Source organism: Streptomyces sp. CLV115 (genome assembly GCF_038448545.1).
Lineage (GTDB): Bacteria > Actinomycetota > Actinomycetes > Streptomycetales > Streptomycetaceae > Streptomyces > Streptomyces sanglieri.
On sequence record NZ_JBCEWQ010000006.1, the window covers coordinates 1 to 56720 of the forward strand.

General features: G+C 71.6%; 52 protein-coding genes and 2 pseudogenes. 25 read left to right on the plus strand and 29 right to left on the minus strand.

All coding sequences use genetic code 11. The annotated features are described in order from the left end of the window. Positions 1-276 (minus strand): annotated as a pseudogene (locus AADR41_RS03510) (hypothetical protein); the annotation flags it as partial. A gap of 91 nt (positions 277-367) precedes the next feature. Further along, a complete protein-coding gene (locus AADR41_RS03515) occupies positions 368-973 on the minus strand; it encodes a TetR/AcrR family transcriptional regulator (RefSeq protein WP_342279880.1) in 606 nt (201 codons plus the stop codon). 137 nt (positions 974-1110) lie between these two features. Here AADR41_RS03515 and AADR41_RS03520 point away from each other — a divergent pair, with 137 nt between their 5' ends. Continuing rightward, positions 1111-2331: an FAD-dependent monooxygenase gene (locus tag AADR41_RS03520; protein WP_342279881.1), complete on the plus strand. Its 1221-nt coding sequence runs from the start codon at positions 1111-1113 to the stop codon at positions 2329-2331. Positions 2332-2344: 13 nt separating this feature from the next. Further along, positions 2345-3244: a Gfo/Idh/MocA family protein gene (locus tag AADR41_RS03525; protein ID WP_342279882.1), complete on the plus strand. Its 900-nt coding sequence runs from the start codon at positions 2345-2347 to the stop codon at positions 3242-3244. A gap of 513 nt (positions 3245-3757) precedes the next feature. On the opposite strand, the gene AADR41_RS03530 is transcribed toward AADR41_RS03525, so the two are convergent. The 4 genes from AADR41_RS03530 to AADR41_RS03545 all read right to left on the minus strand — a co-directional run bounded on the left by AADR41_RS03530 (position 3758) and on the right by AADR41_RS03545 (position 7631). Beyond that, positions 3758-4114 (minus strand): hypothetical protein, encoded by a 357-nt coding sequence (locus AADR41_RS03530; RefSeq protein ID WP_342279883.1) that lies wholly within the window; start codon positions 4112-4114, stop codon positions 3758-3760. Positions 4115-4529: 415 nt separating this feature from the next. Beyond that, positions 4530-6068: an apolipoprotein N-acyltransferase gene (gene lnt, locus AADR41_RS03535; protein ID WP_342279985.1), complete on the minus strand. Its 1539-nt coding sequence runs from the start codon at positions 6066-6068 to the stop codon at positions 4530-4532. A 139-nt stretch (positions 6069-6207) separates the two neighbouring features. Beyond that, on the minus strand, positions 6208-6702 hold the full coding sequence (locus AADR41_RS03540) for a nuclear transport factor 2 family protein (RefSeq protein ID WP_342279884.1): 495 nt from the start codon (positions 6700-6702) through the stop codon (positions 6208-6210). A 68-nt stretch (positions 6703-6770) separates the two neighbouring features. Next, complete coding sequence (locus tag AADR41_RS03545) at positions 6771-7631, minus strand: universal stress protein (protein WP_342279885.1); 861 nt, start codon at positions 7629-7631, stop codon at positions 6771-6773. Positions 7632-7856: 225 nt separating this feature from the next. Between AADR41_RS03545 and AADR41_RS03550 the strand changes: the two genes are divergently transcribed. From AADR41_RS03550 to AADR41_RS03565, 4 genes are all read left to right on the plus strand, one after another. Continuing rightward, positions 7857-8474: an HAD family hydrolase gene (locus tag AADR41_RS03550; protein ID WP_342279886.1), complete on the plus strand. Its 618-nt coding sequence runs from the start codon at positions 7857-7859 to the stop codon at positions 8472-8474. A gap of 74 nt (positions 8475-8548) precedes the next feature. Next, positions 8549-8818, plus strand: coding sequence for a hypothetical protein (locus tag AADR41_RS03555; RefSeq protein WP_342279887.1), 270 nt, complete (start codon positions 8549-8551; stop codon positions 8816-8818). A 127-nt stretch (positions 8819-8945) separates the two neighbouring features. Next, a complete protein-coding gene (locus AADR41_RS03560; protein WP_317863571.1) occupies positions 8946-9200 on the plus strand; it encodes a LapA family protein in 255 nt (84 codons plus the stop codon). A gap of 582 nt (positions 9201-9782) precedes the next feature. After that, positions 9783-10376, plus strand: a complete 594-nt coding sequence (locus tag AADR41_RS03565) for a fasciclin domain-containing protein (RefSeq protein WP_342279888.1) — start codon at positions 9783-9785, stop codon at positions 10374-10376. Between the two features lie 66 nt (positions 10377-10442). On the opposite strand, the gene AADR41_RS03570 is transcribed toward AADR41_RS03565, so the two are convergent. The 3 genes from AADR41_RS03570 to AADR41_RS03580 form a co-directional block, all read right to left on the minus strand. After that, positions 10443-11306 carry a hypothetical protein gene (locus AADR41_RS03570; RefSeq protein ID WP_342279889.1) on the minus strand — a complete coding sequence of 288 codons (864 nt, stop codon included), beginning with the start codon at positions 11304-11306 and terminating at the stop codon, positions 10443-10445. A gap of 349 nt (positions 11307-11655) precedes the next feature. Continuing rightward, positions 11656-12528 (minus strand): undecaprenyl-diphosphate phosphatase, encoded by an 873-nt coding sequence (locus AADR41_RS03575; protein WP_342279890.1) that lies wholly within the window; start codon positions 12526-12528, stop codon positions 11656-11658. A gap of 211 nt (positions 12529-12739) precedes the next feature. Continuing rightward, positions 12740-13453, minus strand: coding sequence for a TVP38/TMEM64 family protein (locus AADR41_RS03580; protein ID WP_342279891.1), 714 nt, complete (start codon positions 13451-13453; stop codon positions 12740-12742). A 412-nt stretch (positions 13454-13865) separates the two neighbouring features. On the opposite strand from AADR41_RS03580, the gene tuf reads away from it, so the two are divergent. From tuf to AADR41_RS03595, 3 genes are all read left to right on the plus strand, one after another. Further along, the gene (tuf, locus tag AADR41_RS03585; protein ID WP_342279892.1) at positions 13866-15041 is read left to right on the plus strand and encodes an elongation factor Tu; all 1176 of its coding nucleotides are present in this window, start codon (positions 13866-13868) and stop codon (positions 15039-15041) included. A 74-nt stretch (positions 15042-15115) separates the two neighbouring features. Then, positions 15116-15961, plus strand: a complete 846-nt coding sequence (locus AADR41_RS03590; RefSeq protein ID WP_342279893.1) for a patatin-like phospholipase family protein — start codon at positions 15116-15118, stop codon at positions 15959-15961. Positions 15962-15983: 22 nt separating this feature from the next. Beyond that, a complete protein-coding gene (locus AADR41_RS03595; protein WP_342279894.1) occupies positions 15984-16829 on the plus strand; it encodes a spermidine synthase in 846 nt (281 codons plus the stop codon). On the opposite strand, the gene AADR41_RS03600 is transcribed toward AADR41_RS03595, so the two are convergent. Both AADR41_RS03600 and AADR41_RS03605 read right to left on the minus strand, forming a co-directional pair. Continuing rightward, entirely contained in the window at positions 16791-18089 is a 1299-nt protein-coding gene (locus AADR41_RS03600; protein WP_342279895.1) for an MFS transporter, read from the minus strand. The two genes, AADR41_RS03595 and AADR41_RS03600, sit on opposite strands and share 39 nt — an antisense overlap. 62 nt (positions 18090-18151) lie before the next feature. Then, a complete protein-coding gene (locus AADR41_RS03605; RefSeq protein ID WP_342279896.1) occupies positions 18152-19219 on the minus strand; it encodes a hypothetical protein in 1068 nt (355 codons plus the stop codon). Positions 19220-19357: 138 nt separating this feature from the next. On the opposite strand from AADR41_RS03605, the gene AADR41_RS03610 reads away from it, so the two are divergent. After that, positions 19358-19810, plus strand: coding sequence for a DUF4442 domain-containing protein (locus AADR41_RS03610; protein ID WP_342279897.1), 453 nt, complete (start codon positions 19358-19360; stop codon positions 19808-19810). Between the two features lie 158 nt (positions 19811-19968). Next, a complete protein-coding gene (locus AADR41_RS03615; protein ID WP_342279898.1) occupies positions 19969-20622 on the plus strand; it encodes a DedA family protein in 654 nt (217 codons plus the stop codon). Between the two features lie 60 nt (positions 20623-20682). Here AADR41_RS03615 and AADR41_RS03620 read toward each other — a convergent pair whose 3' ends face one another. After that, entirely contained in the window at positions 20683-21213 is a 531-nt protein-coding gene (locus AADR41_RS03620; RefSeq protein ID WP_342279899.1) for a gamma carbonic anhydrase family protein, read from the minus strand. Positions 21214-21395: 182 nt separating this feature from the next. Between AADR41_RS03620 and AADR41_RS03625 the strand changes: the two genes are divergently transcribed. Beyond that, positions 21396-22151 carry an acyltransferase gene (locus AADR41_RS03625; RefSeq protein ID WP_342279900.1) on the plus strand — a complete coding sequence of 252 codons (756 nt, stop codon included), beginning with the start codon at positions 21396-21398 and terminating at the stop codon, positions 22149-22151. A 6-nt stretch (positions 22152-22157) separates the two neighbouring features. On the opposite strand, the gene AADR41_RS03630 is transcribed toward AADR41_RS03625, so the two are convergent. Further along, complete coding sequence (locus tag AADR41_RS03630) at positions 22158-23024, minus strand: DMT family transporter (protein WP_342279901.1); 867 nt, start codon at positions 23022-23024, stop codon at positions 22158-22160. A gap of 94 nt (positions 23025-23118) precedes the next feature. Here AADR41_RS03630 and AADR41_RS03635 point away from each other — a divergent pair, with 94 nt between their 5' ends. Further along, positions 23119-23691, plus strand: coding sequence for a helix-turn-helix domain-containing protein (locus AADR41_RS03635; RefSeq protein ID WP_342279902.1), 573 nt, complete (start codon positions 23119-23121; stop codon positions 23689-23691). 44 nt (positions 23692-23735) lie between these two features. Next, positions 23736-24296, plus strand: coding sequence for a YbaK/EbsC family protein (locus tag AADR41_RS03640; RefSeq protein WP_342279903.1), 561 nt, complete (start codon positions 23736-23738; stop codon positions 24294-24296). Positions 24297-24317: 21 nt separating this feature from the next. On the opposite strand, the gene AADR41_RS03645 is transcribed toward AADR41_RS03640, so the two are convergent. After that, entirely contained in the window at positions 24318-25166 is an 849-nt protein-coding gene (locus tag AADR41_RS03645) for an aminoglycoside N(3)-acetyltransferase (RefSeq protein WP_342279904.1), read from the minus strand. A 72-nt stretch (positions 25167-25238) separates the two neighbouring features. Further along, a complete protein-coding gene (locus tag AADR41_RS03650) occupies positions 25239-25649 on the minus strand; it encodes a CoA-binding protein (RefSeq protein ID WP_342279905.1) in 411 nt (136 codons plus the stop codon). A gap of 58 nt (positions 25650-25707) precedes the next feature. Here AADR41_RS03650 and AADR41_RS03655 point away from each other — a divergent pair, with 58 nt between their 5' ends. The 3 genes from AADR41_RS03655 (at position 25708) to AADR41_RS03665 (ending at position 30882) form a co-directional block, all read left to right on the plus strand. Further along, positions 25708-26334 carry a YigZ family protein gene (locus AADR41_RS03655; RefSeq protein WP_342279906.1) on the plus strand — a complete coding sequence of 209 codons (627 nt, stop codon included), beginning with the start codon at positions 25708-25710 and terminating at the stop codon, positions 26332-26334. 229 nt (positions 26335-26563) lie between these two features. Beyond that, positions 26564-27730, plus strand: a complete 1167-nt coding sequence (locus AADR41_RS03660; RefSeq protein ID WP_342279907.1) for an exonuclease SbcCD subunit D — start codon at positions 26564-26566, stop codon at positions 27728-27730. Beyond that, the gene (locus tag AADR41_RS03665) at positions 27727-30882 is read left to right on the plus strand and encodes an SMC family ATPase (protein WP_342279908.1); all 3156 of its coding nucleotides are present in this window, start codon (positions 27727-27729) and stop codon (positions 30880-30882) included. The genes AADR41_RS03660 and AADR41_RS03665 overlap by 4 nt, the downstream gene beginning before the upstream one ends. Here the strand turns inward: AADR41_RS03665 and AADR41_RS03670 are convergent. After that, complete coding sequence (locus AADR41_RS03670) at positions 30872-31318, minus strand: Lrp/AsnC family transcriptional regulator (RefSeq protein ID WP_342279909.1); 447 nt, start codon at positions 31316-31318, stop codon at positions 30872-30874. The genes AADR41_RS03665 and AADR41_RS03670 overlap by 11 nt on opposite strands. Positions 31319-31412: 94 nt before the next feature. On the opposite strand from AADR41_RS03670, the gene AADR41_RS03675 reads away from it, so the two are divergent. Further along, complete coding sequence (locus AADR41_RS03675; RefSeq protein WP_342279910.1) at positions 31413-31901, plus strand: rhodanese-like domain-containing protein; 489 nt, start codon at positions 31413-31415, stop codon at positions 31899-31901. An 81-nt stretch (positions 31902-31982) separates the two neighbouring features. Here AADR41_RS03675 and AADR41_RS03680 read toward each other — a convergent pair whose 3' ends face one another. After that, on the minus strand, positions 31983-33668 hold the full coding sequence (locus AADR41_RS03680) for a DUF885 domain-containing protein (protein ID WP_342279911.1): 1686 nt from the start codon (positions 33666-33668) through the stop codon (positions 31983-31985). Between the two features lie 48 nt (positions 33669-33716). Beyond that, complete coding sequence (locus tag AADR41_RS03685; RefSeq protein WP_342279912.1) at positions 33717-34214, minus strand: Lrp/AsnC family transcriptional regulator; 498 nt, start codon at positions 34212-34214, stop codon at positions 33717-33719. 59 nt (positions 34215-34273) lie between these two features. Between AADR41_RS03685 and AADR41_RS03690 the strand changes: the two genes are divergently transcribed. Then, entirely contained in the window at positions 34274-35569 is a 1296-nt protein-coding gene (locus AADR41_RS03690) for a trans-sulfuration enzyme family protein (RefSeq protein ID WP_342279913.1), read from the plus strand. On the opposite strand, the gene AADR41_RS03695 is transcribed toward AADR41_RS03690, so the two are convergent. The 5 genes from AADR41_RS03695 to pdxR form a co-directional block, all read right to left on the minus strand. Beyond that, positions 35537-36967 carry a GNAT family N-acetyltransferase gene (locus AADR41_RS03695; RefSeq protein WP_342279986.1) on the minus strand — a complete coding sequence of 477 codons (1431 nt, stop codon included), beginning with the start codon at positions 36965-36967 and terminating at the stop codon, positions 35537-35539. The genes AADR41_RS03690 and AADR41_RS03695 overlap by 33 nt on opposite strands. Before the next feature lie 153 nt (positions 36968-37120). Then, positions 37121-39766, minus strand: coding sequence for a DUF7825 domain-containing protein (locus tag AADR41_RS03700; protein WP_342279914.1), 2646 nt, complete (start codon positions 39764-39766; stop codon positions 37121-37123). Beyond that, entirely contained in the window at positions 39763-41136 is a 1374-nt protein-coding gene (locus AADR41_RS03705; protein ID WP_342279915.1) for an SWIM zinc finger family protein, read from the minus strand. The genes AADR41_RS03700 and AADR41_RS03705 overlap by 4 nt, the downstream gene beginning before the upstream one ends. A gap of 73 nt (positions 41137-41209) precedes the next feature. Beyond that, positions 41210-42790, minus strand: coding sequence for an alkaline phosphatase D family protein (locus AADR41_RS03710; protein WP_342279916.1), 1581 nt, complete (start codon positions 42788-42790; stop codon positions 41210-41212). A 93-nt stretch (positions 42791-42883) separates the two neighbouring features. After that, positions 42884-44374, minus strand: coding sequence for a MocR-like pyridoxine biosynthesis transcription factor PdxR (gene pdxR, locus AADR41_RS03715; RefSeq protein ID WP_342279917.1), 1491 nt, complete (start codon positions 44372-44374; stop codon positions 42884-42886). A 47-nt stretch (positions 44375-44421) separates the two neighbouring features. Between pdxR and AADR41_RS03720 the strand changes: the two are divergent. Then, a pseudogene (locus AADR41_RS03720) lies at positions 44422-45270 on the plus strand (DMT family transporter); the annotation flags it as partial. 75 nt (positions 45271-45345) lie between these two features. Here AADR41_RS03720 and AADR41_RS03725 read toward each other — a convergent pair. Then, positions 45346-46176, minus strand: coding sequence for an alpha/beta fold hydrolase (locus AADR41_RS03725; protein WP_342279918.1), 831 nt, complete (start codon positions 46174-46176; stop codon positions 45346-45348). 154 nt (positions 46177-46330) lie between these two features. Between AADR41_RS03725 and sigJ the strand changes: the two genes are divergently transcribed. Together sigJ and AADR41_RS03735 are read left to right on the plus strand one after the other, a co-directional pair. Further along, entirely contained in the window at positions 46331-47245 is a 915-nt protein-coding gene (gene sigJ, locus AADR41_RS03730) for an RNA polymerase sigma factor SigJ (RefSeq protein ID WP_342279919.1), read from the plus strand. 249 nt (positions 47246-47494) lie between these two features. Continuing rightward, on the plus strand, positions 47495-48262 hold the full coding sequence (locus AADR41_RS03735; protein ID WP_342279920.1) for a GntR family transcriptional regulator: 768 nt from the start codon (positions 47495-47497) through the stop codon (positions 48260-48262). A gap of 102 nt (positions 48263-48364) precedes the next feature. Here the strand turns inward: AADR41_RS03735 and AADR41_RS03740 are convergent, their stop codons facing one another. The 3 genes from AADR41_RS03740 to AADR41_RS03750 all read right to left on the minus strand — a co-directional run bounded on the left by AADR41_RS03740 (position 48365) and on the right by AADR41_RS03750 (position 51611). Beyond that, the gene (locus tag AADR41_RS03740) at positions 48365-49522 is read right to left on the minus strand and encodes an ROK family transcriptional regulator (protein ID WP_342279921.1); all 1158 of its coding nucleotides are present in this window, start codon (positions 49520-49522) and stop codon (positions 48365-48367) included. 99 nt (positions 49523-49621) lie between these two features. Then, the gene (locus tag AADR41_RS03745; RefSeq protein WP_124719109.1) at positions 49622-50272 is read right to left on the minus strand and encodes a response regulator; all 651 of its coding nucleotides are present in this window, start codon (positions 50270-50272) and stop codon (positions 49622-49624) included. Between the two features lie 157 nt (positions 50273-50429). After that, positions 50430-51611, minus strand: a complete 1182-nt coding sequence (locus tag AADR41_RS03750) for a sensor histidine kinase (protein WP_342279922.1) — start codon at positions 51609-51611, stop codon at positions 50430-50432. A gap of 108 nt (positions 51612-51719) precedes the next feature. On the opposite strand from AADR41_RS03750, the gene AADR41_RS03755 reads away from it, so the two are divergent. The 3 genes from AADR41_RS03755 (at position 51720) to AADR41_RS03765 (ending at position 53957) form a co-directional block, all read left to right on the plus strand. Next, positions 51720-52658, plus strand: a complete 939-nt coding sequence (locus AADR41_RS03755) for an ABC transporter ATP-binding protein (protein WP_342279923.1) — start codon at positions 51720-51722, stop codon at positions 52656-52658. A gap of 2 nt (positions 52659-52660) precedes the next feature. Beyond that, positions 52661-53398 carry an ABC transporter permease gene (locus tag AADR41_RS03760; RefSeq protein WP_342279924.1) on the plus strand — a complete coding sequence of 246 codons (738 nt, stop codon included), beginning with the start codon at positions 52661-52663 and terminating at the stop codon, positions 53396-53398. 121 nt (positions 53399-53519) lie between these two features. Beyond that, the gene (locus tag AADR41_RS03765; RefSeq protein WP_342279925.1) at positions 53520-53957 is read left to right on the plus strand and encodes a hypothetical protein; all 438 of its coding nucleotides are present in this window, start codon (positions 53520-53522) and stop codon (positions 53955-53957) included. A 185-nt stretch (positions 53958-54142) separates the two neighbouring features. On the opposite strand, the gene mug is transcribed toward AADR41_RS03765, so the two are convergent. After that, positions 54143-54742, minus strand: coding sequence for a G/U mismatch-specific DNA glycosylase (gene mug / locus AADR41_RS03770; protein ID WP_342279926.1), 600 nt, complete (start codon positions 54740-54742; stop codon positions 54143-54145). A gap of 19 nt (positions 54743-54761) precedes the next feature. Beyond that, positions 54762-56204: an adenylosuccinate lyase gene (purB, locus tag AADR41_RS03775; RefSeq protein ID WP_342279927.1), complete on the minus strand. Its 1443-nt coding sequence runs from the start codon at positions 56202-56204 to the stop codon at positions 54762-54764. Positions 56205-56720 lie beyond the last annotated feature (516 nt).

The following is a 56720-nucleotide window of genomic DNA, read 5'->3' on the forward strand; positions in this document are numbered from 1 at the left end:
CGGGCGGGGCGCGCGGGGCGCGGTACGCCGGGTGTCCGGCGGTGCGGCGTGGGCGCGGCGGGACGCGGACGCGGAGGTGGACGGCGTGGGGGACGGTACGACCCCCAGGGAGTCGTGGACCGGAGGCAGCACGATCTGCGGCGTCAGGTCCTGGGTGGGCCCACTGGCCCGGGGCCGGGGCGGAACATCGGATTGCGGCTGTACGGACACACACCCCGACAGCGCCGTGACGGCGACGCCCATCAGGAGGTTCACGGTGATTCTGGTTCGTTGCACCTGATCAACTCTGCTGTGCGGAGACCGCCCGGGGGAGCCGGGAGGGCGGGATTGGCCCGCACGAGTGACACCGGCCGCCGGGCGCGGGCGGTCAGTGGAGGGCCCATCGCGGGCCCAGCATCCCGGAGAGCAGTTCGGCGAAGCCGGTGCGCAGCTCCTCCTCGCTCGGTACGGAGCGGCTGAACGACCCCGCGGCGCACGAGAACATCAGCCCCTCGCACCAGGCCACCAGGGACAGCGTGTGCCGTTCGGGCTCGGCCGATCCGGCGGCCGTCATCAGCGCCATCAGCGGTTCTCGGAACTGCCGTCCCGTCGTGTCGAAGAACTCCCGAAGCTCCGGGCGGCGGGTGGCCTCCAGGGCCAACTCATATCGGCAGACGAGCAGTTCGGGGTGGCGGGTGAGATAGCGGTGCAGCGCCGACGCGAGACCGGCGACCAGCCCCTGCGGTCCGGTGGCCGGAGCGAGGAGTCCGGCGGGGGCGAGGACCCGCGCCTCGCGTTCCGCGAGCCGTCGCACCGCCGCCTCCAGCAGGGCCTGCCGGGTCCGTGCGCAGTTGGAGGTCGAGCCCTGGGGGAGCCCGGCGCGCTCGTCCACCGCGCGGTGGGTCAGCCCGCGCATCCCGCGTTCGGCGAGAAGGGCGAGGGCGGCATCGGCGATGAGATCGGCCCGGGAAGTGCCGGTTGCGCGTGTGGCCATGGGGCCAACCTACCTTCGTAACTACAGCCGTAGTACGGTGAACCTGTCACTACGGGTGTAGTTCCGGTGCTCCGGGTCCGCAGCTCCGGCCTGCCGGGGCTGCGGAGCGCCGGGGCCGGAGGATTGCTGGAGGAGTCATGGACAAGCCCCACGCCGTCGTCGTCGGCAGTGGAATCGGGGGCCTCACCGCGGCGGTGGCCCTGCACGGCTGCGGCTGGCGGGTCACGGTCCTGGAGCGCGCGGCCTCCCTGGAGCCCGTGGGGGCCGGCATCTCCCTCGCCCCCAACTCCCAGCGCGCCCTGGACGTCGTGGGCCTGGGCGACGAGATCAGGGCCCTCGCCGCCTGGCAGGGCGAGGGCGGCATGCGCACCCCGGGCGGCCGCTGGCTCTCCCGTACGGACAGCACCGCCGCGACCGAGCGGTTCGGCGGCTCGATCGTCCTGCTGCACCGGGCCACCCTCGTCGGCCTCCTCCTGGCCCGGCTGCCCGACGGCACCGTCCGCACCAGTACCGCGGCGCAGCTGCTGGACCCCGGAACGGCAGCCGGTGCGCCCGCCGTCATCGGCACGGCGGCCGGGAACATCGAGGCCGACCTCGTCGTCGGGGCCGACGGCATCCACTCGGCCGTGCGACGCGCGCTCTTCCCCGACCACCCCGGACCCGCGTACGCCGGATTCACCACCTGGCGCATCGTCGTCCCCGCGTCCGGGCGGACCTTCGCCCCGCACGAGACCTGGGGGCGCGGCGCCCTCTGGGGCACCCAGCCGCTCAAGGACGGCCGGATCTACGCCTACGGGGCCGCCGTCGCCCCGGCCCGGGCCCACGCCGCCGACGACGAGAAGGCGGAGCTGATGCGCCGGTTCGGCAGCTGGCACGACCCGATCCCGGCGATCATCGCCGCCGCCGGTCCCGGCCAGGTGCTCCGCAACGACGTCCACCACCTGATCGATCCGCTGCCGTCCTTCCACCGGGGCCGCACCGTTCTCGTCGGCGACTCCGCGCACGCGATGGCGCCGAGCCTCGGTCAGGGCGGCAACCAGGCCATCGAGGACGCGATCGTGCTCGCCCACCGCCTGACGCCGGGCGGCGACCTCGGAGCCGGGGCGGCGGCGTACACCGCCGACCGGTTGCCGCGCACCTCGGCCGTCGTCCGCAAGTCCGCCCGGACCGCGCGTCTGATGCGGCTGACTAGCGCTCCGGCCGTCGCGACGCGTGACGCCCTGCTCTCCACCCTCTCGCGCTTCGGCCCCAGCCTCGTCCTGCGCACCTTCGACGGGATAGCCGACTGGCGTCCGCCGCAGCACACGTATGCTGCCCCTCGCGAGGCGGACACCGAGCCGGTGGACGCCGAACAGTGAGAGGGAGACCCCTGTGAAGGTCGGCTGCATCGGGCTCGGCGACATCGCGCAGAAGGCTTATCTGCCGGTTCTGACCACCCTGCCCGGGGTCGAACTGCATCTGCAGACCCGTACGCCCGCCACCCTGGCCGCGGTCGCCGAGGCCCACCGCATCCCGGCCGGGCAGCGCCACACCGACCTCGGATCACTGATCGCCCAAGGGCTGGACGCCGCGTTCGTCCACGCCCCGACGGACGTGCACCAGGAGATCGTGGCCCGGCTGCTGGAGGCCGGTGTCGCCACCTACGTCGACAAGCCGCTGGCCTATGAACTCGCCGATTCCCGGCGGCTGGTGAGCCTTGCCGAGGAGCGCGGAACGAGTCTCGCCGTCGGCTTCAACCGCAGGGTCGCGCCCGGCTACGCGCAGTGCGCCGAGCACCCTCGCGAGCTGATCCTCATGCAGAAGAACCGGGTGGGCATGCCGGAGGACCCGCGCACCATGGTGCTCGACGACTTCATCCATGTCGTCGACACCCTCCGCTTCCTGGTGCCGGGCCCGGTCGAACACACCGCCGTGCAGGCCAGGATCCGCGAGGGCCTGATGCACCATGTCGTGCTGCAGCTGTCCGGTGACGGATTCACCGCCATCGGCACGATGAACCGGCTCAGCGGCTCGACGGAGGAGCGGCTGGAGGTCTCCGGCCAGGACACCAAGCGCGAGGTCGTCAACCTCGCCGAGGTGATCGACCACAAGGGGCAGCCGAGCGTGCGGCGGCGCGGCGACTGGGTGCCGGTGGCCCGCCAGCGCGGCATCGAGCAGAGCGTGCTGTCGTTCCTGGACGCGGTCCGTGCCGGAAAGGTGCTGAGCGCCGAGGACGCCCTGCGCACACACGAATTGTGCGAACGCGTTCTGCTCGACCTGGACTGCGCCTGAGGGCGGTCCGCCCGATTCTCGGAGTATTCGTTCGGCGGCGTAGCACTCGGCAGCTCTCGTGACGGGCTGACCAGCCGGAGACGAATGGAATCCGGGCATGGTCGTCGCTGGAATACCTGATTGCTCAGGAAGTGATGCGGATCGCAGAGGGGGAAGGTGCGGAGCCGGTGGGCAGCCGATTTCTGACAGGTGCGGGCCCGAGAGGACTTTCCGGGGTGATCGTTGATTCGGTCGGCTGTGGTCGAAATTCGTGACGTCGTTCCGGCGGTGAATTCTGCTTGATTCGAAAATTCGGAAGGTGTTCGGGGATGGAAATTATATTCCTGCCCGTCCCGGGATGTTTTCGAATGGGCGGACCGGTGCTCCTCGTGTGTCGGTGATCCGGGGGCGGCGGAGAAGGTGGGACACGCCTGCCTCCTCCGCCGCGGCGGAACCTCCGAGGTGGAACCCCGTGGTCGGGATGGCGCACAGCTCGCTGCGGATCAGCGGTGCCGGGCGGACTCGTGCCGTCTGCTAGTTGATGTCGCCGCGGAATACCCAGCGTCCGGCGATACCCGTTTCGTCAACTTTGCACAGGCTGATGCAGACGAAGATCACGCTGTCGTTGACGCAGTAGAACTTGCTGGTCACCTTGTTCCCGAAGTAGACGGTGTCCACCTGGGGGGCGGTCTTGGCGGGCTTGGTCCGGACCGCAGTTCCCGGTTTTTTCTTCACGGTGTATGTCTTGCCCTCGGGGGCGCACCGAATCGTCCCCTGGATATGAATTTGCCCGTCCTCCGGGGCCGGGGAGGCCTGGGCGGGTGCACCGATTCCCCAGGCGATCAGAGTGGCCCCAATTGCTGCCGCCATGGTGCGTGCTTTCAGGCTCATTGGCTCCCTATTCCCTGTTCGTGTGTGCTCTGTTCGCGAATCAACCGTGCTGCGGAAATGAGTGATCGGTCCTTGATTGCTCGCGAATTCGTCAAGGTCTTCTCGTTTTGCGTTGCGATCGTACCTTGAGGAGGGTGGTTTCGTTCGGTTATTTTTTGCACTCAAGTGGAATTCGGGATTCAGTGAAGGGATTGCGCCATGGCTGCTTTGGGTCGTGGTTGGCAGGGCTGTTGATGATCGTCGTGATTGCTGACTTTGCGGTGACGGGCGGATTCTGATGGCCCGGGGTTTCCGCTGCGGAGGCAGGCCGTCGGCCCGGCCGCGGACGGAGGCTGCCGATCCGCCGGGCAGCCCGCTTCGTGGCAGCGCGACGTTCAACCGGTCGGCGGCCGAAGCCTCACCCGCCCGAGTCCCACTACCCCTCCCGGACCGGCTCGCCCCCGTTGCGCCTCCGGAACGCACGGACTCCCGCAAGGGCGCAGTACAGGGCCGTCACAGCCGCCGCCACCCACAACGGCCAGTCGCCCAGCCGCACATAGAGCGTGCTGCCCGACGCCAGCGGTACGTCGAACACGGCGGCCCCGCTCTCGTCCGTGCCGAGCGGATCACCGACCCGCGCACCCTGCGGTCCGTACACCGTGCTGACGCCGGTGAGCGTGGCATGCACCACCGGGCGGCCGTTCTCGGCGGCCCGCAGCGCCCCGAGCGAGGCATGCTGCGCGGGCGCCCAGCCGTGCTGGAACGAGGAGGTCGACGACTGGGCGATCAGCACCTGGGCGCCGTCCCGGGTGAGCCGACGGCTCATGTCGGGGAACGCGGACTCGAAGCAGATCAGCGGACCGACGCGCAGTCCGTTCCCGCCGTCGGCCCCGGGCAGCGACATCGTCACCTGCCGGGTGCCCCGCAACCGGTCCTCACCGGCCGCCCGGCCCATGGAGACGACCCAGCCGAGCACCGAACGGGCCGGGACGTACTCGCCGAACGGCACCAGCCGCATCTTGTCGTAGCGGTCCCCGGTCAGTCCGTCCGGACCCACCAGCACCGCAGACTTGAAGATCCCCGTCCGGCCCGATCCGTCGGTCTGCCGGGCATCCACATTGACCAGCACATCCGCGCCCACCCGGCGTGAGAGCGCGGCGATCCGGGCGGTGACGTCCCGGCGCGCGGCGAGATCCACCCCCACACTGCTCTCGCCCCACACCACCAGATCGAGATCGCGCCCGGCCAGCGAGCCGGTCAGCCGCTCACTGGCGGCGAGCCGGCGCTCGGCGCCGTCCTTCCCGGTGAACACGCCCGGCTGTACGACGGCGATCCTTGCCACTCCCGATTCCTCGGGCTGCGGCGCCCACTTCGCCATCGCTCCCACGGCCAGACCGCACACCGCGAGTCCCACCGCGGCCACCGCACGGGCGGCCAAGGACACGAACAGCAGGGCGACAGCGGTGTTCACCGCCACCACCACGAGGCTCACCAACCACACCCCGCCCACGGATGCCACCCGTAGGGCGGGGGCCACCTGCCACTGGCTCGCACCGAGCAGCCCCCAGGGACCGCCGAGCGCCTCCCAGGAACGGGCCAGTTCGATCAACAGCCAGCCGCAGGGCACCACGACGACCGCGCAGACGACGCCCGCGGCGGACACCGGCCCGCCCAGCATCCGGAAGACCAGCAGCCCCCACGGAGCCCACAACAGACCGAGCAGGGCTGCCAGGACCAGGATGAAGACATGGAGGCTCGGCATCAGCCAGTGGTGCACCGCGAGCATGTAGCCGGTGCCGCCGAGCCAGCCGTACAGCGCCGCCCGGCGACCCGCCCCGGCGGACCTGAGCAGGAGCATCCAGGGAACCAGACCGACCCAGGCGAGCCACCACAGGGCAGGGGCGGGAAAAGCGAGCGCGGGCAGCGCGCCCGCGAGCAGTGCCAGGGAGCCGTACCACCGGCCGGACCGCGGCATCCGCGACCACCGTCCGCCACGACCGGCCGGAATCCGCATGCCGCGCCTCCTCGTCCCGCCTGATGAGCAGTCTGCTCCCTTGCCGCCCGCTCCGCAGTTCCTGCCCGGCGCGGGAGAGCGGAACCACCGGTGGCCCGGCTCAGCCCGCCGGAGAGGGGCCTGCCGGGCCGCGCCACTTCTCGTGGACGGTCACGTTACGGATCCGCCAGCCGCCGTCCGTGCGCGACAGCGAGAACGCGTACCGCCCGCCGGACACGAAGTTCGGCGCGGTCGCCGATGCCTCCGGCCCGCTCGCACCGTCCGCCGTCTCCAGCCGCATCGGGTTCAGGTAGTCGGCCCACACCTCGGCGAGGTCGCCCGGGTAGCCGCCGAGGTCCTGGAACTCGATCCTGCGGTTGACGACCAGATGCTGGCGTACGGGGAAGAGCCGCATGGTCCGCGCCAACCACTCGGCGACCTCGTGCACCGGCCCCTCGACACCACCGGCACCGCGGTAGTCGGCACGGCCGTCCGTCGTGAACAGGGCCCGGTAGTCCGCCCATGCACCGTCGTCCACCGCCACCGCGTAGCCGGTGATCACTGCGTCGATGGCCAGCCGGTCCATCACGGTCGCGAGGTCCACGCGCTGTGTCATCGGGTCAGTGTCCGCCCGCCGGCGTGCGAGGCCAAGAGGCGTGCACGCACGGTCGGGCGGCGCGGCGGTCAGCAGGGCACCACGGCAACCGGGCCGAGCGCGTGGGTGAGCGTGGTCTGCCCGACGGGGGAGAGCCCAAGCCCGAGGGACTCGCCGCCCCGGCGTCGCCCGATCACGGTCAGCGCCGCGGTCGCCGAGGCCGTGACCAGGGTGCGCGAGGCGGAGCCGCCCACCGGCTCCCTGACGACCTCGACCTGCGGGTACTTCTCCCGCCAGCCGGCGGTGAGTTCCGCGAGGGTGCGTTCGGCAGCGTCCGCCACCGCGTCCCGGTCGAAGACGGGGCCGCCGGAGAGCATCGAGGAGAACATCGTCCAGCCGTGCACGATCCGCAGCCGCGCACCGGGCCGGGAGGCTGCGGTCTCGAAGGCGAACTCCAGAACCCCTTCGCTGCTCTCGTCGGCGGCCACCCCCGCGACGATGTCGGACGGTGTTTCCTCCTGCGCCGCGTCCTCGTCCGACGGTCCGCCGTGGACCACGACCACGGGGCACGCGGCCATCGACGCGACGGCCAGGCTGTTGGAGCCGAGCAGCAGGGACCGGAAGCCGCCCAGACCGCGTGAACCGACCACCACCAGCGAGGCGTTCCGGCTGAGCGAAGTGAGTGCAGCCGCAGGGAAGTCCAGCGGTGTCAGCGTCGACGGGTGCAGCTGCGGAACGAGTTCGGTGACCCGTCGCACGGACCGGTCGAGCAGTTCCTGCGCCTCGCGCCGCAGCGTCTCCTGCTCGACGCGCCGGTCGGGCGTGCGGGTGTGCACGATCGTCAGCCCGAGCCCTCGCCGTACGGCTTCGTGAGCGGCCCAGTCGAGTGCCTCGCGGCTGTGCGAGGAGCCGTCGACCGCGGCGATCACGGGACGGTCGGTGCTGGTCATGGTTGCCTCCAGGTTCCGGCGGTGGATGTCCCAGGCTGGTACGCGCGAACAGCGAACGGCAGGGACTTTCGACCCTATCTGCCCGGAAGATCCAGGACGCACCGCCACCCGAGTCGGGTCGCGACGGGTACCCCGGGCCTTGACCTTCCCCTCGGGGCAGATCTCAGCATGGGGCCGGGCTCGACGAGGCGGGCCCGATGCGGAGAAGCGGAGAAGGGGGACGGGATGGAAACGTGTTGCGTCATCTTCGACATCGGCGGGGTGCTGGAGACGACTCCGGCAACGGGGTGGGACGACGAGTGGGAGCGGCGGCTCGGTCTGCCGCCGGGGTCCGTGCACCGACGGCTGGGAGACGTCTGGGAGGCCGGGAGCCTCGGAAGGATGACCGAGGCCGAGGTCCGGGCGCGGGTCGGGGCGGTTCTCGGGCTGGACCCGCAACGGACAGAGGCTTTCATGGCCGATCTGTGGGACGAGTACCTGGGCAGCCCCAACGAGGACCTGATCGCCTACGTACGCGGCCTGCGGACCCGTTGCCGGCTCGGCATCCTGAGCAACAGCTTCGTCGGCGCCCGGGAGCGCGAACAGGAGCGGTACGGCTTCGGTGATCTGGTGGAGGACGTGCGGGACATCGTGTACTCGCACGAGACCGGCATCGCAAAGCCCGCCCCGGAGGCCTTCGCGGTGGCGTGCGAGCGGCTGCGGGTGCGGCCCGCGGACTGCCTCTTCGTCGACGACGCGGAGGCCAACGTCCTCGCCGCGGAGACGGCCGGCATGCGCGGGCTCCTGTTCGCCGGCAACACGGCGACGGTCGCGGCCGTCGAGGAGCACCTGGCGCGCCGATGACGGGCATGGGGGCGTGAGGTCGGGCGGGGTTTCCGGCCCGGCCCATTGTCAGTGCCGGGTGCGATCCTGCCCCCATGGACGAGCTGATGCGGCAGCGGCGCGTGTACGGCGCCGACCATGACGATCCGGACCCCGGGCCCCGGCCGGGACACGTCTACCGGGAGCTGGTGGGCGGCCCGCTCGACGGCCTGCTGTTCGACGTGACGGGCTGGACGGACCGGGCGCTGCGCGAGGGCGCGGCGCTGAACACCGAGATAGGGCGATTCGGCCCGGGCGGCAGAGCGGAGTACGGGCCGCGCGAGGGCGATCCCGACCGCTGGGACTGGCGGGGCGACACGCTCTGACCCGTCGGGCGGTCCGTACCCCGGGGTGTCCGGGGTGCGGCCGGGCATCGTCGGCCATTCCCCGCCCGTACGCACGACGACCGCGGCCCGGCAGGACTATTCGGCTGAACCGCTCGATACTGGACGCATGGCACAGAAGACGTCCGGGCAGCAGGCCCCGTCGACCCTGACCGTCAAGGGCCGGAACGTGCGCATCCGCACCATCGGGATCGTGGTGCTGACGGGGCTTGCGATCTGGTTCATCGCCGTGAACACCGGCTCGGTCGCCATCCGGCTGTGGGTCCCCATCGTCACCCTGCCGCTCTGGGCGGTGCTGGCCGTGACCCTGGTCGCCGGGGTGATCCTCGGCGGATACCTCGCCCGACGCCGAGCCAGGCGCTGATCCACCGGGGGCCGTCCGGTCCACCGGGGACCACGGGGCCGCTCGGCCGGCCGACTCTCCCGCGTGCGGGCTCAGCACGCCGACGGCCACCGGCACGAACAGCAGTAGGCGGTATATGACGGACGGGATGACGCCCCTCCGCGCCCCGACGTCGCCACGAAGCCCTGTCGCCGTGCCCGCAGCGAATCCATGACGACGCGTTCCATTGTCGGTGTGATGTTGCTGCATGAACCTTGTGACTCCGCGTTCGCGGTCGTCGCGGGCGAGGCCGGCGATCTCACCCTTGCTGGTGACCGCCCGGCCACCTGCCGAGGAAGGCTGGTTCGACTGCCAGGGCGCTCGTCCCTCCTGGGTGCGCCTGTTCGTCTGCCCGTGCCCGCGATGAGCCGTGGGAGCGGCGCAACCCACCGATTGTCCTCCAGGTGCGCTTCCCGCTGCGTGATGTCTAGGCTTGACCTGGTGACCCACGAGGCATGCCGGAGCGGTGTGGACGACACCCCGGCCAGGCCACACTCCTCGCCCGGCAAGGGTTGCCGTCGACACCTCTCCACGGATCTTCACCTAGAGGGAAGAGGGACCGGTATGAGGTCACATCGCACCCGCACGAGCGCTGCGGCGATCACCGCCGTGGTAGCCCTTCCGCTCTCGCTCGGCGCGTTCGCCCCGCAGGCGTTCGCCAGTGGCGCGGCGTCCAGCACACCGAGCCCCTTCGGGCCGGGATGCTCCCAGCTGCCGCACAGCGGCAAGGGCAGCGCCGCCGACATGTCCAAGGAGCACGTGGCCACAGCAGCGGCCAACAACCCGAAACTGACCAAGCTGGCACTCGCGTTGAAGGACGCCGGGCTTACGACCAAGCTCAATGACGCGAAGCACATCACGGTCTTCGCCCCCACGAACGCGGCCTTCGACAAGGTTTCCAAGATGCAGCTTGCCGGCCTGCTCAAGGACAAGGGGCAGCTGAAGAAGGTCCTGACCTACCACGTCGTGGACAAGACCATCACTCCGGAAGACCTTCCCAACGGCAGCTTCAAGACGCTGGAGGGCTCCACGCTCAAGACCTCCGGATCGGGCACGACGTTCAAGGTCAACGACACTGCCAAGATTGTCTGTGGAGACATCAAGGTGGCCAACGCCAGGGTCTACCTCGTCGACACGGTCCTCATGCCCCCGTCCTAGAACTCCCAACAGGACGGCCTCTGGTGGTTGCCGGCTCCGGCGGCGCCCGAAGCCGGCTGCCGCCCGCTAGTTCTTCTGCAGCGCGCGGGTGGCACCCGCGATGACGGCGGTCGTCAGCACCCAGCCGAAGGCGATCAGCAGGTAGGCCAGCGACTGGAGGCTGCCGTTCGACCAGTACCAGGCCGTGCGCTGTCCCAGACCGCCGATGGGGATCAAGAGGTCGATTGTGTAGGCGAGGGGCTGGAACGGGGCGCCTTCACCTTCTTTGACCGGGATGGGCGACTGGGTACGGAAGGCCAGGTCGCCCAGGAGGGTCAACGCGAGAAGCCAGATGCCTGCCAGCCAGGGGCGGTAGCCGTAGCCGACGGTCACGTCGAGCATGTGGCCCCACATCTGCGCCGCCGGGTGCAGTGTGCGACGGCGGTGGCGCTGTTTGGCCAGGAGTACTCGGCGGGCATCGTCGTCGTGGTCGGCGGTCCGGTACCAACTCGCCAGTTGCTCATACGGTTGTGGGCTGTATCCGGCGCCGCGCCGTATCCAGCCCACGCGGTATGCCACGGACTGCAGATGCCCCCTCACCTCCCTCCGGTCGCCCGCCTCGACCGGCTTGACGGAGCCGTACACGAAGCCGTCCAACTCCACCGCCTCCGGCCAGCTGTACTCGTTGTCGCGGAGGTGGGACACCTGTGCGCCCCGCAGATCCACCGTGCCGGACGGTGGTTGGGCGCAGGTGATGTCGAAGTCGGCCACCTGCATCAGGGGGCCGGCCAGGGCCGTGCCGTCACCGCCGGGTGCTGCGTTCAGGACGGCTCCTGCGAAGGTCAGGCTGTCCGAGACCCGAGCGCCTCGCAGTCTCACCGTTCCGTCCGAGGTGAAGCCCTCGGAGAAGTTGAGCGTCGACGCCGCGACGTTGTCCAGTGCCAGTGCCACTCCGCGCGGACCTGGGCGTCCTAGCGGTACAGGGCACTCCAAAGTGGCCCGCATGCCGGGACGTCCACCGGCCCGGGCCCGGTGCGCTTGGGGCCGTTCCGCTCGGTGACGGCACCGCTCGGGGTGGTCACGTCGACCCGGGCCCGCAGAGCGCCCGGAGGGCCCGCGCGGATTCGGCTGTGCGGGCCCTCCCTGCTGCTCCCCGACTCTGCGACAGTGCACGGCTGTGCTGCCTGCTTCGCCGTCTCCTGCGCGGGAGACGAGTGGGAGACGAGTGGGAGACGATCACGACGCGCGAACGCACCTGGATGCTGGAAAGCGCTGGATCAGAACAGAAGTGGAGAGTGGATCACCCGGCGGACTCGCCTGCGTGCGGGCTCAGGACTCCCGCGCCGACCAGGGCGAAGAGCAGAATGCCCAGAATGATCCGGTAGATCACGAACGGCATGAAGCTCTTGGTGGTAATAAAGCGCATGAACCAGGCGATGACCGCGTACCCCACGCCGAACGCGATGACGGTCGCGAAGATGGTCGGCCCCCACGACACGTGCCCCTCGCCCGCGTCCTTCAGTTCGAAGACGCCCGAGGCGAGGACCGCCGGGATCGCGAGCAGGAAGGAGTACCGGGCCGCGGCCTCACGGGTGTAGCCCATGAGCAGACCGCCGCTGATGGTCGCTCCGGAGCGGGAGACGCCCGGGATCAGCGCCATCGCCTGGCAGAAGCCGAAGATCAGGCCGTCCTTCACCCCGAGTTCCTTGAGCGTCTTGCGTTCCTTGCCGGCCCGGTGCCTCCCGCCCGCGTCGTCGCGGGCGGCGAGACGGTCGGCGATGCCGAGGACGATGCCCATCACGATCAGCGTGGTGGCGATCAGCCGCAGATCACGGAACGGGCCCTCGATCTGGTCCTTGAGCGTCACTCCGAGCACACCGATGGGGATGGAGCCCACGATGACCAGCCAGCCCATCTGGGCGTCGTGGTCGCTGCGCATCGACCGGTCGGTCAGCGAACGGAACCAGGCCGAGACGATCCGGACGATGTCCTTGCGGAAGTAGATGAGGACTGCCGCCTCCGTGCCGATCTGGGTGATGGCGGTGAACGCCGCACCCGGATCGTGCCAGCCGGCGAAAGCTGCGGTGAGCCGCAGATGCGCGCTGGAGGAGATCGGCAGGAACTCGGTCAGTCCCTGAACGAGGCCCAGGACGAACGATTCGAACCAGCTCATGGGGCTTTGGCCATCCCGGAGGTGATCGTGCATCGGCCGAGGGCGGTGAGGGCCGTCGGCAGTGTGCGCATTGCGGTCAAATGAGGACAGGGCCGTGATGGGCCCGGAGGTCTTCGGTCGGTCGCGGGCAGGGTATCGCCCTCAGATGAACAGCGTTACGCGTACCCCGGGGCCCGCCCCCGCCTCCGGGCCGGTCGCCGGGCGCACCGGTTCACTCGGCGGCCAGCCGGTGGCGCTTGCGCCAGGCGACGACCGCCGCGCCGATCCCCGTCAGCACGATGAAGCCCATCGCGGCCAGGAAGGCGGGCGACGTCGGCGACGTGGCCTCGCTGCCCGCGACGACATACGCGGCGGTGTTCGGGATCGAGCCGAGCCCGGTGGCGACCAGGAACGGCGGGTACCCCATGCGGGACACCGCCGCGCAGTAGTTGGCCGCCGCGAACGGCACTCCCGGGAACAGCCGCAGCGCCAGCATCGAGCGGAACCCGTGTCTGCTCAACTGGCCGTCCGCCGCCTTGAGCCAGCGTCCGCGCAGCAGCGTACGGAGCGCGTCCTGCCCCAGCACCCTGCCCAGCCCGAACGAGATGCCCGCGCCGAGCACCGTGCCCGCCAGCGCGGCCGCCAGCCCCGCCTGCGTACCGAAGAGCGCACCGGCGGCGAGATTGAGCAGCGGGCGTGGAACGAAGGCCACGGTGCACACGCCGTACGCGACACCGAAGAGGAGCACCGCCACGGCGCCACCGCTGAGCCGGGCGGGCCAGCCGCCGGCGAGCAGCCGTTGGGGTTCCAGGAGGAGCATCGTCGCCGCGGCGCCCAGCAGTACGGCCACGAGGAGCGAGAACCGGGACCAGGGCGAGAGCAGGGCCCTTGTGCAGCGCACGGCGAGGCCGGTGGCGGGCCGGGCTGCGGGGACGGGGTCGAGCATGCCGGGAGAGTAACCGACACCGGTGTGTGATCGCCGTAACGCAGGTGGCGGGCGCCGTCCCGCCGGCCCCGCGCGCCCCACCGGCACCGATGCCCGGTGCGGGCCGAACTCCCGTGCAGGGCCCGCGATGCGCGCCGGAAAACCATTCGACGCGGCCGGGCCCCTCGGACATGATCGGACCCATGTTCCGGTACGCCTTCCCCGCAGCGCCGTCCGCAGTCGCGGACGCGCCGAAGGCTGCCGTGAACCCCGTCATCGCGGCGGTTGTCGCAGCAGCGCCCACCGCTGCCGCAGCGTTCATCGGCGGCGCCCGAAGCTGACCCTCCCCCGACAGTCCGGCGGACCCCGCAAGGGGAGGGTCGGCCGGGCCCCGGGGTCTTCTCTCCCAGCTTCGAACACCAAGGAATGAACCATGCCCAAGACGGCATACGTGCGCACCAAGCCCCACCTCAACATCGGCACCATGGGCCACGTCGACCACGGCAAGACCACTCTGACCGCCGCCATCACCAAGGTCCTCAGTGACCGGGGGACCGGCACGTTCGTCCCGTTCGACCGGATCGACCGGGCGCCGGAGGAGACGCAGCGCGGCATCACCATCAACATCGCGCACGTCGAGTACGAGACCGACACCCGCCACTACGCCCACGTCGACATGCCCGGGCACGCCGACTACATCAAGAACATGGTCACCGGTGCCGCCCAGCTCGACGGGGCGATCCTGGTCGTCTCCGCGCTCGACGGGATCATGCCGCAGACCGCCGAGCACGTGCTGCTCGCCCGCCAGGTCGGTGTCGATCACATCGTTGTCGCCCTCAACAAGGCGGACGCCGGCGACCCCGAGCTGACCGACCTGGTCGAGCTGGAGGTCCGCGAGCTGCTCTCCGCGCACGGCTACGGCGGAGACGCCGTTCCCGTAGTGAGGGTGTCGGGCCTGAAGGCCCTGGAGGGCGACCCGCGCTGGACCGCGGCCGTCGAGGCGCTGCTCGACGCCGTCGACACCTACGTGCCGATGCCGGTCCGGTACACCGACGCGCCGTTCCTGCTGTCGGTGGAGAACGTCCTGACCATCACCGGACGGGGCACCGTCGTCACCGGAGCCGTCGAGCGCGGCACCGTGCGGACCGGCGACCGGGTGTCGGTGCTCGGGCCGGACCAGGACATCGAGACGGTCGTCACCGGCCTGGAGACCTTCGGGAAGCCGATGGAGTTCGCGGAGGCCGGCGACAACGTGGCCCTGCTGCTCCGGGGGGTGGAGCGCGACCGGGTCCGCCGCGGCCATGTGGTGGCGGCGCCGGGCAGTGTGACGCCCAGCCGCCGCTTCACCGCGCAGGTGTACGTCCTGTCGGCGCGGGAGGGCGGCCGTACCACCCCGGTCACCACCGGGTACCGGCCGCAGTTCTACATCCGCACCGCGGACGTCGTCGGTGATGTCGACCTCGGTGCGGTGGCGGTGGCGCGCCCCGGCGACACGGTCGATCTGACCGTCGAGCTGGGACGTGACGTCCCGCTGGAGACCGGACTCGGCTTCGCGATCCGCGAGGGCGGGCGCACGGTCGGCGCCGGTACCGTCACCGGCGTCCTCTGAACGGCGACGCGCCAAGGGCCCGCCTCCCGCACCCCGGGGGAGGCGGGCCCGGCCCCGTACGTGAGACTGACGGGATGACAGAAACAGCACTGGTACTGGGTTCCGGCGGCATCACCGGCAGCGCCTGGGAAACCGGGATCCTGCACGGGCTCGCGAAGGCGGGCGTGGACCTCGGTGGGGCGGATCTGATCATCGGCAGTTCGGCGGGAGCGGTGGTCGGCGCACAGCTGGCCTCCGGACTGCTCGGCCTGCCCGAACTCTACGAACGCGAGCTCGCCGACCCGCAGGACATGACGGGCGGCAGGCTCGGCCCGGCCGTGCTGCTGCGGTACGCGGCGGCCGTGCTGTCCGCACGGACCCCCGAGGCCTACGGCCGGAAGCTGGGCCGGATCGCGCAGAACGCCCGGCCCGCCGTGACCGAGGAGCAACGGCGCGCGGCGATCGCGAGCCGGCTCCTGTCGCCCGAGTGGCCAAAGCGCCCGCTGCTCGTCACCGCCGTCGACGCCACGACCGGTGAACTCCGCGCGTTCGACAGGGACAGTGGAGTGTCCCTGGCCGATGCCGTCACCGCGAGCTGCGCCGTCCCCGGCGTATGGCCCGTCGCCCGCGTCGAGGGGCGGACCTGGATCGACGGCGGGGTGCACTCCACGGCCAACGCCCAGCTCGCCGCCGGATACGGCCGCGTCGTCGTCATCGCGCCCTCGGCCGGCGGCAACAGGGCCATCGCCGCACCGCAGGCGCAGGCGGCCGCACTCGCCGCGAACGGTGCCCGGGTCGAGGTCATCACCCCGGACGCGGCCGCGAAGAAGGCCTTCGGCCGCAACCCCCTCGACCCGAGCTGCCGCGCGGCGGCGGCCCGCGCCGGACTCGCTCAGTCGGCGGCACACACCGAAGCCGTCGCCGCGGTCCTGAGCGGCTGATCCCACACCCCACAATGGGGGAGTGAACGACTCGATACCCGTCATCCGGGACGTGGACCAGGGCACCGCCAGACTCCTTCCCGACGTGGACCGGGCGCGGGCCTGGCTGCTCACGGTCGACGGCGCGCCCCAGTCCTACGTCGACCTCGACGCGCCGGACCACATCGAGTTCGAGTACGCGCGACGGCTCGCCCATGTCGTCGACTGCGCGGCGGCCCCCGGCACACCGCTGGACGTACTGCACCTCGGCGGCGGTGCCCTCACCCTGCCCCGCTACACCGCCGCGACCCGGCCCGGCTCCCGCCAGGACGTCGCCGAGGCCGATCTCGGGCTCCTCGAACTGGTCGCCGAACAGCTGCCGGTCCCCGCCGGCAGCGGCATCACCGTGCACGGCACCGACGCCCGGGGGCTGCTGGAACGGACCGCGCCCGGCTCCCTCGACATCCTGATCGCGGACGTCTTCGGCGGCTCGCGGGTGCCCGCCCACCTCACCTCCGTCGAGTACGCAAGGGCTGCCCGGCGTTCGATGCGGGACCACGGGATCTATGCGGCGAACCTCGCGGACGGTGCGCCCTTCGGCTTCATCCGCTCCCAACTGGCCACCTTCGCGGCCGTTTTCGAGGAACTCGCGCTGATTGCCGAACCCGCGGTGCTGCGCGGCCGGCGCTTCGGCAACCTCGTTCTGGTCGCCTCCCCGAGCCCCATCGACACCGCTGCGCTCACCCGTCGCTGCGCCGCCGACGCCTTTCCCGCCCGGGTCGAGCACGGTGCCGCGCTGGACCGGCTGGCCGGTGGCGCCGAGCCGGTCGGCGACGGTGAGGCGGTCGCCTCACCCGAGCCGCCCGACGGAGCCTTCGGCATCGGCTGAGACGGGCCCCCGGTCCTTCCCCGTCGCGACCCCGGCGGTCTCGGGGGCCCGGGTCAGCCGGCGCACCTCCGGCACGAACAGCACGGCCCCGGTGACCAGCACGATCAGCGCCGCGCAGCCCCACAGCGCCTCGCTCCGCCCGACCAGCGACTCCACCGGACCGGCGAGCGCGGTGGCCACCGGCATCATCGCCACCGAGCCGAACCAGTCGTACGCCGAGACGCGCGAGAGCTTCTCCTCCGGGATCTCCTGGTGCATGGCCGTCATCCACGAGACCCCGAACACCTCGATGGCGACGCCGCTGACGAACATCACCACGCAGAGCCCGCCCACCGGCAACGGCACCGCGAGGCCCGCCGGGGGCAGCGCCAGCGGGAAGACACAGAACGTGCCGGCCAGCAGCAGCCGCCGGGGCTTCCACCGGGTCATCAGCAGCGCCCCTCCCAGGGTGCCGGCCCCGAACGCGGCGAGCGCGAAGCCCCAGGGGCGGGCGCCACCGAGCTCGTCCCGGGCGACCAGCGGACCGTAGACCGACTCGGCGGCGCCCACCGCGGCGACCACCACCGAGAACTGCGCCACGATGCTCCACAGCCAGGGGCGGCCGATGAACTCCTGCCAGCCGTCCCGCATGTCGGCGAGCAGACCGCCGCCCGGCTCGCGCGGGGGAATGTGACCGACGTCCAGGAACCCGCGCAGCCCGCCCGCCACCGCGAACGCCGCGGCGTCCACGGCCAGCACCCAGCCCGGGTCCATCGCCGCGATCATGGCGCCGCCGAGCGCCGCGCCACCGATCGTCGCGCCCTGCACGGCCATCCGGAACAGCGCGAAGGCACGGCTCGCCTGCTCACGGCTGACGCTGGACATCAGCATGCCCTCGGCCGCCGGGTTGAAGAACGCCTGCCCGGTGCCGCACAACGCGGTGAGCAGCATCATCTGCCACAGCTGCGGATCACCGGCCAGGACCAGCCAGGCGAACGCGGCCTGCGAGAGGCAGTTGAGGGTGTTGGCCGCGACCATCACCCGGTGGCGCGGCAGCCGGTCCGCGATCGCCCCGCCGATCAGCAGGAACAGCACCAGGGGCGCCGTCCTGGCGGCGGCCACCAGACCGACGTCACCGCCGTCACCGCCCGCGTTCAGAACGGCGAACGCCGCCGCGATCAGCGCGCCATGGGTACCCAGGCCGGTGATGATCGCGGCGGCGGTCAGCAGACGGTAGTTGCGGCCGGGGTGTGGCGGGCGGGCTGCGGCGGCGGTGGTCACCAGGGGACTATCGCCGCCGCACCCCCGCCGTGCCAACTGCTTTCCCGGGGGAGGGAACGGGGTCAGGGAGCGGGGGTGACGTCCACCAGACGCACGGTGCTCAGGATCTTCTCGATCGTCGTGTCGGGGAGTTCGTCCTTGACGGAGTCGGCTCCGTACAGGACCCAGGACGCGAACTCACCCTTCTTGTTCTTGAAGGTGAAGGCGATGGCCTTGCCGTCGCTGTCGCACTTCTCCTTCTTCGTGACGTTCGGAGCGGTGGCGGTGACGACCTGGCCGGTGAGCCCCGACTTGGTGGTGTACTGCTTGGCCTCGGTGAACTTGATGGTGCTCTGCGGCATGTGCTGCGCGTAGGCGGCCCACACCCAGGTGCCGGCCTCGCTGTGCGCGTTCTTGGCTGCGTCGGTGGCACCCTGGGCGCCCCTGGTACCGGCGCTCGCGAGGCTCATGTCCTCCTTGACGCCGTCCTTGTCGGGGTCGTCCACGCACCACTTCTTCTGGAAGAACGCCGGTGCTGAGAAGAGGATGAGGGGCGAGCCGTCGCCCTTCTTCTCGTCCTCGAAGTACGAGCCCGTGCCGGGCCTCCCGACCTCCCAGTCCCCGGGCACGTCGAACTGCGTGCCCCACTTGGGGTTGGTGACGACCTTCCATCCGGGGACGAGGGGCTTGGGGTCCCCGTCGTCGCCGCGCGGGTTCGCCTCGGCGGAGGAAGCGGATCCGGACGGCTTGACGGGCGCCGACGACTGCTTGCCGTCGGCGACGTCCTTGTCCTTGTCGTCCTTGTTCATCACGACGACACCGGTCACCACGGCGGCCACGACCACGGCGGTGGCCGCGACGATGGCGATGGCGGTGGTCTTCTTCTTGTTGTTGTCGCCGGGCTGCGGAGCGCCGGGCGGGCCGGGCACCGCGTACTGCGGCACCGTCGCCTGCTGGTACACGTTCGGCTGCGCGTAGCCGGGCTGCTGGCCCTGCTGCGGGTACCCCGGCTGCTGTCCGGGCTGGCCCTGCTGCTGATATCCCGGCTGCTGATAGGGATTCGGCTGCTGGTACCCCGGCTGCTGATACGGGTTCTGATTCTGGTCCTGCGGGTTTTGCTCGCCCCCGGGCGGCTGCTGTCCTGGCCACATGGCGAGTAACGATAGAGGGGTGGTGGCCGGTCTGCTACGCCCGCCCCCGTGTGCGGACGGTGAAGGAAGCGATCGCAGCGGTCCGCCAAGGGGTTCCGGGGATGGCCAAAGAGTTCTACTCATGAGTAACATCTGGCCATGAGCGCTGAACAGACGACCGTGGGCGAGATGCTCGTCGCGACGGTCCCGATGGCCCGGACCCTCAACCTCCAGTTCCTGGAGACGACCGCCGAGCGTGCGGTGGTCCGCCTCCCGGACCAGGCCGACTACCACAACCACATCGGCGGACCGCACGCCGGAGCGATGTTCACGCTGGCGGAATCGGCGAGCGGAGCGATCGTCATCGCCGCCTTCGGCGACCAGATGTCGCGGGCCGTGCCGCTCGCGGTGAAGGCGGAGATCGGCTACAAGAAGCTGGCCAAGGGCGACGTCACCGCGACGGCGACGCTGGGCCGCCCGGTGGCCGAGGTCGTCGCCGAACTCGACGAGGGCAAGCGGCCGGAGTTCCCCGTGGCCATCGAGATCCGGCGCGCCGACGGCGCCGTGACCGGCGAGATGACCGTCGTCTGGACGCTGCGGCCCAACGCCTGAGTCCGGCCGGTCCCGAGAAGAGCCGCCATCCGCCCAAGAAGTGGGCGTGTGGCGGCTTTTCGAGCTGTTCGGGCCGTCGGCGGGACAGGTAGGCTTCCCGCCGTGCGCCGAGGAGTTGCCCGGCGGGCAACAGGCATCAGCTACGGGAGGAACCGGCGTTGCACATCCAGGAATGGCTGGAGACCATCCCCGCCGTCAGCGTCTACGCCCTGGTGGCCGGGGTCATCGGGCTGGAGAGCCTCGGTATTCCGCTGCCCGGCGAGATCGTTCTGATCAGCGCGGCGCTCCTGTCCGCCGGACACGACGGAATCAACCCGTGGTTCGTCGGCGCCTGCGCCTCGGCCGGCGCGATCATCGGTGACTCGATCGGATACGCCATCGGCCGCAAGGGCGGACGGCCCCTGCTGGCCCGGCTGGGCGGGAAGTTCCCCAAGCACTTCGGCGAGAGCCAGATCGCCATGGCGGAGCGGTCGTTCGAGAAGTGGGGCATGTGGGCGGTGTTCTTCGGCCGCTTCGTGGCACTGCTGAGGATCTTCGCGGGCCCGCTGGCGGGCGTACTGCACATGCCGTACTGGAAGTTCCTGATCGCCAATGTGCTCGGCGGCATCGTCTGGGCGGGCGGCACCACGGCCGTCATCTACTCGGTGGGAGTCGTCGCCGAGGCCTGGCTCAAGCGGTTCTCGTACCTCGGCCTCGTGGCCGCGGTGCTGATCGGCGTCGCCTCGATGCTGATCGTGAAGAACCGGGCGAAGAAGGCGGCGGCGTCCGCCGCCCCGGCGCCCGAGTCGGCGGCGGTCGTGGCCACCGACTGACCTCAACGGGTCGGCACGGGCCGGGCGGTGCGACCCCGCACCGCCCGGCCCGTCGCGTTCTCAGCCCTCGTGGGCCTGCCGGTGCGCCTTGGCCAGCTCCACATAGCCGACCGCGTTGAACCTGATGCCTTCGAGCTCCTCCTCGGTCAGCTGCCGCCGGACCTTGGCGGGGACCCCTGCGACCAGCGAACCCGGCGGCACCCGCATTCCCTGCGGGACCAGCGCCTGCGCCGCGATCAGCGAACCGGCCCCGATGTGCGCGCCGTTGAGGACGGTGGCCCCCATGCCGACCAGCACGTCGTCCTCGACGGTGCAGCCGTGGAGCACGGCGTTGTGCCCGACCGAGACGCGCTCGCCGACCGTGACGGTGAACCCGGGGTCGACGTGCACGCTGCAGTTGTCCTGGATGTTGCTGTCGGCACCGATGACGATCGGGCCGCAGTCGGCGCGCAGTACGGCGTGGTACCAGACGCTGGAGCCCGCGGCCATCGTGATATCACCGATGACGACCGAGGTCGGTGCCGTGAAGGCATCCACGTCGATGTCCGGCTCCTTGCCGCCCATTCCCGTGATCAACGCCTGCTCTGCCATCGCCTGTTCCTCCGTGCTCAGGGGTGGTGCGGCCGTGGTCGTCCGGTCCCGGCGACCCGGCCGCGGCTGTTCCGCCGCGCCACAGGAACGGTAGGCGACGGCCGCCGGACCGGGACCGAGTGGGGTGAACATCACAGGTCGCCCCGGTGATCGGCCCGGGCGCCGCCGACTACCGTGTGCGAGTGCCCAAGAACAGGAACGCGTTCTCTTCTCTCGCCGCCTGGCGGCGACGCGCCCTGTCCGGGGCCGTCCACCGCGGCTGGCGCTGGGTGCAGGAGGCGGGCGCCGTCACCGCGGACCGCCCCGGCACGCTGCGCTTCGGCCGGATCGGCGAGGGCACCCGGCTGGCCTTTCCGCAGGGCACGGTCTTCGGGGAGCGGTGGATCGAGCTCGGCTCGCACTGCGTGATCGGTGAACAGGTCACGCTGACGGCCGGACTCATGCCCGACCTGGACCTCGGCCCCGATCCGATCCTGACCCTGGGCGACGGGGTGGTGCTCGGCCGCGGCAGCCATGTGGTCGCCGACACCACGGTGACCATAGGCTCGGACACGTACTGCGGTCCGTACGTCTACGTCACGTCGACCAACCACAGCTACGACGATCCGCACGAGCCGGTCGGCCGGCAGTGGCCCCGCATGGAACCGGTCGCCATCGGGCCGGGCTGCTGGATCGGCACCGGGGCGGTGATCCTCCCGGGGGCCACGCTCGGCCGCAACGTGGTGGTCGCCGCAGGGGCGGTGGTGCGGGGCGAGGTGCCCGACCACGCGGTGGTGGCCGGCGCCCCCGCCCGTGTCGTACGCAGCTGGGACCCCGAGAAGGGCTGGCAGCCGCCGCTGCGCACCCCTGCGCCGGTGCCGATCCCGACGGGCGTCACGCCCGAGCAGTTGCTGGCCCTGTCGGAACCGGGCGAGACCTCGGGCCCGTCAGACGGCTGACGGGCCTCATCCGGTCGCGAGCAGCACCGTGCCCACCAGGGCGAGACCGGCCCCGGCGGCCTGCACCCCGAGCAGCCGCTCCTTCAGTACGCCGCGCGCCGCCAGGGCGGTGATCACCGGATAGAGCGAGGCGAGCACGGCGGCCACCGTGACCGGCCCGTGCTGTGCCGCGACCGAGTACGTGCCGTTGGCCGCGACGTCCGCGAGTCCCACGAGCGCCAGGGCGGGCAGTGCGGCGAGCACCGTGGCCGCCCCGCGCTCCTCGGGCAGCGCCCGTGCTCCGCGGCGCACCGATGCGTACAGGGCCGCACCGCCGACCGCGACATTGGTGAGGCGCTGGACGAAGAGCGCCAGGAACAGCCCGGTCACCGTCGTGGACGCCTCGGAGATCAGCGCCATCACCGACCCGAAGCCGAGCGCGGCCGCCAGGGTCAGCAGTACCGCCCGGCGCTGCACCGGCGCCCCGCGCAGCTGCGGACCGCCCGCCAGTACGACGCCCACCACGGCGATGCCGACCCCCGCCAACTGCGGCAGCCCCGGGCGCTCCCCGGCCAGGAGTCCGACGCCCACCGGCACGACGACCCCCAGCGATCCGAGCGGGGAGACGACCCCCATCGGGCCGAGCGCCAGCGCCTGGTAGAAGCTCAGCATCGCGACCGGCCCGACGGCACCCGCCGCGACCGCGAACCACAGCTGCGGTCCCGCCTCGCTCCAGCCGCCGGTCGCGACCACGACGACACCCAGCACCACGGCCGCGACGGCCTGTGAGACGACGACCACGGTGAGGGCGGGGACGCGCCGGGTGAGCAGCCCGCCGCCGAAGTCGGCCAGCCCCCAGAGCAGGCTCGTGGCCAGCGCGAACAGTGCTGTCATTGCAGGCCCTCGCAGTACAGTGTGATGAACGGTGGAGTGCACCACACCGTAGTGCAGTTTCTTCGACCCTGTCAGTCAAAATATTGGACGGAATGTGTCCGAACTCGATCAGCTCACTCAGTCGCTCGCGCGCAATCTCAAGCGCTTGAGGGGGGAACGCGGCTTCACCCTGGACGCTCTCGCCGCCCGTGCCGGAGTCAGCCGCGGCATGATCATCCAGATCGAACAGGCCCGCACCAACCCGAGTGTCGGCACCACGGTCAAGCTCGCCGACGCACTGGGGGTCAGCATCGCCACCCTGCTCGACCACGAGCAGGGCTCGCCGGTCCGGCTGGTACCCGAGAGCCGGGCGGTACGCATGTGGTCCACCGACACGGGCAGCTCCGCCACCCTGCTCCTCGGCACGGACGCCCGGGGACTGCTCGAACTCTGGTCCTGGCGCCTGATGCCCGGTGACGGCAGGGCCTCCGATCCGCACCCCGAGGGCGCCATCGAACTGCTCCACGTCACCACGGGCGAACTCACCCTGGTCGTCGACGGCGCCCCGTACGCCGTACCGGCCGGTGGCTCGGCCTCGTTCGAGGCGCACCACCCGCACGCCTACCGCAACGACGGCCCCGATCCGGTCGAGGTGACCATGGCGGTCTCCATCCCGCCCGTACGGTGAGACGAGCGGCCGAACGCCCCGGGACCGCTGTTAGCGTGAGGCACATGCGCGCTCCCATCGGCTCCTTCGAGAACGCCGCTCCGGCGGCCGACCGCTCCGACCTGCTCACCGCCCCCGTCGCCGCGGCCGTGACCGAGGGCTGGGGCGGCTTCCCCGCCGAGCAGATCATTCACGTCGACACGGACCCGGCCATCGCCGACACGGCGGTCTTCGTCGAGCACCACGGCGCGGACCTGCTCGACCGGTCGGCCAATTGCGTCGTGGTGGCGGGCAAGCGTGGCGGCGACGTGACCCTCGCGGCCTGCCTCGTCCTGTCCAACTCCCGCGTCGATGTGAACGGCGCGGTCCGCAAACGACTCGGCGCCCGCAAGGCGTCCTTCGCCCCGATGGACACGGCGGTCGGCGAGACCGGCATGGAGTACGGCGGCATCACCCCCATCGGCCTGCCCGCCTCGTGGCCGCTGCTGATCGACCCGGCCGTCGCCGACGAGGAGTGGGTGCTGATCGGCAGCGGCAGCCGCCGCGGCAAGCTCATCGTCCCGGGCAAGGCACTGGCGGCGCTGCCGGGCGCGACGGTCGTCGAGGGACTCGGCATCAGGAACTGAGCCCCCGCGGGGGCCCGGGACTCAGCCGGGTGAGTGGCAGAGGCCCCGGGCCGGTGCGCCGGCCCGGTGGGCCGTCAGCCAGCCGGACGCGAAGTCGACGGCGTCGCCGATACGGAAGAGCCGGCTCGTCGACGATCCCACCCGGCCCGTACGGACCGTCGCTCCCGTCCCCGGCCGGGCGAAGTCCGCGCCCAGGGCGGCGAAGTCGCTGTCGTCCAGCGCGACGTCCTCGTACTCCCACCACCGGCGGCGGCCCCCGGCCGTCACCACGCAGCGGTAGCTCCGGCGCGGCGGGGCGGGAACCCGGTACTCGCCGAGGTGGAACGCGGTGCAGGTGTCGAAACCGGTGCCCAGCATGAGTACCTGGGCCCGCAGGTCGTAGAGCCGGGCCAGCGGCGATTCCTCGCCGAGATGGCAGTCGGGACGGTGACCGGCCATCAGCTTCCGGGCCAGCGGACCGAGCGCGGCGAAGGACGTCTGCGGGTGCCCGCTGCGCACCGCCCCCTCGGAGAGCCGCACGGCCTCCGCGAGACGGCCCATCGACGGCGCTGCCGAAGTCGCCGGGTCGAAGGGCGGCATGCCCGCCCGCACGGCTTCCCGGGCCCGGTCGCCGAGCCCGCGCACCCGGTTCAGGTACTGCGGGGAGGTGTCGGAGTTCTCCGGCGTGAACGCGGGGACGACGAGTGTGCCGTGCCCGAGGGCGTCGCGCAGGGCACCGGCCATCGCACGGATGCCGCCGCTCACCGGACCCACCGCGCTCATCGACGCGTGCACCAGCAGGACGCCGTCGCGCTCCACACCCAGCTCGGTGAGCTGCCCGGCCAGCCGGCTGCGGTGGTGAACGTCGCTCGGTGCGGTGGTAGTGGTCACAGCGGGCCATTCTCCCAGCCGGACGCCGAGTGCGACACCACGCACATGCGCGCGAGGGAACCCGGGTGCGGTTCAGCGGTCGAGGGCGGGAATCTCGATGGCGGGGCACCGGTCCATGACCATGTCGAGCCCGGCCTCGCGCGTGCGGGCGTAGGCCTCGGGGTCGACCACACCGAGCTGGAACCAGACGGCCCGGGCGCCCGCCTCGACCGCCTGGCCGGCCACCGCGCCCGCCTGCTCGCTGTTGACGAAGACGTCCACCACATCGACCGGGAACGGGATGTCGGCCAGCGAGGCGTAGCCGTCCTCGCCGTGCACCCGCTCCGCCTTCGGATGGACCGGGACCACTCGCTTGCCGAAGCGCTGGAGCACCTCGGCGACGCCGTAGGCCGCGCGCGACCGGTTGTTCGACAGGCCCACCACGGCCCAGGTGTCGCCGCTGTCCAGGAGAATCCTGCGGATCGTCTCTTCGTCTGCGTACATGATCCGCACAACGGGCCGGGGCCCCGGACCATTCCCGTACGGGGCATAGGGTGGCCGGATGCAGGAGCAGTACCGGACAGTCGCCCGAGCGGGCGTGCACGAGACCGAGATCAACCGGTCGCGCTTCATCTGCGCGCTCGCCCCCGCCGCCACCGAGCAGGAGGCGCAGGACTTCGTCGCACGCATCCGCAAGGAACACCCGACCGCGACCCACAACTGCTTCGCCTACGTGATCGGCGCCGACGCCTCCGTACAGAAGGCGAGCGACGACGGGGAGCCCGGCGGCACCGCGGGAGTACCCATGCTCCAGATGCTGACCCGACGTGAGATGCGCTACGTCGTCGCCGTCGTCACCCGCTACTACGGCGGGGTCAAGCTCGGTGCCGGCGGACTGATCAGGGCCTACGGGGGAGTGGTCGGCGAAGCCCTCGACGCACTGGGCACCATCACCCGACGGCGCTACCGCCTCGCCACGATCACCGTCGGCCACCAGCGCGCGGGCAAGCTGGAGAACGACCTGCGCGCCACCGGCCGCACCGTGCGCGGGGTGCGTTACGCGGAGGCCGTCGTCATCGAGATCGGGCTGCCGGACGCCGACGTCGAGGCCTTCCGCGGCTGGCTGGCCGACGCGACCGCGGGCGAGGCGGGGCTGGAGCTCGGCGGCGAGGCGTACGAAGACGCCTGACCCGGTCCGGCGCCCGTGCGGCACCCGCCCCGCCCGGATCGATCTTCCGGGGCGAAGGCCCGGACACGGCCGTCGGTGATGCGAGACTGTGATGGGTGAGAAGCGAGGGACTCACCACCGCCGACGAGGCCGCCAACGGGACTCCGGGCCGGCCCGGCGCGATCACGGAGCACGGCCGGCAGCGGCCCCGGGGGCGGAGGAAGACAACGATGCAGGTCGGAGCCGGCTCTTGAGAATTCTTCACACGTCCGACTGGCACCTGGGGCGCTCGTTCCACCGGGTCTCCCTGCTCGAAGCCCAGGCCGCCTACCTGGACCACCTGGTGGCGACGGTGCGCGAGCACGAGGTGGACGCGGTCCTCGTCGCAGGCGACGTGTACGACAGGGCCGTACCGCCGCTGGCCGCCGTCGAGCTCTTCGACGACGCGCTGCACCGGCTCGCCGCCGCCGCGGTGCCCACCGTGATGATCTCCGGCAACCACGACTCGGCACGCAGACTGGGCGTCGGTGCCGCACTGATCGGGCGGGCCGGCATCCACCTGCGCACCGACCCCGCCGGCTGTGCCACCCCCGTCGTCCTGCCGGACGAGCACGGCGACGTGGCGTTCTACGGGCTGCCCTATCTGGAACCGGCCCTGGTGAAGGACGCCCTCGGGGCACAACGCGCCGGGCACGAAGCCGTGCTGACCGCGGCCATGGAACGGGTCCGCGCGGATCTGGCCGGTCGCCCCGGCGGCACCCGCTCCGTCGTGCTCGCCCACGCCTTCGTCGCGGGCGGCGAGCCCAGCGACAGCGAGCGCGACATCACCGTCGGCGGGGTGGCCGCCGTGCCCGCCGGAGTCTTCGACGGCGTCGACTACGTGGCGCTCGGCCATCTGCACGGCTGCCAGACCGTCACCGAACGCGTCCGCTACTCGGGCTCGCCGCTCGCGTACTCCTTCTCCGAGGCCGACCACCGCAAGACCATGTGGCTGATCGACCTCGACGCCTCGGGCACGATCACGGCCGAGCGCCTCGACTGCCCGGTGCCCCGCCCGCTCGCCAGGCTCCGCGGCCTCCTCGACGACCTCGTCGCCGAACCCGCGCTGGAGCACCACCGGGAGTCCTGGGTCGAGGCCACCCTGACCGACCCGGTGCGCCCGGCCGAGCCGATGGCCCGGCTCGTCGAGCGGTTCCCGCACACCCTCAGCCTGGTCTTCGAACCGGACCGCGCCCCCGACGACCCGCACGCCTCGTACGCCCGGCGCCTCAAGGGGCGCGACGACCAGCAGATCGCCGAGGACTTCGTGGCACATGTGCGGGGCGGCTCCGCAGCCGACGAACAGGAACGCACGGTGCTGCGCGGCGCCTTCGACCACGTCCGGGTGGACGACGGTGTGCGCGAGGTGAACCGTTGAGACTCCACCGGCTCACCGTCACCGCCTTCGGGCCGTTCGCCGCCACCGAGACCGTCGACTTCGACGCCCTCTCGTCGGCCGGTCTCTTCCTGCTGCACGGGCCGACCGGCGCCGGGAAGACCTCCGTCCTCGACGCGGTCTGCTACGCCCTCTACGGCGCGGTGCCCGGCGCCCGCCAGAGCCCCGGCACCTCGCTGCGCAGCGACCACGCCCCGGCGGAACTCGCCACCGAGGTCGAACTGGAACTGACCGTCGGCGGCCGCCGTCTCGAAATCACCCGGAACCCCGCGCAGCCCCGCCCGAAGAAGAAGGGCAGCGGCTTCACGACCGAGAAGGCACAGAGCCGGCTGCGCGAGTACGGTCCCGACGACGGCTGGCGGCCGCTCAGCCGCTCGCACCAGGAGATCGGCGAGGAGATCACCCGGCTCATCGGGATGAGCCGGGAACAGTTCTGCCAGGTGGTGCTGCTGCCGCAGGGCGACTTCGCGCGCTTCCTGCGCGCCGATGCCGAGGCACGCGGCAAACTCCTCGGCAGGCTCTTCGACACCCGCCGTTTCGCCGCTGTCGAGGAGCGCCTGGCCGAACTGCGCCGCGGCGCCGAGACCAGGGTCAGGGCCGGGGACGAACGGGTCCTCGCGGCCGCCCAGCGGATCGCCCAGGCCGCCGGACCCGCCGGCCGCGAAGCGCCGCTCCCCGACATCCAGCCCGGCGAACCCGGCCTCGCCGAGGGTGTGCTGGAGTGGGCAGCCACGGCCCGCAGCGGCGCCCGCGAACGGCTCGACATCGCCGCCTGCGTCCTCGCCATGGCCGAGGGCCGGCAGTCGGCCGCCCGCCAGGCACTCGACAGCGAACGCGAACTGGCCACACTCCAGCAGCGGTACGAGGACACGCGCCGCCGGGCCGCCGTGCTCGAAGACCGCCGCCCCGACCGCGACCGCCGCCACGAACGGCTGGCACGCGCCCGCAAGGCGGACCTCGTCGCACCGGCGCTGGACCTGCGCGACGAGGCCGAGCGCGCCTACCGCCTGTCCTGTCAGGCCCGTGACCGGGCCCGCGCGGTGCTGCCCGGCACCCTGGCGGACGCCGGTGCCGAACAACTCGCGGAGCTGGAGCGACGGCTCCGTCAGGAGCTCGGCGGCCTCGAAGCCGCGAAGCGGGCCGAAGCACGCAGCGCGGCGATCGACGCCGAGCGGGCCGGACTGGAGCGCCAGGCCAGGGCCGACGACGAGCTGATCCGTGAAGCGGAGCTCTGGCTGGCCGACTGGGAGTCCACCCGCGACGGACTACGGGCCCGCATCGAGGCGGCCCAGGAGGCCGCCACCCACGCGGAGCAGCTGGCCGGCCGGCTGGAGCCCGCCCGTGCCCGGCTGGACGCGGCCCGCCGTCGCGACGCGCTGGCCGACCGGGTGTCGGCCGCGGCCGAGCGGCTGGCCACCGCCAGGGAGAACGCCGCCGCGGCCCACGAGTCGTGGCTGGATCTGCGCGAACGGCGACTGCGCGACATCGCGGCCGAGCTGGCGGCCGAGCTGGTGGACGGCGAGAACTGCAAGGTGTGCGGTTCGGCCGACCACCCCCACCCCGCCCGCGCGGCCGACGGGCATGTGGACCGGGACACCGAGGAACGGGCGCTCGATGCCCACCGCCGGGCCGATCAGGCGCGTACCCACGCGGACCGGGAGCTGGGCGTCGTACGCGAGCAGCATGCCGCCGCCCGCGCAGCCGCGCAGTCGGCGGTGCCGCAGCCGAGGGACGGAGCCGATGCCACCGACCCGGCAGCCGCGGCACAGGTGAGCGCCTGCGCCGGTTCGGCCGGGGCGCCTGCTACCGGCACCGGCACCGTCGCCCCGGGCCCGGCCGGCACCGGGTCCGGCGCCGACCCCACCGTCGCCGAACTCGCCGCACTCGTCGACCGGTTGACCGGCTCGCACGCCCGGGCGTACCGCACCGCGGCGGGCATGCACGCCGCGCGCGAGGCCCTCGCGGCCACCGAGCGGGAACAGGCCGAACGCCTCGAAGGCCGGCAGCTGGCCGAGCGCCGGGCCGCGGCCCGCACCTCCCTGCGCGAAGGACTGGACCGCGAACAGGCGGCACTGGAAGCCGAGTTGACGGCCGCCCGCGGCGAGGCGGGCAGCGTGGCCGAGCACGCCGCGCTGCTGGAGCGCCGGGTCGGGCTGCTCGCCTCGGCCGCCGAGGCGGTACGTCAGGAGGAGACGGCCGCACAGCACCGCAAGGAGGCCGACGACCGGCTCGCGGACGCCGCCTTCCGGGCCGGGTTCGACACCCCGCAGGCGGCGGCCGAGACCCTGCTCTCCGATGCCGAGCAGCGTGAACTCCAGCGGCTCGTCGATGCCTGGCAGTCCGAGGCGGCGGCGGTGGCCGACCGCCTGGCCGAGACGGAGACCCGGGCCGCCGCCGCCCGCCCGCCGGCCGCGGTGGACGCCGCGCGGACCGCGTACGACACGGCCGAACACCTGCTGCGGGACGCCTCCGCCGCGCTGGCGGCCGCGCGCGAGCGCTGCGCCGAACTCGGCAGGCTCTCCCGCCGGGCCGCGGACGAGGTACGCGGACTCGGTCCGCTGCGCGAGGAGTACGACCGGGTGGCACGGCTGGCCGGACTCACCGCCGGCACCTCCGCGGACAACGAACGCAAGATGCGGCTGGAGTCGTACGTGCTCGCCGCCCGGCTCGAACAGGTCGCCGCCGCGGCCACCGCACGGCTGCGGCGCATGTCGTCCGGCCGGTACACACTCGTCCACTCCGACGCCCGCACCGGAGGCCGCAGAGCGGGCCTCGGACTGCACGTCGTCGATGCCTGGACCGGCCGCGAGCGCGACACGGCCACGCTCTCGGGCGGCGAGACGTTCTTCGCCTCGCTGGCCCTCGCGCTCGGCCTCGCCGATGTCGTCACCGACGAGGCGGGCGGAGTACGGCTGGACACACTCTTCATCGACGAGGGCTTCGGCAGTCTGGACGACCAGACCCTCGACGAGGTGCTCGACGTGCTGGACTCGCTGCGCGAGCGGGACCGCAGCGTGGGCATCGTCAGCCATGTCGCCGATCTGCGCCGCCGTATCCCCGCACAGCTCGAAGTGGTGAAGGAACGGCACGGATCGGCGGTGCGGCACTGCACCGGCGGCGAGGTCAGCGGCTGATGGCGCGACGGGGGAGCGGCGAGGAGTAGACGACGCTGGTGGTCACCGAACCGAGGGCGCCGATCCTGCCGGCGACCTCCTCCAGATGACTCATCGAGCGGGCGGTGACCTTCAGTACGAAGCAGTCGTCACCGGTGACATGGTGGGCCTCCACGATCTCCGCAGTGGTGTCGAGCAGATCGTGGAACGGCTTGTAGTGGCCGTTCGGATAGCGCAGCCGTACGAGGGCGAGAATCGGCAGCCCGAGCCGCTCCGGGTCGACCACGGCGGCGTAACCGCTGATCACCCCGGTCTCCTCCAGCCTGCGCACCCGCTCGGTCACGGCGCTGGGGGACATCGACACCGCGCGTGCCAGCTCGGCGAACGACACGCGCCCGTCGCGCTGCAGGACATCGAGGATGCGCCAGTCGGTGGCGTCCGGGGAATAGTCGGTCATGCCCGGGACACAACAGGGAAATCCCCGGCGGGGCAAGCATTGTGCCGGGGATCTCATCTTCCGGGGGCTGATCACCGTCCGTAGATTTCTGGGCATGACCTCCCAGCCCACCGCCGTCGCGGCCCATCCCGTCCTGCGCGTCCCGCCCGCCTCCCCGGCGGCGGCCGTCGCCCGCTTCGGCGCCTCGCTCGCCTTCCACACGGATGTCTCTGACGTCGCCGCCGCGCTCGCGGCCGACGGCGATCCGGGCTTCGTGCTCCTGGACTCGCGCTCCACCGGATCCTGGAACCGGGGGCACGTCCCCGGCGCGGTCCACCTGCCGACCGCGCTCATCGCCGAGCAGGCCCACCACCTGCTCGACCCCGCGGTTCCCGTCGTCACGTACTGCTGGGGCCCCGCCTGCAACGGCGCCACGCGTGCCGCGCTCGCCCTCGCCGAACTCGGCTACCGGGTCAAGGAGATGCTCGGCGGCTTCGAGTACTGGGTGCGCGAGGGCTTCGAGTTCGAGACCCGGGAGGGGCGGGAGCGGCGCAAGCCGGACCCGCTCACCGCGCCGGCCGGCTCCGGCGACTGCGGCTGCTGACCGGCCCGGCCGTACGGGCCGCGGTGGTGTCCGGCGGCCGGACCCGTGGGGTGGACAGGGTCCGGCAGCCGGGCTGTCGACTCAGAGCCTGGACAGCTCGTCGACGAGATCGTCGAGACCGAGCGGCCCCTGCGACAGGGCGGCCATGTGCCAGGCCTTGGCGTCGAACGCGTCACCGTGGGCCTTGCGGGCGTTCTCCCGGCCCAGCAGCCAGGCGCGCTCGCCCAGCTTGTACCCGATGGCCTGTCCCGGCATCGAGAGATAGCGGGTCAGCTCGCTCTCCACGAAGTCGGCGGGCCGGCCGCTGTGATTGCCGAAGAACTCCTGCGCCAGCTCCGGGGTCCACCGCTCACCGGGGTGGAACGGGGAGTCCGCCGGGATCTCCATCTCCGCGTGCATGCCGATGTCCACGATCACCCGGCAGGCGCGCATCATCTGTGCGTCCAGATAGCCGAGGCGGCGCTCGGCGTCGGGCAGGAAGCCCAATTCGTCCATGAGCCGCTCCGCGTACAGCGCCCAGCCCTCGGCGTTGGCGCTGACCCCGCCGATCGACGCCTGGTAGCGGGACAGGCTGTCGGCGACATGCGTCCACTGCGCGATCTGGAGGTGGTGGCCCGGCACACCCTCGTGGTACCAGGTGGACACCAGGTCGTACACCGGGAACCGGGTCTCGCCCATCGTGGGCAGCCAGGTGCGGCCGGGGCGCGAGAAGTCCTCGGAGGGGCCGGTGTAGTACGGAGCCGCGGCGCCGCCGGGCGGGGCGATACGGGACTCCACCTTCCGTACGCGTTCGGCGAGCTCGAAGTGCGTACCGTCGAGAGCCTCGATCGCCTCGTCCATCAGACTCTGCAACCAGGCCTGGACCTCGTCGACCCCCTCGATGTGCCTGCCGTGCACATCGAGATGGGCCAGCGCCTCCCACGGGCCGGCGCCGGGCAGCACCTTCTCCGCCTCGGTCCGCATCTCGGCCAGCAGCCGGTGGTACTCGGACCAGCCGTACGCGTACGCCTCGTCCAGGTCCAGGTCGGTGCCGTTGAAGTAGCGCGACCAGCGCGCGTACCGTTCACGGCCCACCGTGTCCGGCGCGCCCTCGATCGCGGGGGCGTACACATCGCGCATCCAGTCGCGCAGCGCCGCGACCGACTCGGTGGCCACCCGGGCGCCCTCGTCCAGCTCGGCACGGAGCGACGCGGGTCCGGCGGCCGCGAACTCCTGGAAGAACCCCGGACCGTCCTGGCCCGCCCACTCGTCGAGCTGGCCGATGAAGGTGGCGGTGGCGCGCGGGCCGCCGTAGAGCTTGCGCTCCAGGCCGAGTGCCAGCGACTCGCGGTAGCCCTCGAACGCGGCGGGCACCGCGTGCAGCCGGTCCACGACCGCCGCCCAGTCCTCGTCGGTCTCGGTCGGCGTCACGGTGAACACCTCACGGACACTGTGCGCCGGGGAGGCGAGGTTGGAGACCGTGCGCAGCTTCTCATCGGCCTCGTGAACGGCGAGTTCCGCAGTGAGGCGCTCACGCAGCAGGCGGCCGCAGCGGCGCTCGGCGTCGCTGTCCGCGCCGGGCAGCCGTTCGGCGGCGTCGAGCTTCGCCAGGGTGGTGCGGGCCAGCTCGGCCAGAGCTTCCTGACCGGCGGGGGAGAAGTCGGGAAGGCGGCGCGAGCTCTCCGCGACACCGAGATAGGTGCCGGAGATCGGGTCGTGTTCGATGAAAGCGTCGACATAGGTGTCGGCGACCTGGCGGGGCAGCGCGCTGCTGGAAGTGTCTGACATGCGGACATCCTCGTACGGCGGGGGCCTCCGCGTCACCATCATTCGGTTTCAGGGGCCGGACTCCGCCGATTCTGCGGACGGCGGCAGCAGCGGCCCGCACTCCCACTGCTGGAATATCAGCCTGGTCTCGACCCGGGCCACTTCGCGGCGCGAGGTGAACTCGTCCAGCACCAGGCGTTGCAGATCGGCCGTGCCCGTGACCGCGACATGGACCAGATAGTCGTCCGGGCCGGTCAGATGGAAGAGCGCACGGGACTCCGGCAATGTCCTGATGCGTTCGACGAACGGGCCGATGAGCTCCCTGCGGTGCGGCCGGACCTGCACGGAGAGCAGCGCCTCCAGACTCCTGCCGAGCCTCGCCGGGTCGAGCCGCAGCCGGTGGCCGAGAATCACACCGGAGCGGCGCAGCCTGGTCACCCGGTCCAGACAGGTCGACGGTGCGACGCCGACCTCGGCGGCCAGCTCGCGGTAGGTGGTCCGGGCATCGTTCTGCAGCAGTCGCAGAATGTGCAGATCCACCGGGTCAAGAGCGACAGAATCGGCCATTGGCCGAACGTAGCACGGAGAATGCCCGCCGAATCCCGGTGGTTGTTCAGAGTGGTGGCATGGACACCGAATCCCCGATGGCGCCCCCGACGACAACCCGGTCCAGGGCGCTGGCCACCGACGCCGTGCACGCCGGCCGCGACGATCTCGCGGCCCTCGGACTGCACACTCCGCCGATCGACCTGTCGACCACCTACCCCTCGTACGACTCCCGGGGCGAGGCGGAGCGGATCGACGCCTTCGCCACGACCGGTGCGCAGCTCGAAGGGCCGCCGGTCTACGCCCGGCTGGACAATCCGACGACCGCCCGCTTCGAGACCGCACTCGCCCGGCTCGAAGGGACCGCGAGCGCCGTGTCGTTCGCCAGCGGCATGGCGGCGCTCACCGCCGTTCTGCTGGTCCGGGCGAGCATGGGGCTGCGCCATGTGGTCGCCGTCCGGCCGCTCTACGGTTGCAGCGATCATCTGCTCGGCGCCGGACTGCTGGGTACGGAGGTGACCTGGACCGATCCGGCGGGCATCGCCGACGCGATCCGTCCGGACACCGGGCTGGTGATGGTGGAGACCCCCGCCAACCCGACGCTCGCCGAGGTCGACATCCGGGCGATCGCGTACTCCTGCGGTTCGGTGCCGCTGCTGGTCGACAACACCTTCGCCACTCCGGTGCTGCAGCGGCCCGTCGAGCACGGTGCCCGGATCGTGCTGCACAGCGCCACCAAGTACCTGGGCGGGCACGGCGATGTGATGGGCGGGGTCGTCGCCTGCGACGAGGAGTTCGCGGGCCGGCTGCGGCAGGTGCGCTTCGCCACCGGCGGGGTGCTGCACCCGATGGCCGGGTATCTGCTGCTGCGCGGCCTGGCGACGCTTCCGGTACGGGTGCGGGCGGCGTCCGCGAGTGCCGCCGAACTGTCCCGCAGGCTCGGCGCCGACCCGCGCATCGCCCGGGTCCACTACCCGAAGCTGGGCGGTGCGATGGTCTCGTTCGAGGTGTACGGGGATCCGCACCGGGTGATCTCGGCCGTGCGGCTCATCACGCCCGCGGTGAGCCTCGGCAGCGTGGACACCCTGATCCAGCACCCGGCCTCCATCAGCCACCGCATCGTGGACGAGGGAGACCGGCAGGCCGCGGGCGTCGGGGACCGGCTGTTGCGGATGTCGGTCGGTCTGGAGGACGTCGAGGACCTGTGGGCCGATCTGTGCCAGGCGCTCGGCTCCCAGGAGGCCGCACGGGAGCAGGACCCGGCCGGAGAGTCCTCCGGGGCCGGGGTGGCCTCCACGGCCGAGGGGTCTTCCGGTGCCGAGGCGCCTTCCGGGGCCGAGGCGTCAGCGGCCGGCCTGCTCGTACGGGGGCAGTGACCGGACCGGGGTCGCGTCCAGGCGGGCGGTGACGACCAGGGTGCCCTCCTCGATCTGGTAGTCCAGCGGCAGGGACAGGGCGCGCATGGCCGCGACCATGCCGGTGTTGGACGACTGGGTCACGGCGTAGACGCTCTCGCAGCCCGCCTCGACGGCGAGCGCCACCAGGCGGCCGAGCAGCTCGGAGCCGATGCCGCGGCGCTGCCAGTCGTCCTCGACGAGGAGGGCGACTTCGGTCTCGTCGCCGTCCCAGAGGAGGTGACCGAGCGCGACCAGCCGGCCCGAGGCCGTCTGCACGGCGAGCGTGCGGCCGAAACGAGGGCTGAGCAGGTGGTCCAGGTAACGGTCGGCGTCTTGGACCGGCCCGTGGTAGCGCATCCGCAGCGTCCGGTCGGAGCAGCGGTCGTGCATCGCCCGTGCTGCTTCGAGGTCACCGCCGTCCGCGCGACGCACGGTGATCTCGTTGCCCTCGGGGAGGGTGAGCACGTCCCGGCTGCGCGGCACACGGGGGCCGAGCCGGGCGTCGAGCTCGACCAGGGCACGGGCCCGGGCGAACTCGGTGGGCGTGAACGGGAGATAGGGCCGTTCGACGGTGATGGCACCCCCGGACGGATCGCGCAGCCGCATCACCGTCTCCTCCAGCACCCCTTCGACGGGTGCGGTCTCACCGGTCGCCCGGCCCGTGACCGAGACGGCGGGCAGCGAGTGGATGGTGCAACGGCCGAGCAGCTGCCGCAGCGCGAGGGGCAGCTCGGCCGCGTCCAGCGCGGTGCGGGTGGCCAGGCCCAGGACCCGCGTCGGGGCGTCGACCAGATCGTGCGTGTCGGCCCGCTCGATCCAGGTCGAGCCTCCCCCGGCGGCGGAGACCGCCCGGCTCAGCTGCTGCGCCTGGAGCAGGGAGGGCGCGCGCAGCAGGAACTCGTCGACCGTGCCCCGGGCCAGCGGGTGCGTCTGCAGGGTGAGGATGTCGACCCGGTGCCGGGCGAGAGCACCGCACAGCGCCGCCAGGCTGCCGGGGGCGTCCCGCACCGTGGTCCGCATCCGCCACAGCGCCGTGTCCTCGGGGGAGGCGGCCGGACCCGCGGCGGTGGGCGTGTCCGACGCCGCGGGCCCGGCACCGTCGGTGCCGAGGCCCGTTGCGGCCCCGTCCCCCTCGGCGACCGGGCCGGAGCCGGTCGGCGGCGGGGCGTGGCTGTGCCGCCGGGCCCACCAGGTGTGGAACGCGGCCGTCACCGCCAGGGCCACCGCCGAGGCGATCAGCAGATACGGTCCGTCCGGCTGGTGCCCGATCAGGTTCGCGATGGCGTCGGCCACCGCGACCGCGGTGAACAGCGCGGCCAGCTCGATCATGTCCCGCCGCCAGTGGTGGGGGCGGCGGGCGGTCTTCGCGGATGTCACATCAGTCATGGCTTCACTCTGACCGAGCGTTGTTGCCTGACCGCGAACACTCTGTGACTGATGGGTTAAGTGTGGATCTAGTCCCTTTTTAGCCACTTTCTCCTTATTGGGGGCTGTGCTGCGGCCTTGCGCCTGGGCTTCGGTGCGGACGCATCAGCCTTGTTCCCAGGCGGCCTTCAGCCGTACCGCCTGACGTACCAACTGCGAGGATCCGCCGCGCGCGGCCGTTTCGGCGAGGCCGGGTATCGGATCCCCACCGCCCGCCGCGCCGCAGTGCTCCACGCATTCGGCGGCCACGGAGAGCAGGTCGCCCAGTCCGCGAGGCGCCTTCTCCTGCGCCAGCAGTCCCGGCAGGGCGCCGGTCAGCGCGGACAGCACCGTCCGGTACGCCCCGGTGGCGGCGGCGGTACGGACGGAATCCGCCAGGCGGTTGGGCTTGATCAGACCGTTTCCGAGGAGCGTCGCCAACTGCTCACCGAGGAGCGCCGCGTCGAGCTGCTGCCGGGCGGCCAGAATCAGCAGAGCGTCCACCGCCAGCAACCGGTCCTCCGGATGCCGCGCCCCCAGTCCGTACGCCACCATCAGACGGACGGCCTCCCCCGCGGGCGCGTCCTGTTCGGCCAGCAGCAGGAGCGGCGAGAGGGTGTCGCGTATTTCCTCGACCACACCGGTCGCGATGTTCGGCAACAGCCAGGCGGCCAGTGTCTCGGCGTCCTCGGGCAGGGTGGCGGTCCACTGGTCCGGGCGGCCGTCCCAGTGGTAGCAGTGGCTGTGCGCCGGGACCTGCGGCCGGCCGAGCCAGTGGAAGGAACGAGGGAACTCCTCCTCGATGAGCGGGCGTTCCCGGCTGGCCATCAGCGCGCGCGACGACCGGACGACCGTCTGCCCCTGCCGGACCCTCTTCTCCAGATCGAAGCGGTACACCCGCGCGAGCGGTTCGTCGGCCCGCAGCCATGCCGCCAGCCGGTCGCCTTCGGGGGTGCCGAGCAGCGCCGCCGCCTCGGCGGCCCCGAGCTGATCTCCGCGACGCACACGCAGCAGTGCCTGGGCGAAGTCGGCCTCGCCCGGCCGGACCCCGAGCCGCTGACAGGTGCCCAGCCTTTCGACCAGCACGGCCGGGTCGAGCGAGCCGGTGTGCCAGGTGGGGGTGGCGAGCAGGAACGGAGTGCCACCGTTCAGCATGGCGTCGGCCGCTTCCCACAGCCGGGCCTTCAGGATGCCGTCCAGCGCGGCGTGGACGCAGGTCCCGGTGCCGGTCCAGGACTCACGTTCCTCCTTCACCGCCCGTGCCGACACCCGTCCGAGCAGCGTGGCCACGACGACCCTGATGCTCGTCTCCGAGCGGAGAGACCGCTCGGTCTGCGACGGCGGTTCGCCCTCGACCCACCACTCTCCCGCCAGCGCGTCACGCAACGCGTCGGCCAGTGCCGACCGGTCGTTGTGGGCATGGCGCACCAGCCCGTCCAGGGCCCGCTCGAAGGCGGTGACGTCCGGCGTCGCCGACCTGATCAGGGCCACCACCACCTCGACCAGTTCGGGCAGCGTCGCGGGCGGCGGATCGAGGGGCTGCGGTTCCGGTACCGGGGGCAGCAACTCCTCGTACCCCTCCGTCCCGGACCGCCCGACCGCCGGACCGCCGAAGACCTCGGTCACCATCGCGCGGTGAGCCGGGCCCAGCAGCGCGGCCGACGCGGCGAGCCCTTCCCGCACCGGCGTCCCGGCGGCGGGCAGGTACCGGGCCACCAGTTTGAGCGCCCGCTCCTGGACGTCGATGTCCTCGTGCTCGAAGGCGCTCGCGACGACGGGCAGCAGCTCGTCGACCGCCGACGGATCGCGGCGCAGCACCTTGCCGAGCAGCACGAGCTGGGACCGGACCAGCTTCTTCTCGGTACGGAACAGCACGGAGGCCGAGATGTCCGCCAGGGCGCGCACGGAAAGCTCACCACGCCCGTCCAGCCGGGCGAGCACCGCCTGGGCGTGACCGGCCACCGTGGAGGCGCCGTCCGCGGCCATCCCGGTCCAGTCGGCGACCCGCTCGGACTCCTCCTGCTCGGTCAGTTCGAGCGTGCGCAGAAGACCGAGGAAGAACCGCAGCTCGTTGACCTTGCCACCGCGCAACAGCCGGGTCACACAGGCTTCCACGAGCACCGGCCGCTCCAGCAGTCCCTCTTCGGGGAGAGCGGCCAGCGTGGCGGCCCACTGGTACGGATCGCTCGCATCGTCGGGCCAGAGCATCGGTGGCGGCAGCTCCGTCAATTCGAAGATCCGTGGCAGCAGGGTGGCCGCGAACGGGTCGTCACGGAGCCTGTCGACGAGGGGCCGCCTCCTGCGGCGACGCAACTGTGCGGCCGAGAGGGACTCGGCCCAGCCCTGCACGAAGCCTTCCGACGTGGGCACGGGGCACCGGGCCTGCTTCACCAGCCCGGCGATCAGCTCGTACGCGGGCTCCGCGGTCGCGGGCCGGGCCGCCAGCCGGTGCGCGACATCACCGAGCCATTCCGGGTCACGGTCCGACAGGACCGCCAGGACCAGGGGGAAGGGTGAGCGGCCCCAGCCGGTCAGATCCCGGCCGCCGATCCAGGCGGCGCACGCCGCGGCGCTCGTCTGGCAGCCCGCACCGGCCACCAGCAGGGCCTTGCGGACCTTGCCCTGCTCGGTCCAGGACCAGTTCCGTGCCTCCTTCCGGATCGTCTTCAGCTCGGCCAGCGCCGCCTTGCGCTCCGCCCGGTCCATCCCGGCCAGCAGCCCCGGCACGTCGTGCGCGCGCGATTCCCGTACGGCGGTGAGGAGCTCGTTCATCGCACACCCCCGGCGACCGGCGCGGTGCGACGGACTATACGGGCGGCGAGAGCGTGCTTGCACGGGCCCCGCCGCCCGCGATAGTCCGCCCACCACTGACAGGTACAGCTCAGCATGCCCTCCCGCTCCCTCACCTGATAGCGGCGTTCTCCCGAGATCACGGTCGCCACGTCCCCGTCGAGCACGACCGCCCCCGAGCCGGCCAGCTGCCGGGCCGCCACCAGACGAGGATTGTGCCGCTCGGCCCGGTCGGCGTCGTACGGCAGCTCGCGGTGGAAGTAGGCCGCGTCGGCGAGGTCGTAGCCGACCCGGCCCGCCGTCCCCAGCCGGGTGAGCGCGGCCCGTACCCGCTCCACCGTGAGACCCGACTGCTCCGCCAGATCGGCGGTGTCGATCCGGGGCTCCCAGGCCAGCAGCACGGACACCAGCTCCGCGTCGGCCGCGGCGTCATCGGTGGCCAGCGCGTCGAGCACGCCGCCCTCGCCGGAGAAACCGCGCGAGGCATCGGGCGAGAGCGTCAGGGTGAGACGCATGCCCGGCAGCACGACCTCCCAGGCACTCGCCGTCGCGGCCCCGTCGGCGACCGGCCCGTACACCCGCAACGACGTGGCATGACGCAGCACCCGCTGCAACGCCACCAGCCGCTCCGGTCCGGGCAGACACACCGCCCCGGCCACCGGCCGGGTCGTCGGCCGCAGCGTCTTCCCGGTGGGAACCACCCACCGGGCACCACGCGAGGCGTTCCCCGACGATCGCGGCAGCGAACGGAGGAACCGGACGGCCTCGGCGGCCGGCAGCTCGGCCCGCAGATCGAAACCGGCCGACACCACCTGGGCCTCGGCGAAGCCGCGCAGCCACCGGTCGGGCAGCGGCACCTTCTTCTCCACGACCGGGCCGTCCAGAGTGGTGACGGCCATCTCGTCCGGCCCCACCCGCAGATGCAGCGGATCGTCCCCCGCTATCCGCGAAAGCGCCTCCCGCAGCGGATTGTTGACATCCACATTCGTCGTGCCGTGACCCGTCCGCGCACCGTCCAGACCGTCCTGCAGCACGTCGAGGCGTGCGTACACCCCGCAGCAGCCGGAGAACGACTCGAAGCGCAGTCGGTCGCCATTGCCCGTCACCACCGGATCGAGCGACGAAGGCAAGGTGCGTTGGTAGTAGCGCGTGGACGCCACGTCCGCCACGGCCAGCAGGCCCCGGGCGGCGATCCCCGGCGAGGTGAGAAAGCCGGAGAAGAACCGGGGACGGGACTCGGCGCCCCGCGGTGTGAGGCCACCGGAGGTCTCCAGCCCGAGGAGCTGCCCCGACTGCGAGGACTCCAATGCTGACGGGCGTGCGTAGGCCAATGCCTGAACGGATCGGGTCATGGGAAAACCGTAGATCCCACCACTGACAATCGGCCCCCGGCCATCGCCCGGGGGCCCGTCGCAGGGCGTCGGTTCACTGCCCGACGCGCCCCGGCTGCAGCACCTTGCTGAACAGTACGGAGCCGCCCTGCGCCCGCAGTCGCACGGTCAACTCGCCGCTGTCGCCGTCGATGTCCACCTCTCCGAAGTACTGCGGCGACTCCATCGGCGACACGTTCGCCCGGTCCGGCGCCCGGACGAAGACCCGGTCGGGACCGAACGTCGCGTCGAGCTCGTTCGCCTGGAACTGACCGGCGGCCAGCGGTCCCGACACGAACTCCCAGAACGGCGCGAAGTCCTTGAACGACGCACGCTCCGGTTCGTAGTGCTGCGCCGACGTGTAGTGCACGTCCGCCGTCAGCCAGACCGTGCCGGTGATCCGGCGGTGCTTGATGTACCGCAGCAGTTCCGCGATCTGCAGTTCACGGCCGAGCGGGGCCCCGGGATCGCCCTGGGCGACCGCCTCGAAGTCCGTCGCACCGTCGGTGACCACCAGTCCCAGCGGCATGTCCGCGGCGATCACCTTCCACACCGCGCGGGACCGGGACAACTCGTGCTTGAGCCAACGCAGCTGCTCGGCACCGAGGATGCCCGTCGTGTCGTCGGCCTGCCGGCCCGGGGAGTTGGCGTTGCGGAAGGACCGCATGTCGAGGACGAACACATCGAGCAGCGGACCGTGCCGCACCACGCGGTGCATCCGGCCCTCCCCGGAAGAGGCATGCAGGGTGGACACCGGGAAGTACTCGCGGAACGCCCGCATCGAACGGGCCGCCAGCACATCCACGTTCTTCTCGGTGTACCGGGTGTCGTCGAGGATCTGCCCGGGATACCAGTTGTTGCGCACCTCGTGGTCGTCCCACTGAACGATCGAAGGGACCTGCGCGTTGAACTCACGGAGATTGTGGTCGAGCAGGTTGTAGCGGAAGTTCCCGCGGTACTCGGCAAGGGTCTCGGCGACCTTCGCCTTCTCCTCGGTGGTGACATTGCGCCAGACCCGCCCGTCGGGCAGCGTCACGCTGGGCTCGATCACCCCGTCCGCGTAGATGTTGTCACCGCTGCACAGGAAGAAGTCCGGATCGAGGCGGCGCATCTCGTCGTACACCGCGTAGCCGCCGATGTCCGGATTGATTCCCCAGCCCTGCCCCGCGATGTCGCCCGACCACAGGAAGCGCACCCCGTCGCGGCGCCGGGCAGGTGCCGTCCGGAAGGTTCCGCGCACCGGCTCGCCGGTGCGGCGGGGGTCGTGGGGATCGGCGAGCGTCACCCGGTAGTGCACCTGCTCGCCCGGCGGCAGCCCGTACAGCGGTGTCGTGCCGGTGAAGTCGGTGCCGGATCCGACGAGCGGCCCGTGCCAGGTGCGGGCCCGCCGGAACGACTCCGTCGCCGAAGTCTCCACGATCATGCGGGCCGGCCGGTCCGACCGCACCCAGACCAGCGCGGACGACGAGGTGACATCACCCACCTGTACACCCCACGCCGCACGCGGCCGCCCGGACAGCGCGAAGGCGGGGGCCGCGGAACCCACCGCGGGCAGCGCGAGCGCGGCCGACGCGGCGAGCGAACCGCGCAGCACGCTGCGGCGGGCGGGGGACGGGAATCGCGGACGGTACGACATCGAGGTGCCTCCGGGGCAGTGGTCAGCGGAACGAAACGGGTGACCGGTCTGGCGTCCCCACCCTCGTTCCCGTCGGCGGCGGGCACACCAACCTCAGATGAACACCCGGCCACCGCCGTCGGCAGCCCGTCCGTTCGCGCCCCGGCGCGCCGCCGCCAGCAGGCGTACGCCCCGCTCGATCTCCGCCGGAGCCAGATGCGCGTAACCGAGCACCAGGCGCACCGCCCCGTCCTCGCCGGGCAGGGTGCCGCAGGCACCGAGCGGCCGCAGAGCGACACCCGCATCGGCCGCGCGCGCCATGAACACCGCCTCCGGGCCGTACCGCCCGGGCAGCGCGGCGATGATGTGGAGGCCCGCGGCGATCCCGCTCACCTCGGTTCCGGGGAAGTGCTCGGCCAGCATCGAGGTGAGCGTGTCGCGGCGCTCGCGATAGGCGCGCTGACAGCGGCGCAACTGCCGGTCGTAGCCGCCGCGGGTGATGAAGTCGGCGAGGACCGCCTGGTCGACGGCCGGATTGCCCAGATCCATCGTGCGCTTGCGGGCGACGATCTCGTCGGTCATGTCCGCCGGTGCGAGAAGCCAGCCCAGCCGGAGCCCGGGCGCCAGCGACTTGCTCACCGAGCCGGTGTACGCGACGTGCTCCGGATCGAGTCCCTGAAGCGCGCCGACGGGTGCGCGGTCGTAGCGGAAGTCGCCGTCGTAGTCGTCCTCCACGATCAGCCCGTCCGCGGCGCGCGCCCACTCCAGAAGCCGGCCGCGGCGGGCGGCCGAGTAGGCGATCCCGGTGGGGAACTGGTGCGCCGGAGTGGTGACGACGGCGCGTACGCCCGAGCGTACGAGGGGCTCGGGCGCCAGCCCCTCGTCGTCGAGCGGCAGGCCGACGGTGGTGATGCCCGCGGAGGCGAACAGCGCGGAGTGTTCGGGGCTCCCGGGATCCTCGACGCCGACGGACCGCATCCCCCGCCCGTGCAGCACGAACCCCAGCAGAGTCGTCGCCTGCGCCACGCCGGAGCACACCACCAGGCGCTCCGGATCGGCGACCACACCACGGCGCCTGGAAAGCAGCGCCGCCAGGGCCTCGCGCAGGACGGGCAGCCCGCGCGGATCGGGGTAGCCGAGCGCGCCGTGCGGCAGCCGGCCGAGCACCGAGCGATGGGCCGCGGCCCAGGCACCGCGCGGGAACAGCGACAGATCGGGTGAGCCGGGCCGGAAGTCCACGCGCACGCCCTCGGCCCGTGGCGCGAGATCACGCGCCCCCGGTACCGGAGCCCGAACGGCCTCGCTCACCCAGGTGCCCGCGCCACGTCCGCTGCGCAGGTAGCCCTCGGCCGTGAGCTGCTCGTACGCCTCCGTGACCAGCCCACGCGACACCCGCAGATCGGCGGCCAGCGCCCGGCTGGACGGCAGCCGTGTACCCGGAACGAGAAGACCGGAGCGTACGGCTTCGCGCAGGGCCGACTGAAGGGCACGGCCACGCCGTCGGACCGGCGCCGCGGCGGCCGGAAGCAGCAACTCCCAGGCGGCGCCGCCGAACTCCCCGCCCTGAGCGCGGTCCGGCCGCGAATTGGTCCCCGAAGACATCATGAGAGTGGACCTTAAACCGGACCGCCCGGCTGCCTAGCGTCGATGCCATGAACATCAGCTCTCTGCGCGGGGCGCTCCTGGCCGCCTTCGCCTGCATCCTCGTGGGTGCGTCCTTCACCGCCAACAGTGTCCTGGGCGACTATCCGTACGCGGGCGGCCAGGCGCTGCGCTACGGCCTCGCGGCACTCCTGCTCGTACTTCTCCTGGCCCGCGACAAGGGGGCCCGGCCGGCCGCCGTGCTGCGCACCGTGACCCTGCGCCAGTGGGGACGGCTCGCGCTGCTGGCAGCCATCGGGATGGTCGGCTTCAACCTCGCCGTGCTCGGTGCGGAACGCTCCGCGGAACCCGCCGTTCCGGGGGTGTTCGTCGGTTGCGCGCCGATCTTCGTCGCGGTACTCGCACCGCTCATGGACCGCCGTCGGCCCACGCGTACGGTCCTGTGCGCGGCCGCGCTCGTTGCCGCCGGGGCCTTCGTCGTCCAGGGCTGGGGCCGCACTGACCTGCCGGGAATCCTCTGCTCGGCCGGCGTGCTGGCGGGCGAGGTCGGCTTCGCGGTCATCGCCGTACCGGTACTGCGGCCGCTCGGACCGAAGCTGCTGTCCGCCACGGTCTGCGGTCTCGCCGCCGCCGAGTCGCTCTGCCTCGGTCTCGTCCTGGACGGCGGCGAGGCCCTGCGGACGCCCACCGGGGCGGAGACGATCGCCCTGCTGTGGCAGGCGGCAGTGGTAACCGTCATCGGCTTCGTCTGCTGGTACATGGGCATGCAGCGCATCGGCGCCGAGCGCGCCACGCTCTTCTCCGGCCTGATCCCGGTCTCCGCCGCCCTCACCGCACCGCTGGTCGACGCCGGTTCGTACGGCGTCGCACAGGTCGGCGGCAGCCTTCTGGTCGGGCTGGGAGTCGCCCTCGGATCGGGCGTGCTGTCCCGGAGGGCGGCGACCCGGGATACGGATCCGGTGCCCGGTACGCCGTCAGCGACTGGTGTCGAGAATGACGCGCGCCACCCGCGCCGGATCGTCGTTCATCGGCACGTGACCGCAGCCGGGAAGCCGGACCAGCCGGGCCCCGGGGATGGTGTGCTTGGCCCTGATCCCCTGCCGGCGCAGCAGTATCCGGTCCCGGCTGCCCCAGGCGACGGTCACCGGCAGCCCCTGGACGTCGTCGGTGAACGCGACGTTTCCCCCGGAGGCGAGCGTCCGGTGGAATCCGGTCGCCTCGCGTAGTGCGAGGGTCTCCGCGACGACGGCCCCGGGCGAACGGCGGCCGGGCCGGGCATAGATGGTGCTGGTCAGTGCCGTGCGCCCGGCGGCGCTGTGCGAGAGCCGCTCGATCAGCGGCACCGGCATCGACAACGCGGCCCGCCGCATGGCCCGCAGCGTCCCGAACGCATAGCGACGCTCGCCCTCGGTCCAGAAACCCGCGGGCGAGAGCGCCGTCACCGACCGTACGAGCTTCTCCCGCCCGAGTGACAGCGCCAGCAGCCCGCCCAGTGAATTGCCCGCCACGTGCGGTCGGTCCAGGCCGATCGCCGCGCAGAAGGCGCCGAGCACCCCGACCATCGTCGGCAGGTCGTACGCCAGTCCGTCGGGCAGTTCCGGCGAGACACCGAAGCCGGGGAGATCGATGGCTGTCACATCGCGTTCCACGGCGAGCACGGACAACACCGGGTCCCAGGCCTGACGGTGGTGGCCGATGCCGTGGAGCAGGAGCAGCGGCTCGCCGGCACCGGTCCGTTCATACGCCACGGACACCGTCCGGGGCCCTTGCGGTGAGTCGACGCTGAACGAGACCGTGGTGGCCATGCTGGTGCTCCCGGGTTGATCCGGCATGAACGGGCCATGCCTGAAGGCGACTTAGACGTCTCGTCAATAACAATTACCGTTCGGTAGCCGGCACTTCAAGAGGGGCGGGCGATTCGCGCTGGACAGGGTGCGGCAGGTCGGCTGGGATGGAGAAGTGACAGCCGACACCGCCACCGATGTCTTCGAGAGCCACCGCCCCGTGCTCACCGGCGTTGCCTACCGCATGCTCGGCCGGATCGCCGATGCCGAGGACGTGGTGCAGGAGGCGTGGCTGCGCTGGTCCTCCGCACCCCGAGAGGACGTGCGGGAGCCGCGCGCCTTTCTCGTGAGGATCATCACCCGCCTCGCCATCGACCGGCTGCGGCAGGTTCAGTCACGTCGCGAGTCGTACGTCGGGCCGTGGCTGCCGGAGCCGGTCGTCACCGACTTCGGACCCGCCGTTCCCGACACCGTGGAGCAGGCGGTGCTGGCCGACTCGGTGTCGGTCGCCGTACTGGTGGTCCTGGAGTCGCTTTCGCCGCTGGAGCGAGCCGTCTTCGTACTGCGCGAGGCCTTCGGCTTCCCGTACGCGGAGATCGCCACCGCCCTGGACCGCACCGAGGCCGCGGTGCGCCAGCTGGCGGGCCGCGCGCGGCACCATGTGGAGGAGCGCAAGCCGCGGTACGACGTCGACCCGGCACACCGCCGTGACCTCACCGAACGGTTCCTCGCCGCGGCGGCGGGCGGCGACATCGAGCAACTGCTGGCCCTGCTCGCGCCCGACGCGCGGCTCGTCGGGGACAGCGGCGGAAAGTCCAGGGCGCCGCTGCGGATCATCGAGAGCGCTGACAAGGTCGGGCGCTTCCTCTTCGCCGTCGCCCACGGACAGACCGAGGACCTCGACTTCCGGTTGCTGGAGCTCAACGGCGGGCCGGGCCTGCTGCTGTTCCTGGGCGGGAAGGTCGACTCGGTCGTTCAGCTCGACATCGAGGACGGGCTCATCCAGTGCGTATATATCGTGCGCAACCCTGACAAGCTCACTCGCTTCGCCGACCTCCCGGAGCGGTCCGGAGGAGTGGCGGGCGCCTGACCGGCGCTCTGCACGCCGTCCCGGCCCGAAGCCCCACGTCCTGCCGGTCGTGGGGCTCATTGCTGCGCTCGCCTCACGGCACCACGAACGTCCTGTGAACGCTCTGCGGCAGATACCCGTTTCGCTGCGTCACCGACCCAGGATTGGTCTTGACCAAGGATGTGTACCGTCCTATGGTCACAACGTTAAGACAGGAACCTTTAATAAATAACGTCGCGGAATAGCCGCTGGGTGATTGCGGAGGACAGGGTGGGGACCACGCAGCTGGAACCGGTGCAGGAGCCGAAGTACTGGCACCTCAAGACCGTGCTCAGTGAGGCACTCGACTCGGACTTTGCGGTGGGGGAGATCCTGCCCAACGAGCGCGAGCTCGCCGCCCGGTTCGGAGTCGCCCGAGCCACGCTCCGGCAGGCTCTGGAACAGCTCGAACTCGAAGGAAGGCTCCAGCGCCGCCGTGGCGTCGGGACCACCGTCGCCCCGCCGCGCGTCGGGGTCGCCGTCTCCACGGCACAGCGGGACTGGTCCGGTGGCGGTCCGGCGGAGGCCTGGCAGCCGGTGGACTGCTCGGTGGCGGTCGCGCCGTCGTCAGTGGCAGCCGCGCTCGACGTGGAAGCCGACGAGCCGGTGCACATCGTGCGCCGGATCCGGGTGACGAACGGGCAGGCCGTCGCGGCGGAGCTGCTGTACGTCCCGTCCTCGTCCGTGCCCGAACTCTCCGCGATCGACGCCCCGTCCGGGCCCGCCCTGGCCCGCCGTGTCCTGCGCGAACTGCACCGCCTCGGCCTCGACGGCCAGGACCGGTCGGTGGAGCTCGGCTCGGCACGCGTGGACGACGCCAAGGAGCTCGACCGGCTGCCCGGAGCCCCCGTGCTCGTCGTCACCACCCGCTACCTCGCGGCGGGCGGTACCGCCGCGCTCTCCGTCGCCACGTACCGGGCCGACACCTGCCGGCTCACCTTCGGTGACTCGGGCGACCTGGAGATCAGCCACCACGACCAGGAGCGCCAGGCCTCCTGACCGAGGCCGGTTCCACCACCGGTAGACGTCGGCACACACCGTCCGGTGGTACGCACCGTCCGTCGGTACGCACCGTCCGTCGGTACGCACGGCCCGTCGCACTCAGCGGCGGGCCGTCACCGTTCCCTCCACCGCGAAGAGCTGCTCCTCGACGTGGTCGAGAGCCAGCCGCATCGCACCGGTGGCCACCGCCGCCTCGCCGAGCAGCGACAGCGTGACCCGCGGCGGCCGGAGGCAGTAGCGGGCCAGCTCGCCGCGGAGCGGATCGAGCACATCGTCCAGCCCGGTGGCCCAGCCGCCCACCACCACCAGCTCGGGGTCCAGGGCCAGCGCCAGCGCCGCCACATCGTGCACCAGGCGCTGAATGAAGCGCTCCACCGCCGCCTGCGCACGGACATCGCCGCGCCGGGCCTCCGCGAACACATCGGCGACCGCGACCTCGTCCAGCGGATCCAGCGGAGTGTCCGTCGTGGACAGCAGCCGCTCCGGGGTCACTTCCCGCCCGAGCAGATGCAGCGCGCCGATCTCGCCCGCCGCACCGCCGAATCCACGGTGCAGCCGCCCGCCGATCAGCGAACCGGCACCAGGGCTCAGCCCCGCCAGCACGAACACGATGTCGTCGGACTCGGTGGCCGCACCCTTCCAGTGCTCCGCCACCGCTGCGGCATTGGCGTCGTTCTCCACCAGGACGGGGCAGCGGAAGGACCGCCTGAGCCGCTCGCCCAGCGCCAGACCCGTCCAGCCGGGCAGAGCGGTTCCCAGCCGAACCGTGCCGTCGGCCTCCACGATGCCGGGACTGCCCACCCCCACCGCACGCAGACTGCTCCGGGCCACGCCCGTCCGCCGCAGGAGGTCCGCCACCACGGCCCGGACCTTGTCGAGCCGGTCGTCGGCGCAGGCGGTCTCCGACACCTCACGGGCGCCCGCGCCGATGATCCGGCCGTCCAGCCCCGACAGGAGTGCGGAGACGCGGTGCGGGCCGATCTCGATGCCGAGCAGATGCCCGGCCTCGGCACGGAACCTGAACCGGCGGGCCGGCCGCCCCTGACGTCGGGTCTCGCCCCCGTCGGGCACCGACTCGACGACCAGTCCGGCCTCGAAGAGCCCCTCCATGACCCCCTCGACCGTCGGCCGCGACAGCCCGGTGATCCGGGTCAGGTCCGTCAGCGTCGGGGAGCCGGCGCCACGCAGAGCGTGCAGCACCACCGCGGAATTGATGCGTCGCAACAGCGACGGATCCCCACCGGTCAGCCGGCCCACGGTGTGTCCTCCCAGCTTTGGCGCATGTCAGGCGGATGGTACTCGTTGCCCAGGTGCGGGGCGACTGTGGGCCACGGTGGGCTTCCCCGGGCGGGGACTTCAGCCCGGGGCGACGAACCCGGATTCGTACGCCGCGATCACCGCCTGCGTGCGGTCCCTGGCACCCAACTTGGCAAGCACCGCACTGACATGGGTCTTCACGGTCTCGACGCCGACCACGAGTTTGGCGGCGATCTCGGCGTTGGACAGGCCGCGGGCCATCAGCCGGAGCACCGCGGATTCCCGTTCGGTGAGCGCTGCCCGATCCATGGCCGCACGCGCCTTGCTGGTCCCGTACTCGGCGGCGAGCTGCCTGACCGCCGCCGGGAAGAGCAGCGACTCACCCTCGGCCACCAGACGCACCGCATTCACGATCTCGGAGGGCCGGGCACGTTTGATGAGGAAGCCGTCCGCGCCGGCGCGCAGCGCCTCGTAGACGTACTCGTCGTTCTCGAAGGTGGTCACCACGAGGATCTTCGGCGGATTCGGCACCGTGCGCAGCACCACCCGCGTGGCCTCGATGCCGTCCATCAACGGCATCCTGACATCCATGGCCACCACGTCCGGCCGCAGCTGGTGCAGCAGCGGGATCACGGCGGCGCCGTCGCCCGCCTCGCCCACCACCTCGATATCGGGCTGAGCCTCAAGGACCGCGCGCAGCCCCGCGCGGACGAGGGGTTCGTCGTCGACCAGAAGTACGCTAACCGGCATTGGGCCACCCTAAGGGCAGTCCCATGGCCTCCGGTGTGCGCACGACGTCAGCCGCAGCGTCTCTCCCCACTGTCGCAACAGCTGCTCGCATCCGGTGTGCCGATCTCCACCACCTCTCGGCGTGTGGCTTCCGACGCCGGGACCGATCCACCGAGGACTACGGGGCAGCCCTCATGCCGTCCAACGGGAGCCTCGCGCGAACGCGCCATTCCCCCTTGTGCGGACCGGTCTCGGCCCTCCCGCCAAGCAGCGCCGCCCGCTCCCGAATGCCCCGCAGCCCGCTACCGCCACCCGGATTTGCTGCCGGGTCACTGAGCGGATTGATCACCTCCAACTCCAGCCGGCCGCCGGCGACGGCAATCCGTACACGGACGGGGACCTTGCCCGAATGACGCAGCACATTGGTGAGGGACTCCTGAAGGATGCGGTACCCCTCGCGGGAGACCGCTCCCGGAACCTGCTCCAGCGGACCGGACACGTCCGCGTCGATCTCCGCGCCCGAACCGCGCGCGGAGTCCAGGAGCCGGTCCGCCTCCGCCAGCGTCGGCCGCTGCCCCACCGGCGTCCCCGATTCGCGCAGCACCCGCAGAACCCGCTCCAGGTCGTCGAGCGCGTCCCGGCCCGTCTCCTCGATCGCGGCCAGAGCCCGTTCGGTGAAGTCAGGGTCCTGCGCCGCACGGGCCGCACCGGCCTGCACGACCGCGACCGTCAACGCGTGCCCGATCGAGTCGTGCAGCTCGCGTGCGATGCGGTTGCGCTCCAGCAGTTGCTCGGTGCGTTCCTCCAGAGCGGTCAGCCGCTGCACCGGCGAGGGGCCGAGAAGCCGCTCGGCGGCCTCGGTGACGAGCCGGCCACTCAACACGACGACGGCGAGCATGGCCAGGAGGGGCAGGGGAGTGAGCAAGGCGTACCACCAGTGCGGCTCCACTCCCCGGACCAGCCATTGGTCGCTCGGCCCGTTTCCGGTGGCGGTGAGAACGAGATCCACCGAGGTGGCAGGCAGCCACACCGTCGCGAACCACACGGGAACGGCGAGCAATATCCGAGTCTCCAGCCACAGCACGGTTCTCCAGCGATCGGACCAAGTGGCCGCAGCGACCGCGGAGATGCTGGCATCGGCTCTGCCTCGCTGTTCCGGAGAGAGCAGAAGCTGTGCCTGCACCCCCTCGGCCAGCCGTATGCCGGGCAACAGTCCGACCGGAACGGCGAAGAGCACGGGTACCCAAGGGGAGTCCGGCGATATGAACATCCACAAGCTGTAGCCCGCACCCGGGATGAGGAGATGCAGCCACCGGGTGTAGGTGACAGAGGCGGCGAGCGGGCGCAGGAGGCGGAACATGAGGCCATCGTGTCAGCCCGCACCTGTGCGGCGGCTCCCCCGGAAGAGGGAGACGTTCCCCACCGGCGGGGGAGGCGACGACCCGGGAGCGGCCGCCAGGCTGAGGACATGACCAGCATCGACGTTCAGGAAGTCACCAAGGAATTCGGAACGACCCGTGCCGTGGACAATCTCACGTTCAGTGTGCGACCGGGGCGCGTCACCGGCTTTCTCGGCCCCAACGGCGCAGGCAAGTCCACCACGATGAGACTCGTTCTCGGCCTGGACCGGCCCACCGGTGGCACGGCCACGATCGGCGGACGGCTCTACGCAGCCCTCGACGATCCGCTGCGTCGGGTGGGCGCCCTGCTGGACGCCCAGGCCGCCCACGGCTCCCGCACCGCGCGGAACCACCTGTTGGCCCTGGCGGTCAGCAATCGGCTCGGTGTGCGCAGGGTCGACGAGGTTCTGGAGGAGGCCGGACTCGGTGCGGTCGGCGGAGCCCGGATCAAGACCTTCTCCCTCGGCATGCGACAGCGACTGGGCATAGCGGCCGCGCTGCTGGGCGACCCGGAGGTCGTGATGCTGGACGAGCCGTCGAACGGCCTCGATCCCGAAGGCATCATCTGGATCCGGGAACTGATGAAGCGGCTTGCCCGTGAGGGCCGAACGGTCCTGGTCTCCAGCCATCTGATGAACGAGACCTCGTCGTTCGCCGATCACCTCGTGATTCTCGGCCGGGGACGGCTCCTCGCCGACCTGCCGATGCAGGAGTTCCTGGACTCCCGCAGCAAGCCCCGGGTGCGGGTGCGTACGACCGAGTCCACGCGGCTGCGTGACGTCCTGATCCGCAAGGGGCACGAGCCTTCGCAGGGCGACGACGGCTCCTGGACCATCGACGGCGTGAAGGCCGGGCAGATCGGCGCGATAGCCGCAACGGAAGGCATTCCCATCCTCGAACTCACCGACGAGCAGGCCACGTTGGAGCAGGCCTACCTCGACCTCACCGCCGGCGCCGCGGAATTCGCATCGGCCTCGACCTCGTCCGCCAACCGTCAGGAGCCCTGACCATGCCGACCACAGCTGTGCTGCACTCCGAGTGGATCAAGATCAGATCGGTCCGGTCCGTACTGGGATCACTGATAGCCGTCCTCCTCGTGACCCTGGCCATCACCGTGCTCGCCTTCTCGATCGTCGGCCAGGCCGAGGCGGACAACGTCGATGCCGAGCCGGTCTTCGACGCCTTCTACGCACTGAACTTCGGCCAGATCGCCGCCATCAGTTTCGGTGCGACCGCGCTCTCCTCCGAGTACCTCAACGGAGCCCTGCGTATATCGCTCGCCGCTGTTCCGCGCCGCAACGTCTTCTACGCTGCCAAGATCACTGTCGTCGGGGTCCTGGCGCTGGCTGTCGGCCTCGTCACCAGCTTCGGAGCCTTCCTCGTGGGACAACTGTTCATGGGCAAGTACGCGATCGGTCTGGGGGAGCCGGGCGCTCTGCGGGCGGCCTTCGGGGGAGGGATCTATCTGGCGCTGATGGCCCTGTTCGCGGCCGGACTGACTGTGGTGCTGCGCAGCGCCGTAGCCGTGCTCAGCCTCCTCATCCCGTTCGTCCTCATAGTCTCCTTCGTGGTCGGCGACGTCGCAGGCGGTGCCGCGCAATATCTGCCGGACCGGGCAGGACAGTTGGTGCTCCACCAGAACCCCGAGGGAAGTCTCGGACCCTGGGGCGGGCTCGCGGTGACGGCGGCCTGGGCGGCCGCCGCGCTCCTGGCAGGCTGGTGGGCGATCCGGCGAAGGGACGCGTAGCCGGCTGTTCGGCTGCCAACTGCCCGGCTGCCACGAATCCAATACGGGCGCGGGTGGCTGAAAGTACCTCAAAGGCCATGGCGAGGAGCGGCTTGTCAGTGCTGCGCGGTTTACTGGCGGCATGACCACCGCACATCACCTCCGCCTCATCGATGCGATGCGCACCTCCGGCTTTCCCACGGAACGCACCCGGTCAGGCTCGGGAGTCAGCGGGCCCGGCTACCACACGGCGTCCCTGCACGCGGAAGTCGATCACTGGGACGACGACGAGGCGCGGCGACTTGAACACCGGGCCCAGTGCCTGGCAGAGCACGATGCCCTGCTGACGCTGCTCGCCGGTCGCTGGGGGGAGCCGCAGTCGATCAGCCTGTGGAGCGCGCAGGAGCGGATGATCGTTGGCGAGGAGATACCGGAGGCATGGGCCGATACGGTCGCGGGCTGCGAGTTCCTCCAGCTCTGGAAGGTCGAGGACCGATGGATCGGCATCGGGCTGTACCTGGAGGAGGAAGGACCGGGGTGCGAGCTGAATGTCGTGGTGACGGAGATCGACCCGCCGTGACATGAGCAGGCTGTTGTCGGTCGGTCGGGCGGTCGGGCGGTCGGGCGGTCGGGCGGATGGGCGGGTGGGCCGAGGTCCGTGTGTGGTGGCGGTCGGGTCGTGTCTGTCGGATCGGTGCCTGGTTCATGGCCGCAAGCGGGCCCGCGCGGCCGGGGACGCGGAGCGCTCGGGGCGGCGCAGGAGCCTCAGCGGTCTTCCGTGGGGACAGCGGAGACAGCGGGGGGAGCCGGCTCGTCGGGGTTGCCGGTGTCGTGGTCGACGCAGGCCAGAAGGCGGCCGTACTCCTCGGCCATGGTCCGGGCGGTCCAGTGGGCATTGAGGCCGCTGGGGTTGGGCAGGGCCCAGACGCGGGCGTCGCCGATCGTGTGGTCCTGCGGGCCGATCCGGGCGGTGCGTCTGCCGAAGGCCGTGCGGTACGCCGTGATCCCCACGACGGCCAGCCACTGCGGTCGTAGCAGCTCGACCTTGGCGGTCAGGATCCGTCCGCCCTCGCGGAACTCCTCGGTGGACAGCTCGTCCGCCCGGGCGGTGGCTCTGGCAACCACATTGGTGATGCCGAGGCCATATCGCAGTAGTTCGGCCTGTTCGGCCGGCTTCAACTGCCGGGGCGTGAAGCCCGACCGGTGGAGCACCGGCCAGAACCGGTTGCCGGGATGGGCGAAGTGGTGGCCCGTCGCCCCGGTCATCAGGCTCGGGTTGATTCCGCAGAACAGCACACGCAGACCGCCTGCGACCACATCGGGAACGGTGCGGTCGCAGGCGGTCCGGAGCTCTTCGGGTGTCATCCGGCTGAGGTCGTGGCCGTCAGAGGATGGAGCCCGGTGTGTACGCGGCGGCCTCGGGGTGCTGCTTGGCGATCTCCTCGATACGGGAGATCAGCGCCGTGACCTGGTCGCTCGCGGCACCGGTGAAGGAGAGCTTGTCGGCCATCAGCGCATCGAGCTGCGCGCGGTCCAGCGGGATGCGGTCGTCGGCGGCCAGCTTGTCGAGCAGCTCATTGCGCTCGGCGCCCTGCTCGCGCATGGCCAGGGCTGAGGCGACGGCGTTCTCCTTGATCGCCTCGTGGGCGACCTCACGGCCGACACCCGCGCGCACCGCGCCCATCAGAACCTTGGTCGTAGCTAGGAACGGGAGGTAGCGATCCAGCTCACGGGCGACGACGGCCGGGAACGCCCCGAATTCGTCGAGGACCGTCAGGAAGGTCTCCAGCAGACCGTCGAACGCGAAGAAGGCGTCCGGGAGCGCCACCCGGCGGACCACGGAGCAGGACACATCGCCCTCGTTCCACTGGTCGCCCGCCAGCTCGCCGGTCATCGACGCGTAGCCACGCAGGATCACCATCAGCCCGTTGACGCGCTCGCAGGACCGGGTGTTCATCTTGTGCGGCATCGCGGACGAGCCGACCTGACCCGGCTTGAAGCCCTCGGTCACCAGCTCGTGCCCGGCCATCAGACGGATCGTCTTGGCGACCGAGGACGGAGCCGCGGCGAGCTGGACCAGCGCGGTCACTACGTCGTAGTCGAGCGAGCGGGGGTAGACCTGGCCGACCGAGGTGAAGGCCTGGGCGAAGCCCAGGTGCGCGGCGATGCGCCGTTCGAGGTCGGCGAGCTTCCCGGCGTCGCCGTCCAGCAGGTCGAGCATGTCCTGTGCCGTGCCGACGGGGCCCTTGATGCCCCGCAGCGGGTAGCGGCCGAGCAGGTCTTCGAGCCGGCCGTACGCCACCAGGAGCTCGTCGGCCGCGGTCGCGAACCGCTTGCCGAGCGTGGTCGCCTGCGCTGCGACGTTGTGGGAGCGACCGGCCATGACCAGCTCGCGGTACTCGCCCGCCAGCTTGCCGAGCCTGGCCAGGACCGCCACCGTGCGGTCGCGCATCAGCTCCAGGGAGAGCCGGATCTGCAGCTGCTCGACGTTCTCGGTGAGGTCCCGGGACGTCATGCCCTTGTGGACCTGCTCGTGGCCGGCGAGGGCGTTGAACTCTTCGATCCGGGCCTTGACGTCGTGCCGGGTGACCTTCTCGCGCTCCGCGATCGAAGCCAGGTCCACCTGGTCGACGACACGTTCGTAATCGGCGAGCGCGGCGTCCGGCACCTCGATCCCGAGGTCCTTCTGAGCGCGCAGCACCGCCAGCCACAGCCGGCGTTCCAGCTTCACCTTCTGCTCGGGGGACCAGAGGACGGCCAGCTCCGTGGAGGCATAGCGGCCAGCCAGGACATTGGGGATACGAGGCTTCGCAGACACAGCAGTCACGCGTCCAGAGTTTACCTGTCGTTTTGAGCGGTTCGTGAGCGGCCGCCGAGTCCGGAAGCTCCAGGTCAGAGGCGGCCTCCGGTCAAGGGAGCCGAACCCGCGCAATCCCGTGGGAACCGAGGCGGGGAAGCCGCCTGGGAACCGAAGTGGGCAGGCCGCGGAGCGCGCCGGTCACCGTCACGGGTGCCCCGCCGGTCGCGGTGCCCGTCGATCACTCCGCGCAGTCGCGGATCTCGCACGTCACCGGTCGCCGCTTTCACTCGCCCGTGGCCGTGAGCGACGTATTCGCCGGTCCCGGATATTCCGGCATGGGCACCGTCCTGCGAGGCCTCTCCGTCTCTCCGCCTCTCCACCTCTCCGCTTCGAGCACATGGAGCGACGATGCGGCGACGAAGCGTGTCGTGCGGTCGATGGGTGGACCGCGGCACGGGAACGCCTCGACACCTCGACACGGACCAAGTGGCGCGGATGCGTGAAGGCTGTTCTGGGTGCGCCGCACCTCGTTCGCCATGAGGG

Coding starts and splice junctions, on each gene's coding strand:
- AADR41_RS03545 (WP_342279885.1), bottom strand. CDS start 7,631: ATGACCAGCACCGACCGTCCCGTGATCGCCGCGGTCGACGGCTCCTCG.
- AADR41_RS03725 (WP_342279918.1), bottom strand. CDS start 46,176: ATGGCCACCACGGTCTCGTTCAGCGTCGACTCACCGCAAGGGCCCCGG.
- AADR41_RS03550 (WP_342279886.1), top strand. CDS start 7,857: ATGGAAACGTGTTGCGTCATCTTCGACATCGGCGGGGTGCTGGAGACG.
- AADR41_RS03700 (WP_342279914.1), bottom strand. CDS start 39,766: ATGAACGAGCTCCTCACCGCCGTACGGGAATCGCGCGCGCACGACGTG.
- AADR41_RS03705 (WP_342279915.1), bottom strand. CDS start 41,136: ATGACCCGATCCGTTCAGGCATTGGCCTACGCACGCCCGTCAGCATTG.
- AADR41_RS03680 (WP_342279911.1), bottom strand. CDS start 33,668: ATGTCAGACACTTCCAGCAGCGCGCTGCCCCGCCAGGTCGCCGACACC.
- mug (WP_342279926.1), bottom strand. CDS start 54,742: ATGACACCCGAAGAGCTCCGGACCGCCTGCGACCGCACCGTTCCCGAT.
- AADR41_RS03710 (WP_342279916.1), bottom strand. CDS start 42,790: ATGTCGTACCGTCCGCGATTCCCGTCCCCCGCCCGCCGCAGCGTGCTG.
- AADR41_RS03690 (WP_342279913.1), top strand. CDS start 34,274: ATGGACACCGAATCCCCGATGGCGCCCCCGACGACAACCCGGTCCAGG.
- AADR41_RS03515 (WP_342279880.1), bottom strand. CDS start 973: ATGGCCACACGCGCAACCGGCACTTCCCGGGCCGATCTCATCGCCGAT.
- AADR41_RS03640 (WP_342279903.1), top strand. CDS start 23,736: ATGCGCGCTCCCATCGGCTCCTTCGAGAACGCCGCTCCGGCGGCCGAC.
- AADR41_RS03540 (WP_342279884.1), bottom strand. CDS start 6,702: ATGACACAGCGCGTGGACCTCGCGACCGTGATGGACCGGCTGGCCATC.
- AADR41_RS03675 (WP_342279910.1), top strand. CDS start 31,413: ATGACCTCCCAGCCCACCGCCGTCGCGGCCCATCCCGTCCTGCGCGTC.
- AADR41_RS03580 (WP_342279891.1), bottom strand. CDS start 13,453: ATGCTCGACCCCGTCCCCGCAGCCCGGCCCGCCACCGGCCTCGCCGTG.
- lnt (WP_342279985.1), bottom strand. CDS start 6,068: ATGCCGCGGTCCGGCCGGTGGTACGGCTCCCTGGCACTGCTCGCGGGC.
- AADR41_RS03765 (WP_342279925.1), top strand. CDS start 53,520: ATGACCACCGCACATCACCTCCGCCTCATCGATGCGATGCGCACCTCC.
- AADR41_RS03565 (WP_342279888.1), top strand. CDS start 9,783: ATGAGGTCACATCGCACCCGCACGAGCGCTGCGGCGATCACCGCCGTG.
- AADR41_RS03575 (WP_342279890.1), bottom strand. CDS start 12,528: ATGAGCTGGTTCGAATCGTTCGTCCTGGGCCTCGTTCAGGGACTGACC.
- AADR41_RS03655 (WP_342279906.1), top strand. CDS start 25,708: ATGCAGGAGCAGTACCGGACAGTCGCCCGAGCGGGCGTGCACGAGACC.
- AADR41_RS03610 (WP_342279897.1), top strand. CDS start 19,358: ATGAGCGCTGAACAGACGACCGTGGGCGAGATGCTCGTCGCGACGGTC.
- AADR41_RS03670 (WP_342279909.1), bottom strand. CDS start 31,318: ATGACCGACTATTCCCCGGACGCCACCGACTGGCGCATCCTCGATGTC.
- tuf (WP_342279892.1), top strand. CDS start 13,866: ATGCCCAAGACGGCATACGTGCGCACCAAGCCCCACCTCAACATCGGC.
- AADR41_RS03685 (WP_342279912.1), bottom strand. CDS start 34,214: ATGGCCGATTCTGTCGCTCTTGACCCGGTGGATCTGCACATTCTGCGA.
- AADR41_RS03590 (WP_342279893.1), top strand. CDS start 15,116: ATGACAGAAACAGCACTGGTACTGGGTTCCGGCGGCATCACCGGCAGC.
- pdxR (WP_342279917.1), bottom strand. CDS start 44,374: ATGATGTCTTCGGGGACCAATTCGCGGCCGGACCGCGCTCAGGGCGGG.
- AADR41_RS03750 (WP_342279922.1), bottom strand. CDS start 51,611: ATGTTCCGCCTCCTGCGCCCGCTCGCCGCCTCTGTCACCTACACCCGG.
- AADR41_RS03530 (WP_342279883.1), bottom strand. CDS start 4,114: ATGAGCCTGAAAGCACGCACCATGGCGGCAGCAATTGGGGCCACTCTG.
- AADR41_RS03755 (WP_342279923.1), top strand. CDS start 51,720: ATGACCAGCATCGACGTTCAGGAAGTCACCAAGGAATTCGGAACGACC.
- AADR41_RS03560 (WP_317863571.1), top strand. CDS start 8,946: ATGGCACAGAAGACGTCCGGGCAGCAGGCCCCGTCGACCCTGACCGTC.
- AADR41_RS03555 (WP_342279887.1), top strand. CDS start 8,549: ATGGACGAGCTGATGCGGCAGCGGCGCGTGTACGGCGCCGACCATGAC.
- AADR41_RS03520 (WP_342279881.1), top strand. CDS start 1,111: ATGGACAAGCCCCACGCCGTCGTCGTCGGCAGTGGAATCGGGGGCCTC.
- AADR41_RS03745 (WP_124719109.1), bottom strand. CDS start 50,272: ATGCCGGTTAGCGTACTTCTGGTCGACGACGAACCCCTCGTCCGCGCG.
- AADR41_RS03620 (WP_342279899.1), bottom strand. CDS start 21,213: ATGGCAGAGCAGGCGTTGATCACGGGAATGGGCGGCAAGGAGCCGGAC.
- AADR41_RS03650 (WP_342279905.1), bottom strand. CDS start 25,649: ATGTACGCAGACGAAGAGACGATCCGCAGGATTCTCCTGGACAGCGGC.
- AADR41_RS03605 (WP_342279896.1), bottom strand. CDS start 19,219: ATGTGGCCAGGACAGCAGCCGCCCGGGGGCGAGCAAAACCCGCAGGAC.
- AADR41_RS03630 (WP_342279901.1), bottom strand. CDS start 23,024: ATGACAGCACTGTTCGCGCTGGCCACGAGCCTGCTCTGGGGGCTGGCC.
- AADR41_RS03760 (WP_342279924.1), top strand. CDS start 52,661: ATGCCGACCACAGCTGTGCTGCACTCCGAGTGGATCAAGATCAGATCG.